Raw genomic sequence first — 41,871 nt, forward strand, 5'->3', positions numbered from 1 at the left:
AAAGCGGCTCAATGAATTGCTGAATTAACTGCTGCAACTTTCGTTGCTTTGGTCACTTCATCAGACATTGAAAATCAAAAATTGTTTTTGATGCTCGATGCTGTGAGTGCCCACACAGATTGCTTGATTCAAATTGTTAAAGAGCGACGCAGCTTTTGGCTGCTGCGGGAGTGGCATTCTACTCAACCGCCTTCTCGAGTCAAGCCTTATTTTCAAAGGCTTTTCGAGGTCACCGACCGGCTTGTTTACGTTGCCGCTTGCCCTGTCGATGGAGGCGCATTATAGGGAGCTAATTCGTTCTGGCAACCCCTCCCCTGCAATAAAATTGTAAAAATCGGCACTTTTTTAGTTATTCATATCCAAACACAGCTTTTATACAAACTTATCCACAGAAACCGGTGTCGTCTTGCTAGAATGGCCGAAAACAAGGAGGCCAAGATGGACTTGCGACTGAGACCTTACAAGGGAAAACGCCCGCAACTGGGCAAACGGGTATATGTCGATCCCTGCGCCACCCTAGTGGGGGATATCCAGCTGGGTGACGATGCCAGCATCTGGCCCATGGTGGCCGCCAGAGGGGACGTCAACCATATCCGCATCGGTGCCCGCAGCAATATCCAGGACGGCACAGTGCTGCACCTGACCCGCAAGAGTGCCAGCAACCCCGGCGGCTATCCGCTGCTGATAGGTGAGGATGTCACGGTCGGTCATAAAGCCATGCTGCACGGTTGCACCATAGGCGACCGGGTGCTGGTCGGCATGGGTGCCATCCTGCTGGATGGGGTGATCGTTGAAGACGATGTGATGATCGGGGCGGGCAGCCTGGTGCCACCAGGCAAGCGGCTCGAGGCCGGCTTTCTTTATATGGGCAATCCCGTCAAGCAGGCCCGCCCTCTCAAGCCGGCCGAGATCGCCTTCCTGAAGACCTCGGCCGACAACTATGTGCTGCTCAAGGATGAATACCTGCAAGAGGCCTGACCCTGCAGCCACAAACAGGAAGCCCGGCATCATGCCGGGCTTCTCTTCTTATATAGCTATGTGACCATCAGGCAGGATCAGTGGGCCTGATCCCAGTTGTCACCGGTGCCCGCTTCCACCACCAGCGGCACATACAGTTCGGCCGCACCCGACATCTTCTCCTTGATGAGGCCGATGTACTCTTCCAGCTTCTCTTCGCGGATCTCGAACACCAGTTCATCGTGTACCTGCATCAGCATGCGGATCGACTGGTCTTCAATCCCACGGATCCAGTCATCCACGTTGATCATGGCGCGCTTGATGATGTCGGCGGCCGTACCCTGCATAGGTGCGTTGATGGCGGCCCGTTCGGCAGCTTTACGCAGACCGGCGTTACGGGACTTGATGTCCGGCAGATAGAGGCGGCGACCAAACAGGGTTTCGACATAACCCTGGGCCTCCGCCTGCTGGCGAGTGCGCTCCATGTACTCCAGCACCCCCGGGTAGCGCTCGAAGTAGAGATCCATGTACTTCTGCGCTTCGGCGCGACCGATACCCAGCTGCTTGGCCAGACCGAAGGCGCTCATGCCGTAGATGAGACCGAAGTTGATCGCCTTGGCGCTGCGACGCATGTCGCTGGTCACCGCATCGAGCGCGACGCCGAATACCTCGGCGGCGGTCGCCTTGTGGATGTCCTTGCCCTCGGCAAAGGCGGTCAGCAGCCCCTTGTCACCGGAGAGGTGGGCCATGATGCGCAGCTCGATCTGGGAGTAATCCGCCGCCACCAGCTTGTAACCGGCGCACGGAATGAAGGCCTGCCGAATGCGGCGCCCCTGTTCGTTGCGCACCGGAATGTTCTGCAGGTTGGGGTCGGTGGACGACAGTCGACCGGTCGCCGCCACCGCCTGGTGATAGGAGGTGTGCACCCGCCCGGTCTGCGGCTTGATCATCAGCGGCAGCTTGTCGGTGTAGGTGGACTTGAGCTTGGCCAGGCCACGGTGCTCCATCAGCAGACGCGGCAGCTCATAGGTCTCCGCCAGCTCGGCCAGCACCTCTTCCGCAGTGGATGGCGCTCCCTTGGGGGTCTTTTTGATGATCGGCAGCCCCAGCTTGGTGAAGAGGATTTCACCCAGCTGCTTGGGCGAGGAGAGATTGAACTCCTGCCCGGCCAGCTCGTGGGCCTGTTTCTCCAGCTCTGCCAGACGCACTTCGATCTCCTGGCTCTGCTGGTGCAGCAACTTGGGCTCGATGGTGGTACCGAGTCGCTCCATCCGTGCCAGCACCGGCAGCAGCGGCAGTTCGATCTCGCTGAACACCTTGGCAAGGCCCGGCTCGGCAGAGAGCTTGCCCCACAGCGCCTGATGCAGACGCAGGGTGATGTCGGCATCTTCCGCCGCGTAAGGGGCCGCCTGCTCCAGCTCGATCTGATTGAAGGTGAGCTGCTTGACCCCCTTGCCGGCGATCTCTTCGAACGAGATGGTTTCGGCATTCAGATATCTGCGAGCCAGGGAATCCATGTCGTGGCGGCTGGCGGTGGAGTTGAGCACATAGGATTCGAGCATGGTGTCGTAGGCGATGCCCTGCAGCTCGATACCATGATTGAGCAGCACGTTGCGATCGTACTTGAGGTTCTGCCCCACCTTGAGACGGGCCGGATCTTCCAGCAGCGGTTTGAGCTTGCCCAGCACCACGGCCTCGGTCAGCTGTACCGGCGCCCCCAGATAGTCGTGGCCGAAGGGCACGTAGGCCGCCTTGCCCGGCTCGATGGCAAAGGAGACGCCAACGACGCGCGCTTCCATATAGTCGAGACTGGTGGTCTCGGTGTCGAAGGCAAACAGCGGCGCCGCCTGCAACCGTGCCAGCCACTCGTCGAATTCGGCCTCATCCAGGATGCAGCGATAGTCGGTTTCGATGGCGGCTGCCGGGGCGGCGCCTTCCTCATCACTTTCGGCTTCGCTCTCCTCAGCGCCACCGGACTCCAGCTCTTTGATCAGGTTGCGCAGCTCATACTCGCGATAGACCGCCAGCAGAGCCTCTTTGTCGATGGGGCCAAGCTGCAACTCTTCCAGGCTCTGTTCCAGCGCCACGTCGGTCTTGATGGTGGCCAGCACATAGGAAAGGCGCACCTGCTCTTCCTGCTCGCGGAACTTGTCGGCGAACGCCTTGGAGCCACGGAAGCCGAGCGCCGCCACCTTGTCGAGGTTGGCGGCGATCTCGTCGATGCTGCCTATCCCCTGCAACAGAGCCAGTGCGGTCTTCTCGCCGACACCTGTCATGCCGGGAATGTTGTCCACCTTGTCCCCCATCAGCGCCAGGTAATCGATGATGAGCTCGGGCGGTACGCCGAACTTCTCGATCACCCCTTCCCGATCGGTCTTCACATCCTTCATGGTGTCGATCAGGGTGACATGGTCGGAGACCAGCTGCGCCATGTCCTTGTCGCCGGTGCTGATGAGCACAGGCAACTGTTTCTCGGTCGCCTGACGGGCCAGGGTGCCGATCACGTCGTCAGCCTCCACCCCTTCGACCATCAGGAAGGGGAAACCCATTGCCTTGATCATCTGGTGGATAGGGACGACCTGGCTGCGCAGATCGTCCGGCATGCTGGCGCGTGTTGCCTTGTATTCGGGATAGATGTCGTCGCGGAAGGTCTTGCCCTTGGCGTCGAACACCACGGCCACGTGGCAGTCGGGGTACTGCTTGCGAAGGCTGCGCATCATGTTGGCCATGACACGGACGGCGCCGCTCGGCAAGCCGGTCGAGGTGCGCAGATCGGCCTGCTGCGAGGCAAAGAAGGCGCGGTAAAGATATGAAGAGCCGTCGACCAGAATAAGAGGATTGCTAGAGGCCATGAAAATCGTCCTGCCAAGAATAAACAGCCGCTAGGATGCCACAGGGCCCGCACCACACCAAGGGGACTCCCACCATCACCCCGGCGCACCGGTGGGGCATATTGCTGTGGATAACTCTGTGCTCAAAAATGGCACCATTGCATCACTGCCGTGACAAAGCTGTGGATTAAAACAAAAAATATCTTTTAAAACATTGTGTTGAGAACATGAAAACTCAACATGACACACTCATCATGATCTCGATCAATGTGGAAAAAAATTCAAGGGGGGTACTGAGGCAGGATCCAAAACGAAACAATCCTAGCACAGGGAGATGACTTGACCAGCGGAGGTCGAACGATAACCATACAAAAGTACAACAATCTACCCTGGCTCACATTTTCAACAACGAGGAGTCTGTCATGAAAAAAGTGGCCGTGATCTTGAGTGGTTGTGGCGTGTTTGACGGCGCCGAAATCCACGAGGCCGTCATCAGCCTGCTGGCGCTGGCCCGTCAGGGAGCATCCGTTCAATGCTTCGCCCCCAATGTCCCTCAGCTTCATGTCATCAATCACCTGACCGGCGAGGTCAACGAGGGAGAGAGCCGCAACGTGCTGGTCGAGGCGGCCCGCATCTGCCGCGGCCAGATCAGGGATGTGGCTGAACTGGATGCAGCTGACTTCGACGCCCTGCTGGTGCCGGGCGGCTTCGGCGCCGCCAAGAACCTGTGTGACTTCGCCATCAAGGGCGCAGAATGCCGCATCCAGCCGGATGTGCTGAAGGCCTGCCAGAGCTTTGCCAGAGCAGGCAAACCGGCCGCCTACATCTGTATCGCACCGGCCATGATCCCGCTCATCTATGGGGCAGGCACCCTGGCCACCATTGGCAACGACGAGGGCGCCGCCAACGCCATCGAAGCCATGGGTGGCAGTCATCTCGACTGCCCGGTGAGCGAGTTCGTGGTGGATCAGGAGCGCAAGGTCATCTCCACTCCTGCCTACATGCTGGCCAACAATATTGTGGAGGCGGCGGACGGCATCGAGAAGACCGTCAAACAGCTGCTGGCACTCTGATTGTCCGGCAGACCAAAACAAGCGGGCCGCTCAAAGAGCGGCCCGCTTTCATTCCGGTCAATCTAGACGGGATCAGATGGCATCGCCCATCTGGTCCATCTTGCCCAGCAGGGCACGCAGACGCTCTTGCCAGGCAACGTGCTCATTGCGCAGTTGGTGGTTTTCGTCTTGCAGCTTGCTGTTCTGCTCTTTCAGCTCGTCCAGCTCCATCTTCAGCAAGGAGATGTTGTCGACGGCGGATTGTACTTTGGATTCGAGTTGCTCAAGGACTTCTAGTGACATATGCATACCTGTATGTTCAATTGCGATGCCCCACAGAGGGCGATTCAAGCGCGTGGAGCCAGCATACCCTGATGCGCTCGGCACAAACAAGCCAGCACGTTGCAAAATGCGCCCTGCGGCCCGGTATTGCTTAAATATGCGTCGGTTTTTCTCGCAGGCAGCAGGAACCTCGATCCCGGGCGTCCGCCGTGGCACAACCCGCCCTCCTGCCGATGCCGCCATCAGCCATGCAAGGCGATGAAGCCCCCCATCATCAGACAGGCCACGGCGTACATCAGCAGGCCGTAGAGCAGGTTCCAGCGCAGCAGCAGCCCGGCGCTCAGGTTGTAGCGGGACGCCAGCGCCAGATTGGAGCCGGAGAGCGGGCTCGTCCCGGTCGCCAGCCCCCACCCCATGAGGAAGCACATGCCAAGCAGGCTGGGATCCGGTGCCAGCGGCCAGAGCAGCGGCGCCACCCCCGAGATGCTGATGAGAGGATGCACACCCACTATGGCCACCAGGAAGATCAGCAGCAGGGTCAGGCAGGCTTCCAGCCAGCCGAAGTGGTTGAACAGCGGCAGGCCGTGGCCACTGCCAAAGTCCAGTACTGACAGCGCGCTGTTGATGCCAGCCGCCAGCAGGCCGGCCCCCAGAAACAGCACAAGCTGGCCACCGATGGCCGGGAAGCGCTCCACCACCTGGCGCTTGAGAGCAGCCCCTCGCCCCACTTGCGGCATGAACAGCAAGGCCAGCAAGGGCGCCACCAGGGCGATCACCGCCAGAATGCTGAGTCCGGGCCAGAAACGGTGGATCACCAGCACCAGCAGTGCAAGGGTCACCGGTAGCCCCAGGGTCTGGAGCCGCAGCGGATAGCCTTCAAAGGTCTCCACACCGAGTCGCTCTACCTGCCAGGCCGTCAGCCCCATGGCCAGCAAGGCCGCCAGTATGCCAAAAGGCAGTATGCTGCCCAATTGCAGACCCGGTGCATAGGTGAGGGCCACCGCCATGGCGACGAAGAAGGGGGACCAAAATGCAGCCGCACAGAAGATCCGGCTCAGCACCATGACCTGACGCCGCTCCAGCGTCCCGTTGCGCTCCAGCCGATCGCCGATGATGAAGAGCACCGAAAGATTGATGACGGCCCCCAGCAGATTGAGGCTGGCCATGGTGCTCCACAGCCCCTTGCGACCGGACCAGGAGGCGGTGCCGGTCAAGAGGCCGGAAGTAGCCAGATTGAGGGTGCTCACTGCGGCAAACATGGTCAGCATGTTGATGTTCGGCAAGAGCCAGTCACCTGGGCTGAGGCTGGCACCTCGCCACCAGGAAAAGAGCAGCAGCAGGAGCGCCGCGCCGTAGAGGGCCAGCGCCTGGCGCCGTGCGGCCCCCACCAGCCAGGGCCAGGTGAGCAGGGAGGCGGCCCAGGCCGCGATGGCGGCGGGCCAGGGGGAGAAGTCCAGATAAAGGTGCAGCAGGTTGAGCAGCCACATCCCCAAGATCAGAAAGCCTGACCAGCGCTTGACCATACAACGGCCTCGGTCAGGGGATCAGAGGCACTGATCCATGTCCAGGGAAGGTTTGTCGCACTCGGGGCGGCCCACAATCCTGGCGGGCACGCCAGCGACCGTGGTGTGAGGCGGCACCGGGTTGATCACCACGCTGCCGGCACCGATCTTGGCGCCGACGCCCACCTCGATGTTGCCGAGCACCTTGGCCCCCGCCCCTATCATCACCCCTTCCCGGATTTTGGGGTGACGATCGCCACTCTCCTTGCCGGTCCCCCCCAGAGTCACACTCTGAAGGATAGAGACGTCGTTCTCGATGACGGCGGTTTCGCCGACCACGATACCGGTGGCATGGTCAAACATGATGCCCTTGCCGATACGGGCGGCCGGGTGTACATCCACGCCGAACACCACGGAGATCTGGTTTTGCAGATAGAGCGCCAGGGCACGGCGTCCCTGACGCCACAGCCAGTTGGCCACCCGATACCCCTGAAGAGCATGGAATCCCTTGAGGTAGAGCAGCGGGGTGGAGAAGAGATCGACCGCCGGGTCGCGATCCTGCACCGCGCAGATGTCGGCGGCCACTGCGGCCAGCAGCTCGGGCTCGCTGCGCAGGGCCAGCTCGATCACTTCCCGCAAGGCGATGGCAGGCATGGTGGTGCTGTCGAGCTTGTTGGCGAGCTGGAAGCTCAGCGCCGAGCGCAAATCCCGGTGATTGAGAATGGTGGAATGAAAGAAGCTGGCCAGCATGGGCTCCTGGGCCGCCATGCTCTGCGCTTCCTGCTGAATTTTTTGCCAGGTTCTGGCAACCAGATCATCCATGTTGCAGCCTACTGTTGTTCAGGGTGAGTGCTTTGTCGTTCTTTTGTCAGCACCGAGATGGGGTCCATGTGAATGATCACATCCATCCGCTCGAAGGCCTGGCGGACGGCCAGTTCAGCCTCGTCGGCTATCTGATGGGCCCTGACCAGAGGCAGTTGATCATCGAGTTCCAGATGCAACTGTACGAAACGGGTCGGCCCGGATTGGCGGGTACGCAGGTCATGTACGCCATGCACCCCCTCTACGGCACAGCAGAGGGCCATTATTCTCGCTTGTTCCTCCTCTGGCAACTGACGATCGAGCAGGGCCTGCACAGATTCGTAGCCGATATGGACAGCCCCCCACACCAGGAACAGACCGATCAGAATGGCAAACAGGCCGTCGGCCCAGTACCACCCCTGCCCCGCCAGCACCAGTGCCACCAGCACGCCGCCATTGAGCAGCAGGTCGGAACGGTAGTGCAGCATGTCGGCCTTGATGGCCACACTGTTGGTCTTGCGGATGACAAAGCCCTGGAAGCTCACCAGCAACAGGGTCAGCACGATGGAGCCGACGCTGACCCAGATCCCCGCCTCCAGGCGCACCACGGGCACCTGATTCAGCATCGACGAGATGCCGTGCATCACCAGCAGCAGGGCGGACCCCGAGATGAAGGCCGACTGCACCAGACCCGCCAGGGACTCCGCCTTGCCGTGGCCGAAGCGATGCTCTTCGTCGGCAGGGGCCAGCGCATAACGGATGGCCAGCAGATTGATGAGAGAGGCGCTGATGTCCATGAAGGAATCGGTCAGGGATGCCAGCAGGCTGGATGAATCCGTCATCAGCCAGGCGATCAGTTTGCCCAGGATGAGCAGGGTGGCGGTGGTCACAGCGGCCATGCTGGCCAGGGTGACCCAGCGGGAATAGTGTTGGTGGCTCAAAACCGGCTTTCCTCCGACGCGTAAAAACTTATTATACCCTGACCCGGACGTCAGTTTGGCGTGCAAAATCAACAGAGTGACTCCCAGATGAACAAAATACTCCTGGTCGACGACGATCTCGAACTGACCCAGCTGCTCACCGAAATCCTGACCCTGGAGGGGTTTGAGGTCACCGTCGCCGAGGATGGGGAAGAGGGATTGCAGCGACTGGCAGAACAGGCATTCGACCTGGTGCTGCTGGACGTCATGATGCCCAGACTCAACGGTTTCGCGATGCTGACCCGGCTGCGCAAGACCCACGACACCCCGGTGTTGATGCTGACCGCCCGTGGCGACAGCCAGGATCGGGTCAACGGGCTGGAGGCCGGTGCCGACGACTATCTCGCCAAGCCGTTCGACGACAGGGAGCTGCTGGCCCGGGTGCGCGCCATCCTGCGTCGAACCCAGAGCCAGGCTCCCCAGCGCGGCGGCAGCTCGGAAGAGGTGCGCTTCATGGATCTGGTGCTGCAGCCCGGCCTGCAACAGGCTCGCTGCGACGATCAGTTGCTGGAACTCACCGCCACCGAGTTCGGCCTGCTGGAGTGCCTGCTGCGCAATCCGGGCCAGATCGTCAGCAAGGGCCTGCTCTCCGAGCAGGTGCTGGGCAAGAAGCTCGAACCCTTCGATCGGGCCATCGACATGCACCTGAGCAACCTGCGCAAGAAGCTGCCGGAGCGGGCTGACGGCCAGCCCCGCTTCAAGACAGTGCGGGGACGAGGCTACCTGTGGCTGGAGCAGGCATGAAATCGGCCCGCACCTTCAACGGCCTTTCCACCCAGATCTTCCTCTGGTTCTGGTTCATCCTGCTGCTGGTCGTGGCCGCGGTGGTAATCCTCCCCACCCTGGACCCCCGCAACATCATCCCGCTGCCGGCCCACGAGATTACCCGTCTCAACAACAACCTGGCGGCGCTGCAACGGGGCGCGGATCCCGAGCAGGATTTCGATCTGGCCAAGGCCATCGATGCCGCGGGCCTCTTGCCGGTGGACAACATCTATCTACGCGATGCCAAGGGGCAGATGCAGTCCAGCACCCGGCTGAGCAAGTTCGTGATCCGTTTCATGCTCGACTCGGACAACCCGGCCAAGCCCATGCTGGGCAGCGAACACCAGCGCGCCATCGCCGGCCCCTTCCAGATGGTCCATCACGGCCAGACCTATCACGTCTATTTCGGTCTGAATGTCGAAAACTCCTACCTGTTCCTCTTCATCCAGATCCTGGATCACCCCATCCAGATCCTGGGCATCGCCATGCTGGTCAGCACCCCGCTCTGTCTGTTGCTCGCCTGGCGCCTGACCCGCCCCATACTGCAGTTGCAGCAGTCGGTCTCCCAACTCGCCCAGGGCAACCTGGAAATACAGATCCCCAACCTGGGGCGGCGCGACGAGATAGGCCAGCTGGCCGAACATGTCAGTCGCATGGTCGATACCCTCAAGGACATGATCCAGAAGCAGAAGCAGCTGCTCTCCGACATCTCCCACGAGCTGCGCAGCCCCCTGACCCGCATCCAGCTCGCACAGGCGCTGATCCGCCGCAAGCAGGGGGACAGCGCCGAGCTGGCGCGCATCGAAGGGGAGATAGCCCGGCTCGACAAGCTGATAGGGGATCTGCTGGATCTGTCGCGGGTGCAGCAACATGTGGAGGCGCCAGTGACGCTGCCCCTGGCGGAGCTGCTGGAGCCCATCCTGGACGATGCCATGTTCGAGGCAAACCAGAACGGCAAACAGCTCAGGCTCCCTTCCCTGCCCGCCGAATCCCTCACCATGTGGCCGGAGCTACTGGCGCGCGCCCTGGAAAATCCCCTGCGCAACGCCCTCAAGTATGCCCGCGAGTTCATCAAGGTGGACTGGTACCGGGAGGGACGGGAGTGGGTGATGACCATACGGGATGACGGCCCGGGCGTGCCGGTGGAGCAGCAGCCCCGGTTGTTCCTGCCCTTCTTTCGGGTGGACGATGCCCGCAACGCCAAGACCGGGGGCACTGGTCTCGGCCTTGCCATCGCCGCCGAGGCGATCCAGCGTCATGGGGGGACCATCCGGGCCAGCAGCAATCAGCCGACCGGACTGGTCATCACCATCCGTCTGCCCATGCCCTGACCTCCCCCTTTTCATCGGCACGGGTGCTGGGTATGCTGGCGCCCGTTTCGCACCAGCCCAGGATCCTTCCATGCTCGATATAGTGCTCTACCAACCGGAAATCCCCCCCAACACAGGCAACATCATTCGCCTCTGCGCCAATACCGGCTACCGGTTGCACCTGATAGAGCCCCTGGGGTTCGAGTGGGATGACAAACGGGTCAAGCGGGCCGGGCTCGACTATCATGAGTTTGCCGACGTCAAGCGCTGGCCTGACTATGAGGCGTTTCTGGCGGCCGTCGCCCCCCAACGGGTCTTTGCCTGCACCACCAAGGGACGCACCGCCCACTCGGCGGCCCGGTTTGCCCCCGGTGACGCCCTGCTGTTCGGGCCCGAGAGCCGAGGCCTGCCCATGGAGATCATCGAGAGCCTGCCATTCGAGCAGCGGCTGCGCATTCCCATGCTGCCCCAGAGCCGCAGCATGAATCTGGCCAACGCCGTCGCGGTGTTCGTCTACGAGAGCTGGCGACAGTTCGACTATTCAGGCTCGCTCTGACCGCTGACGATATTGGCAAGGCGGCCAGAATTCAGACTGACTGCGCCGTCCCCTGCCCCGCCAGCAGCCGTCCATCACGCTCCAGTCGCCAGCAGAGCCAGCCCAGCGTCAGGCCACGACCGGCCATCAGGACACTCATGGCGGCCCACAGGGCCGCCACACCCCATCCCTGGCAGAGCCACCAGATGGGAAAGAAGCCGGCAAACACCGCCACCAGCATGCTGTTGCGCATTTCCCGGGCCCGGGTAGCGCCGATAAAGACCCCGTCCAGCAGGAAGCACCAGACCGCCAGCAGCGGCATGGCCACCAGCCAGGGGAGCTGACGTTGCGCCTCGGCGATCACCGCCGGTATGTCGGTAATGTGGCGGATGAGCCAGTGGCCCCCCAGGGCAAACGAGAGGGTGAATGCCAGGGAGATCAGCAGCGCCCAGCCCAGATTGAGGACGATGGCCTCCCGCAGCAGCGGCCGATCGCGCCGCCCGATGGCGCGCCCTACCATGGCTTCCACCGCATAGGCAAATCCATCCAGCCCGTAGGAAATCAGCATCAGGAAATTGAGCAGCACCGCATTGGCGGCCACCGCCACATCCCCCAGCCTGGCCCCCTGCAGAGTCATGAACACGAAGCAGAGTTGCAGGCAGAGGGAGCGGATGAAAATATCCCGGTTCAGGGCGAGCAGCCGCAGCAGGGCCGGCCACTGGCGCCAGCGCTGCCAGGCGTTGTGCCACACCCCGGGATCAAGTCGGCGCAGATGCCGGCTCACCAGCCAGACCCCCACCCCGAGCGTGCTGTAATCCGCCAGCAGGGAAGCTGCGGCCACCCCTTTCACCTGCCAGCCCAATCCCAGCACGAACCAGGCATCCAGCACCATGTTGACGAGATTGCCCAGGATCAGCAGCAGCATGGGGCTGCGTGCATCCTGCATGCCCAGCAACCACCCCATGATGACCAGATTGCACAAGGCCGCCGGGGCGCTCCAGACCCGCACCGACACATATTGACCGGCATAGGTCTGTACCTCGGAAGAGCCGCCGCCGAGGGCGATGATGGCAGGCAGGAACGGCAGCAACAGGAGCAACAGCGCCATGCCCAGTCCGATCGCCAAGCCCAGGGCCCGCGCCAGGGTGTCGAGCTGCCCTTCGGCATGGGCTGCACCCTGAGCCTGGGCAGTCAGCCCTGTGGTGGACATGCGCAGGAAGCCAAGCAGCCAGAACAGCAGATTGATGAAGGTCGCACCGACCGACACGCCGCCGAGAAACCAGGCCTGGCCAAGATGACCGATCACCCAGGTGTCCACCAACCCCAGCAAGGGCGTGGTGACGTTGGAGAACACCATGGGCAGGGCCAGGGCGAAGACGGCTCTGTGGCGGCGAGGATCCTTCAGCCAGGCGGGAATCAGCATGGTGCGCGCCGGGATCACTCGCCAGCCAGCCGCACGATGCGCGCGAAGTCGGCCACCATGGCCTGCATGTCCACGTGGGGCACCTCATCCGGTGCCACTTTGGGTCGGAAGGTGGCCACCAGCTTCCCCTCGGGGTTGATCAGCACGATGGAGGCGGAGTGGTCGATCAGGTAGTCCTTGCGATCCCCTTCCACGATGGAATAGACCAGCCCCAGATTGCGGACCAGAGGAAAGAGGGCACTGTGAGGTGCTGTCGCCGCCTTGAACTCGGGCTCGAAGAAGGCGGTATAGCTTTTCAGGCGGGCGCTGTCATCCCGCTGGGGATCCGCCGAGATGAATACCACCTGGCTAGTGGGGGCTATCTTCTTCAACGCCGGATAGACGCTGCGCAGATCCGCCAGCGTGGTCGGACAGACATCCGGGCAGTAGGTGTAGCCGATGAACAGAAAGCTCCAGTGTCCCGTCAGGTTGGCAGGGGTAAAGGGCTGTGCATCCGCATCCGTGAGGGTAAACGGGTTGATGTCTCGCCCCGCCGGGTAGTAATCGGCCTGTTCCGGCACCGCGGGCTGACTCCAGTAATAAGCCGCCGCAATGGCGCCGATGAACAGCAACAGCAGCAGGTAAAAGCGTGGTTTAACCATATAAAACAAAGCCTTGATTATGTTAGAAGCCCTAGGGGCAAAACCGGTAGGGGTCATTGTAACCCGCACGCCCCCGCCGCTGGCTAGTCTTGCATCCCGGCGGGAAAGCGTCTGTGCCATGGATCAGCCGCATCGGCGCCAAAACAAGAGCCCCGCTCTGGCGGGGCTCTTGTCTGTACAGGAAGAGGGATCAGGGCCGCAGCCTGTGCTGCGGCTGGGCGCGTCTCAGGGGGACGCGCAGCGGGATGACGGGGGCAGTCCAGGGCTCATCCGGCAATCCGATGTCGTGATGACGGCGAAACAGACGAACCAGGCGGACAATCTTGTCTTTGGGGCACCCAAGCCAGATGGTCCAACCATCTCCCTTGTGATAGACCCAGAGCGCATAGAACCATGTCATCCGACTACCCTTGATGAATCGGGTGATGGAAGATGCGGGCGCTGCGGCCGGCACCGGATCCCACGGCGAGCTTGAAGCCATACCTGTCCTCCTTGCTCAACAGGTCACGCTGACGGGTCTCTTTGTCCCCAACGACGAACCAACCACGGCAGCGTACTGACTGTACGAGTCCCCAGTCTGAGGCGACTCTCCCTTCTGCGCACCGACTCGGCGATCATGCATCCCTGCCATGGCGTACTGCCCGGTGCGACTCCCCCTTCCCTGATCACCGACCATGACAGGGGCCTTATCAAAGGATATATCCGAAATGCATGTCGTGCGGCGAGACTGTGCGCACAGGAAGGAGAAGCGAAAAGGTGGGGAGGGAGATGCCATCGGCAGATGAAAATGAAGAGGCCTCCCGCAGGAGGCCTCTTCATCGCATCGGATGTTTACATCCAGTCGGCGTTGCGGATCACGCCGACCGCCAGGCCCTCTATGGTAAGGTGCTGACTGGCGAGATCCACCTCGATGGGGGAGAGCTCTTCGTTTTCCGGCAGCAGCCACACCTGGCTGCCCTTGCGCTGGAAGCGCTTGACGGTGACGTCTTCGTCCAGACGTGCCACCACGACCTGGCCGTTGCGTACCTCCTGGGTCTTGTGTACCGCCAGCAGGTCCCCGTCCATGATGCCGATGTTCTTCATGCTCATGCCCTGCACCCGCAGCAGGAAGTCTGCCCGCGGGTGGAACAGGGCGGGATCCACCTGGTAGTGGCTCTCGATGTGTTCCTGGGCCAGGATGGGTTCCCCGGCCGCCACCTTGCCAATCAGTGGCAGGCCGTTTTCTTCAGGCTGCACGTCCTCTTCTTCGAGCAGCAGACGAATGCCGCGGGACGTACCCGGCATGATCTCGATGACCCCTTTTTTGGCCAGGGCCTTCAGATGTTCTTCGGCCGCGTTGGCCGACTTGAAGCCAAGCTTCTGGGCAATCTCGGCGCGAGTCGGCGGCATGCCGGTCTCGTTCATGTTCGCCTTGATGAGCTCGAGTACTTCAGCCTGGCGAGGGGTAAGGGGTTTCATAGCATGGGCACCTGTCTTTTTATACAGCACACTGGCAGTATATACAGTGCTGGGGCCAAGGCAAGGCGCAACTGGCATTTGTCGCGACCCGACGCACATTTGTCCCTCCCCCTGCTCTGAAGTGCCGACTCATCGTACCTCTCGGCGACAAGCAGCCGGTGATTTGCTATGCTCACGCCGCATTTTTTTGGAGAGCAGACGCACATGTCCCTTGGACAGAAGATATCCAGAGCCATCCTGCAATGGCCGGTCAGCGGCTTGGTCAATCACAAGAGCCTGCCGGAAAACCCCATCACCGAGCTCAAGCTGGATCCGGCCAGACCCATCGTCTATGCCCTGAAGACCAGCTCGATCACCGACCTGATGACCCTGCAACAGTGCTGCGAGGATCTCGGCCTGCCCGGCCCCTTCACGCCGCTGGAGCTGAACGGTCAGCTGCTGCCACGCTACGTCTGTCTGGACCGTCCGCCTCCCCTGTTCGGCACGCGCAACAAGCCGCTCCCCTTCCTGCAGGAGTTCCACCAGCTGCTGGACCTGCACAAGCAGGATCCGGCGCTGGACATCCAGGTAGTACCCGTCACCCTGTTCTGGGGCCGCGCCCCGGGCCGGGAAGGCGAGGAGGCCTCCGGCTGGAACATCATCAGCAGCCTGGCGCCAAACCGCCTGAAGAAGGCGCTGATCGTGATCCTGAAAGGGCGCGAGAACCTGGTGCGCTTCTCCCCGCCCCTCTCCCTGCGCTACATGGCGGACAAGCACGGCACCGACGAGGCCATCGCCCACAAGCTGGCGCGGGTGGCCCGCACCCACTTCAGCCGCCAACAGCTGGCCGCCACCGGACCCAAGTTGCCGAACCGCAACCTGCTGTTCAAGCAACTGCTGGATTCGAGCGTGATCCAGCAGGCCATCGAGGAGGAGGCCAGACGGGAAGGGATCAGCCTGGAGAAGGCGCAAAAGCGTGCCCACGGCTACATGGACGAGATCGCCTCCAATTTTTCCTATCGGTTGATCCGCCTCGGCGAAAGCTTCCTCGGCTGGCTGTGGAACAAGCTCTATCGCGGCCTCTCGGTCAACGGAGCAGAGCAGGTGCGTCAGCTGGCCCAGGAAGGGCATGAGATCGTCTACGTCCCCTGCCATCGCAGCCACATGGATTACCTGCTGCTCTCCTACGTCATCTACCACCAGGGCATGGTGCCACCCCACATCGCGGCGGGCATCAACCTCAACTTCTGGCCGGCGGGCCCCATCTTCCGCCACGGCGGCGCCTTCTTCATCCGCCGCACCTTCAAGGGCAATCCGCTCTACAGCACGGTATTCCGGGAGTACCTCAACCTGCTGTTTGCCAAGGGCTACTCGGTGGAGTTCTTCACCGAGGGCGGGCGTTCGCGTACCGGTCGCCTGCTGCCCCCCAAGACCGGCATGCTGGCCATGACCCTGCAGGCCATGATGCGCGGGCTGGACAGGCCGGTGACCCTGGTCCCCGTCTACCTCGGCTACGAGCACGTGATGGAGGTGAATACCTACCACAACGAACTCAAGGGGAGCCGCAAGGAGAAGGAGAGCTTCCTGCAGGTGCTCGGCATCCTGCGCAAGCTGCGCAACTATGGCCGTGGCTTCGTCAATTTCGGCGAACCGCTGACCCTCAACAGCTACCTCGGCGAACATGTACCCACCTGGAAGGAGAGCATCGGCCGGGAGGAACGTCCCGAGTGGATGGCCTCCACCGTCAATCAGCTGGCCGAGCTGCTGATGACCCGCATCAACGATGCCGCCGCCGTCAACGGCTTGACCCTGAGTGCCCTGGCCCTGCTGGCCGCCGAGCGCCACGCCCTGACCCGGGACGAACTCCAGGCCCAGCTCAACACCTATCTGGACCTGCTCAAGCAGGTGCCCTACAGCCCGCACAGCACCATGCCGGACGAGGACGCCAGGACCCTGCTGGAGCAGGCGATGGAGCTCAACAAGTTCGAGGTGAGCGAGGACAAGCTGGGCCAGATCATCAGCCTGGACCGCTATCAGGCGATCCTGCTCACCTACTACCGCAACAACATACTGCACCTGTTCGCCATGCCCTCCCTGGTGGCGGCCCTGATCGAGCGGTGCGAGGGGCTCTCCCGCAGCGAGATCGTCGCCCGCTGTGTCGACATCTACCCCCTGCTCAAGACCGAACTCTTCCTGCGCTATGAAGAGGACGAGCTGCCTGAACTGATCGATGCCCTGCTGGCCGAGCTGTTACGCCAGCAACTGGTCGAGGCACGCGACGGCGGCTACTGGGTCAACCCCGGCAACCAGATGCGCCTGCTGCTCTTGGCCGAAAGCATCCAGGAGACCCTACAGCGCTACGCCATCGTGCTGACCCGCATGCTGGCCCAGCCCCACATCGAGGCGGAGCAGCTGGAAGCGGACGGCCTGATGATGGCGGAACGCCTCGGCACCCTGCACGGCATCAACGCCCCCGAGTTCTTCGACCAGAAGCTGTTCAGCACCCTGATCCACACCCTGCGCAGCGAAGGTTATCTGGATCCGGGCTGCAAACCGGATCTCGGCCGCTTCCAGGCATTGGCCGACAACATAGTGCCGCTACTCAGCAACAAGATCCGCCGCACCATCCAGGCGGGCAACCGGCTCTGAGGCGTAGACACCCAACAAAAAGGCCGCATCATGCGGCCTTTTTTCATCAAGGAAGGGGGCGGGTTAGAGGTAGTGAACCATCACCCCGAGCAGCACCAGCGCCCCCACGTAGTTGTTGTTGAGGAAGGCCTGGAAACAGGCCTCACGCTGCCGCTCCCGGATCAGTCGCTGCTGGTAGACGAACAGCGCCGCCGCCCCCAGCAGTCCCCAGTAATAACCGGATCCCAACCCCATCAGCTGCCCGACCCCCAGCAGGATCAGCAGGGTCGCCAGTTGCAGCGCGCCGATGATCCGCTTGTCGTGACGGCCGAACAGGATGGCGCTCGATTTCAGGCCAAGCTTGAGGTCGTCATCCCTGTCCACCATGGCGTACTCGGTGTCATAGGCGATGGTCCACAGCAGGTTCGCAAGAAACAACAGCCAGGCTTCCGGCGGCAGGGCATTGGCCTGAGCCGCGTAGGCCATGGGAATGGACCAGGAGAAGGCCATGCCGAGCACCAGCTGGGGGATGGGGATGAAGCGCTTCATGAAGGGGTAGCAGACCGCCAACAGCAGACCGGCAAAGGACAGGCTGATGGTGAGCGGGTTCAACGTCAGCACCAGGGCGAACGAGAGAAGCGCCAGCACGGCGAACAGCACCAGCACTTCCCGCTCGGCGACCCGCCCCATGGGCAGCGGTCGCCCGGCGGTGCGTTTCACATGACCGTCGAAGTTGCGATCCGCATAGTCATTGATGACACAGCCGGCGGAGCGCATCAGAAAAACGCCCACCACGAACACGGTCAGGATCCAGGGGTCAGGCAGGCCACCAGCCGCCAGACAGAGCGCCCACAGGGTCGGCCACAGCAGCAGCAGGGTACCGATGGGCTTGTCGATGCGGGCCAACTGCGCATAGGCCAGTCCCCGCTCCTTGGTTAACAGCTTCACTCCAGCTCCTTATCCGATGGCAACGAATGAGACGATAGCGAGGGCAGGAAAAGTTCATGGACCAGCAGTGGCCATTGCCCCAGAAACAGGCGGGAACGACGCCCCCAGACGGTGGCGGCCGGACACCAGGGATTGCTCGCTATCTCGAAACAGGCCAGTTGCAGGTGATCCCGCCGCGCCGGTGCCTCACCGAAAATGCGCTCTCCCAGCGGCTGCTCTCCCAGATCCTGCAAACCGCCCCCCTGCAAGGCCGCTTCGGCAAACAGGGTCCAACCCAGGATGGCAGGCCCGCCATCACCGTGCAGGATCACCTCGCGGCACATGCCCACTGGGGCCGACACCGCCACCAGCGCCTGCTCGTCCACCGTCAGCGACACGGCGCGATTGCCGAGCAGCTGCACCGAGAGGTGATGATTGTAACGACGCAGGCGCCGGGTCATGGAATCGGCCTCCAGCAACCAGGGACGCAGCGCCTCGGGCGGTTCGCACTCTGCAGGCGCCCGCCACGGGACGATCTGGACGAGGGGAACAGTCAACTCGGACTTCACAGCTTCACCATCCGGAGATTTCCGTTGTCAGGTTAAAAACCGGTTTATTATCCGTAAATCAATGGCGAATTGTAAGAACATCCGTGCTTGACGGCCCCGATGGCAGCATCAAAAATGGGGCATCCGTCGCTGCCGAGCCATCCAGATGAAGATCTTCAGAATTCTGCTGCTGTCCCTGGGGTGTACCCTCTTGAATACACAGGCCTTCGCCAATGAGGAAGAGGCCACCGATCCCGCCTCCTCCGCCGTCCAGCCGGGATTCGCCTATCACGCTCTGGATCCGGACATCATCACCAACTACCTTGGCGACGGCAAAACCCTCGGCTATGTACGGGTGACGGTAGAGCTGATGGCCACGGACGCTGCCGACCTCAAGTTGCTGGAGCAGCACGACCCCCTGATCCGCGACGCCATCATCCGGCTGATTGGCAGCAAGACGGGCGCACAGATCAAGTCCCTGGTGAACCGGGAAGAGCTGCGCAAGGAGTGTGAGGCCAAGGTCAACGAACTGCTGGTCAAGGAGACGGGCAAGAAGGCGGTCCGCGAGCTCATCTTCACCAAATACCTGTACCAGTAACCACACCGGGAGGGGTCCTGCCCCTCTCACCCGTTGCATTCACTGTCGAGGACGTCATGGGTCACAAGACGCTGTGTGAGTGGCGCCGTCACGAGATCCCCGCCGATCTCAAGACGCTGCGCAAGATTGTGCGCAAACCCAAATTCGTGTGTGGCAAGTGTGCCCGCAGCGCCAATGACAAGGATTACCTGTGCCAGCCGCTGCGGCTGAAACATAAGGAAGGGTAGGTCCCTCTTCTCACGAAGAGGTTCACGCAAGATTTCAGAAGAGAGAGGAAGGCTGATTTATTGATCAGTCCAGCCATGGCGACCCTGTTCAAACAGGCGACGGGCCTGCACGTCGTTGGGACAGACGCCGCGATACTCCTCTCCCGACCGTCCTGCCAGATAGAGATGCTCGGGTCGGCAATACCAGGCCAGCCCCTTCTGGCGACCCAGCTCCCAAAGGGCAACGTCCACTTTTTCCCCGCACTGGGTCTGGTGAAAAGCCACCCTATCGCCAGCAAAACCGAGCTTGCCGTCCGCCTCTCCCACGTCGCTCCACACCTTCTCGCAAGGGTCGTCGGAGTTGGAAACACAGCCCCCGAGCAGGGCGGCACAAAACATGATGACGAGTGAGCGCATATTCATCCTTGGCGTCGTTGGAATCGTTGTTGAGCCGCTGCCTGCCTCGTACAGCGTAATTTGAGCAGTTCATTCTAACCAGCCCGCCCCGTTCTCACCAAGGGCTGCCCCCCTCGCCACACAAAAAATCGGGCGGGCACCAGGCCCGCCCTCAGGCGTTACAGGGAGTCACTGATCGTCGAGAGGGTCATAGTCCTGCCAGCTCTCGTCATCCAGCTCCTCCAGATCGTCTTCCCAGGATTCCGGCTCCCAGTCATCATCGAGATCGAAATCAGGCGTCTGCGTACCCATGCTCATTCTCCTTGGATAGTGCACCGGCCTACAAAGTCTATCCAGAATAATGGGGCTCGCCAGTGGTTCCGATCAGAGCTTGACCTGGGTGCAGCCACCTGGAGTCATGGCTCCGGTGGCATCCACGCTCTGCTCCAACCCGGTGACAGACCGGGCGAACACGTCGGCTGGCAGTTTCCGCGCAGGACGACGACGCACCAACCGGGTCTTCGGTCACAACGCCTTGAACATGCTTGCCTCGCCCTGTCGTGGCATCGCTCCTCAGGTGCTCTGGCGCTTTTGCAATTGAAAATCCAGGGCGAGGCTCATGCCGGCCACCTCCTCGCCCGCCAGCTGGCGCAGGATCAGCTCCGCCGCCTCCCTGCCCATCTGGTGATAGGGGATCCTGACCGAAGTCAGCGCAGGATGACAGGCGCGCGCCACATCCAGATCGTCGAAACCGGCGATGGCGAGCTTGCCCGGCACGCTCAGATGGCGGCGCTGGCATTCGAACAGCACCCCGGCCGCCAGCTCGTCGTTGACGCAGATCAGCGCATCCAGTTCGGGCCAGCGCAACAGAAACTCCCCCAGCATGGCCGCCCCCGTGCTAAAACTCGGCAGCTCAGAGGTATTGATGATGGCGTCCGGGGAGAGGTAGTTGTCCAGCAGCGCCTTCTGCCAGCCCTGCATGCGCTGCTGCAGCATCCACTGCTCCTGGCGGGCACAGAGAAAGCCGATGTTGCGATGACCGCGCTCGATGAGGTGGCGGGTCAGCTGATAACCGGCATCGAAGTTGGAGACCCCGACGTTCATGTCGATGGGATGGCGCGCCATAGCTCCCACCTCCACCACCGGCAAGCGGGCCGCCTGCAGGCGCTGCCGGATGACCTCCCCGGGATCCCCCCCAAACAACACCACAGCGGCCGGATTGTGCTGCAGGAAATTGCTGAGCAGGCTGGCCTCCTGCTGCTTCAGGTGCTGGGCATCCCCCAGCATGATCTGGTAGCCCTCGGCGAGCAGGGTCTGCTGCAGCCCGGCAATCATGTCACCGCAGGCGCGCTCCGCCAGGCTGGGGACGATGACCACTATGGTCTGGGAAGTGGCGGAAGCCAGCGCCCCCGCCGCCCGATTGGGGATATAGCCGAGTTCATCCACCGCCGCCTCGATGCGCTCTCGCATCTTGTCTGACACCAGCTCGGGGGTGCGCAGGGCGCGCGACACCGTCATGGCTCCCACGCCAGCCAACTGAGCCACGTCGTTGAGGGTCACCCGACCCGTGCTGCGGCGTTTTTTCGCTTCTGACATCCTTTCCCTTCCTCGGCATACGGGCATTCACTTTAAGGCAAAAGCAGGGCATTGACTATTTGCTCAAACCGGATTTTACCTTCTTTGAGGCCGATAAGGGGCAGGATGAATCCCTTCTGTGAGAGAAATGATAGCGCTATCACAGATCAATGTTAGCGCTATCTGGTAGCGCTAACTTTCGCGATCAAGCTCACAGTTATCAAAGGGCAAGATCGCTAGATTGGCGCCATCCTATCCAGCCCGGACACTGCCATGCTGACCCAATTGCTGACCGAGGAGGTCATTTCCATCGAAGCGGGCGCCCGCGACTGGCGCCACGCCATCGAGCTGGCCACCGCCCCCCTGCTGGCCAACGGCACCATAGAGCCCTCCTATGTGGCGGCGCTCTATCGCTCCCACGAGGAGCTCGGCCCCTACTACGTGCTGGGACCGGGCCTGGCCATGCCCCACGCCCGCCCGGAAGACGGCGTAAACCGGTTGGGACTGGCGCTGACCGTGCTGAAGGAGGGGGTCAACTTCGGCTCCGAGGGCAACGACCCGGTCCGGCTGCTGGTCACCTTGGCCGCCAGCGACAGCAACTCCCACGTGGAGACCATCGCCCAGCTGGCCGAACTGTTCATGAATGAAGAAGACGTGGCGGCCATCATGACGGCCACCAGCAAAGACGACATCTTGCGCATCCTGGCGCGTTATTGAGTGGCGCCCTGCGCCCCACAGAGGAAGAGAACATGAAAATTCTGGTTGTATGCGGACACGGCCTGGGCACCAGCCTGATGATGGAGATGAGCATCAAGAGCATTCTCAAGGAGCTGGCCGTGACGGCCGAGGTGGATCACCGGGATCTCGCCTCCGCCGGCAGCGAGCGCGCCGAGATCTTTGTCGCCACCCGCGACATCGCCGAACAGCTGGTCAGCATGGGCGTCGACGGCCGGCTGGTATCGCTGGACAACATGGTCGACAAGGCCGCCATGAAAGAAAAACTCGCCATCGCCCTGCGCGAGCTGGGCGCACTCTAACCCCTTTGCGACTGTCTGGGCGGCCGGTGAGCCGCCGCTTCCATCTGCTTGGAGCTGACCATGGAATTTTTCAATTTTCTGATGTTTGACGTGCTGTCGGAGCCGGCCGTGCTGGTTGGCCTGATCGCCCTCATCGGCCTGATCGCCCAGAAGAAACCGGTGACCGAGTGCATCAAGGGCACGGTCAAGACCATCATGGGCTTCGTCATCCTGGGAGCCGGCGCCACCCTGGTGGTGAACTCGCTGGGCGACTTCGCCACCATCTTCCAGCACGCCTTCGGCATCAAGGGGGTGGTGCCCAACAACGAGGCTATCGTCTCCATCGCCCAGCAGTCGTTCGGCAAGGAGATGGCGATGATCATGTTCTTCGCCATGCTGGTGAACATCCTGATCGCCCGGCTCACCCCGTGGAAGTTCATCTTCCTGACCGGTCACCACACTCTCTTCATGTCGATGATGGTGGCGGCCATCCTCTCCGCCGGCGGCATGAGCGGCATCCCGCTCATCGCGGTAGGCAGCCTGGTGGTCGGCGTGACCATGGTGCTGTTCCCGGCCCTCGCCCACCCCTACATGAAGCAGATCACCGGCTCCGATGACGTGGCACTCGGCCACTTCTCCACCTGCTCCTACGTGCTGGCCGGCTGGATCGGCGCCAAGTTCGGCAACAAGGCCCACAGCAGCGAAGAGGTGCAGGTGCCCAAGAGCCTGCTGTTCCTGCGCGATACCCCGGTGGCCATATCCTTCACCATGGGCATCATCTTCCTCATCACCTCCGCCTTCGCCGGCCCCGAGTTCGTCGCCAGCGTCGCCAAGGGCAAACACTGGTTCATGTTCTCCCTGATGCAGTCCATCACCTTCGCTGCCGGGGTCTACGTGATCCTGCAGGGGGTGCGGATGGTCATCGCCGAAATCGTGCCGGCCTTCAAGGGGATCTCCGACAAGCTGGTGCCCAACGCCAAACCGGCGCTGGACTGCCCCATCGTCTTCCCCTATGCCCCCAATGCGGTGCTGATCGGCTTCCTGTCGAGCTTCGCCGCCGGTCTGGTGGGCATGGTGCTGCTCTACCTGCTGGGGCTCACCGTCATCATTCCAGGCGTCGTGCCACACTTCTTCGTCGGCGCGGCGGCCGGGGTGTTCGGCAATGCCACCGGCGGTCGTCGCGGCGCCCTGCTGGGGGCCTTCGCCAACGGCTTGCTGATCACCTTCCTGCCGGTGTTCCTGCTGCCGGTACTGGGAGATCTCGGCTTTGCCAACACCACCTTCAGCGATGCCGACTTCGGCGTGGTGGGGATTCTGCTCGGCCTCATCGTACGCTGATCACTCTTGCCCATCGGGGGCATGGCCGACGGTGCCATGCCCCCGCTCATCTTCCCGCACTGCCAGCCGGGCCCCACCAGCCCGAACAACGTCGAAAATATGTGCAAACACAGTGCGTTGGATCGGATTTTCACCCCATAGCGGCAGCATCTGACAGGGGAGTGCGATATGCTGATGCGCTGACGTTCAACCCGACCTCGCTCGAGGCCCTTTCCATGAAATACCTGGTAGTACAAACCAAACAGATAGGAGATGTGCTGATCTCCACCGCACTGTGCAACAACCTCAAGCAGCACGACCCTGCCGGGAAAGTTCACTATCTGGTCATGGATTACTGCGCGGGCATGGCAGAGGGAAACCCCAACATCGATCGGTTGATCATCATCGAGAAGGCGCGCCGCAACGAGTGGCGCTACATGAAGGATTTGCTGCTGGGCATTCGCCGCGAACGCTACGATGTGGTGATCAACAGCCAGGGCCAGATGATAGGCCTGCTCACCTGCCTCTTCTCCGGCGCCCGCCTGCGGATCGGCTTCGACTCCTTCCCATGGCGCCTGGGCCACAACCGCATCGTGCGCTTTCGCCATGACACCGAGCATCAGGGTAACAGCACTCTGGTGGACGACCGATTTTCACTGCTCAAGCCCCTGGGTCTCGCCAGGGAGGATCGCAACTACTATCTCTGGCTCAGCGACGGGGAGAGACAACGGGGGCGCGAGACCCTGCTGGCCGCTGGCGTCGACCCGACCCGGCCACTCATCGCCATGGGAGTGAACTCCCTCGGTCACTACAAGCGCTGGCCCATCGACTGTTTCGCCGAGGTGGCGCGCTGGCTGATCGAGCAGCACGACGCCCAGATCCTGATCTACTGCGGGCCGGGGGAAGAGGAGTACAACCGCAGCCTGAAGCCGTTACTGCCAGCAGCGCTGCAGGCCAGCGTGTTTGACCATGTTCAGACCCGCTCGGTACGGGAGCTGGTGGGGCTCTTCGCCCATTGCCAGCTTTTCGTCGGCAACGACACAGGCCCACGGCACATGGCGCAGGCGCTGGATATCCCCCTGCTCACCATCGTCTCTCCCCTCGGACACTCCGCCATTGCCAATCCCGTCTCTCATCCCCGTTATCGCTTCGTCGACACGGGTCGCCAGGATCCGCAGCAGGAAGTGCGCGAGGTACAAATGCAGCTGGATCAGCTCTGGAGTCAAGTCACTCCTGTCACCGGCAAGCAGGCAGATGGAGACACGGCTCCCCTGCCCACTGTCTAGCACGGTGATGCCATATCACCATCATTTGCGCAGGCGGAAGAACTCCTTCTGCCATTCATAGAGATACCCTGACCAGCCTTTGGCCTTGGCACGCAGGAACACAAGACCGGATGAGCGTTTCCAGCTGTGCTGGAACCAGTGAGTCATGTAGCGCTCTGCCGCCGGCTCGAAATGAATCGCCTCCCCCTGGTAGTTGTAGAAATAGTGCACGGGGGCGATCAGGGCGGTATCCCCTGATGATGCCAGCTTCTCCGAGACCAGGTGTGTCATGATCTCCGGCCCCATGTACATGGGAGAGGACATGATCTCCTGTTCATAGAAGCGCACCAGTTCGGACAGCATGGCCGAATCCTGTCTGGCGTAGATGACCGCGGTGCCGATCAGCCGATCGGATTCGTAGCCAACGCTAAAGGCCACGGACTCGAAGAGCGGGAAGGGATCCTGGTTGATGGTGACATCGGTATCCAGATACAGACCCCCTTCCTGAGCGAGGATCTTGAGCCTCAGGTAATCGGTCACGAAGGCCAACAGGCCTCGTCGGTAGCACTCCCGGGCAAAGGTGCACTCCTGTATCCAGCGTTTGACCTGCGGATCCGTGTCCAGCCAGAGCTTGTAGTCGTAACCCTGCTTGCGCCAGTCATCGATGCACACGTGCGCCAGAGGAGGCAAGCGGCTGCCGAGCCAGATGGCGTGAATGGTTCTGTTGGTCGCACTCATGCCTTGCCCCCCGCCTGTTTCATGTTCCACAGGGCCATCCTGACGAAGCGGTAGAAGCGATAGAGTTCACGAGTCAACTTGAATCCCAGCGGAACTTTCTTCAGCACGACCTGATTCTGGATGTCGCTGCCCATGTCCCGCGGACTGTAGATGGCATAGGGAATCAGGCCGGTACAGATGAGCCCGGTGCGATAGGACTCACCGATGAAGTTGTCGACCGAACAGAGCCACCGCTGGCTGTGGGCCAGCAACCGGCGGGCCCCTTGGGGAGAGATGCTGTATCCCGTGGTCCAGCACGAGTTGTTGTGCCAGAACATGAGCTGCATGTTGTCCACTGTAGTCAGGGCCGTGGCGGTACCGATCTGGGGTTCCACCTTCACGTACTCGTACTGTTCGTGGATCTTCGGCAGGGTACCCACCACCTCTTCAAAATACTGGGTGGGCAGGAAATCGTCTTCCAGGATGAGGATGGGCTCGTCGAGCTCGACACACTTCTCCCACAGCAGATAGTGGCTGGCATAGCACCCCTTTTCCCCGGGCGTCAGCGGTCTGCTGCGAAACCGGATCCTGTGCTGATCATCCGGCAGGGCTTGCAGCCGCTCGGGCAGCCCCTCAAAACCGTTCACTGCGCTGAAAAATTCGAAGGGGATGCCTCTGGCAGAGAGCACAGACTCGACACGACTGCGCCGCTCGACGGCCCTGTCCAGACTAATGACGTAAATTTTCATGACCTTCCTTTCCAAACCTGTTCAGTTCCCAATGCAATGCGGCCGAGTAGATGGCGCCCATGAAGACGCTGAATACCCACTGCCCGGAGCGCATGTAGAAGAATGATTCGAAGTTGTTGATGATGAGCCAATAGAGGATGAAGGAGATGGCCAGCATCTTGATGAAACGGGACGAAACCGGACAGCACAGCACCTGGCGGAGCACCGAGAAGAGCGTGCCATACAACACCAGGAAACCGGCTACCCCCCAGCACACCAGTGTTTCCATGTTGGAGTTGTGCAGGTGACGAAACTCCCGGGTAATGTAGTCAGGCAGCGTCTTGGAGAGGGTGATCACCAACGACTGGCTGCCATAGCCTGTCCCGAAGAAGGGGTGAGCCAGGAACCACTGGATGGCCTCCAGCCAGGTCTTCAATCTCACCCCGATGCTGAAGTCCCGTACCTCGTTCCAGTTACCCGTCAGGATGGCATGCACATCCCCCTGATGCACGAAGCCGGCCAGCAACCGCTCCCGGATGAACGAAACCTGATAAAGCGCCAGCATGGTCATCAGCAAGATGGCGTAGGTCAACACCACCTTGCGCCTTGGCCAGTGCTCTCCTCCCCCCAGCAAGGGGAGGATGGCCAGCGAAGCCGAGATCGCCAGCCAGGACTGACGGGACTGCAGAATGACGGAGAAGACCCCGAACAACAGGATGCCGAGCAGGATCCCGGCATTGCCCAGCGACAGCTTCCTGAATTTCGATGTAAGCAACAAGAGCACAAAAAACAGGAAGCAGGCCCCCGCGATCAGGGAGCCGTGCTGGGCATTGCGGTAATTGAAATCTACCCTGGCCCCATCAAGACCTGTCTCGACGATGGAGAAGAAGGATGAGTGATAGGCAAAGGTGAAAATGACACCGAGGCAGAAGGTCAGCAGGGTGATGACGATGCGGCGAGGGTCCCCCTTCAGCCAGTAGGCGAGACCAAGGAAAAAGAAGAGGTATGCCATCGACTTCACAGAAGGGTACTTGAGGGCATACTCGGGCACGAACTGTCTGGATGCGACCCAGCTCAGGCACTGTACCACCACGGCCAGACAGAGCAGTTGAAAGATCCTGTTCCTTGCAAAGGAGGTCCTCTCCACATAGAAGGCCATCAGGGTGGCCAACACTATGATGGTCTGGCAGACGTCGGCGATCAGCTGAATCGAATCCTTGAACAGGGTGTAACCCAGAATATTCAGGAAGATGAAGTTGCCGAACGCCTGGCCGTGAAAGATGCGGAGAAAATCGTCACTCGTCGATGAGTCATGATCTGTCATACGGATCAAGGTGTATCCCTGTCAGGTTTTTCGGAAGACATAGTTGCCACGGATCTTGCGCCACAGACCAAACATGTCGGTGCGGGGGAAGATGGCGATCCGGCGGATCTGGAACGGATCCCGGTGCATGGCTCTGGGGCCGCTGTTGGTGGCCACAGCATAGCGATAACCGGCGGCAACGGCCTGGGCTTTTGCACTGTCGTTCAGATCCCCGTAAGGATAGGCAAACGAGATCAGGGGATGGCCGAGCAACTGCTCCAGCCAGGCCTTGTTGGCCTGGATCTGGTGGGCCTGCTCCTCTGGGGGGAGCGTGCTCAGGCGGGGGTGAGTCAGGGTATGGCCCCCGATCTCCACATGACCGGAGGCCACCAGCGCCTTGATTTCGTCCGGGGTCATCAGGGTCACCGGGGTATCGGGGTGAGTCGGGTGCTCCACATCCCAACGATTGTGATCCTCACCGGTCACCACATAGACCACCGCCTTGTAGCCATACTTTTCCAGTAGCGGCAGCATGCGGGTGAGGTTGTCCCGATAGCCGTCGTCCACGGTGATCATCAGGTACTTCTTGCCGTATTGCAGCCGGTGGATGAACCCGTTCTCCGCCAGGTCGGCAAATGTCAGCGTCTCGTAGCCCAGCCACTTCATCAGCTTGAGGTGCTTCTCGAACATGGCGACCGGGAGCCAGGTGCCATGCACTCCCTTTTCGCTCTCGTGCTCGATGAAGCGGTGATACATGATGACCGGCATCTCCCGGCGCAGGGTCTCGACCACGGCGTCCTGATAGACGGATTCCAGCCCGGTCACGACGCCTTGCAAATCATACTCTTGCAGGATCCGTTGGCGCACTGGGTCTGGCACCACCTTGGAGGCCAGCGCCGAAGGGATCTGCGCCTTCAGCCCGGCAAAGTCGATGGCCAGATCCCTGGGGCCGATGTCGCCGAAGTTGCTGGCGAGGGCCTCGTCCAGATTCTGCTCCGTCACCAGACCGATGGCCCTGGCTTCGCCGATGGCAAACGCCGGACGACCGCACAGCAGCGCCTCCATCGCCACCCGACCGGCACCGATCACCAGATCGCAGCCCGCCATCAGGGCGGGCACATCGTCCACATAGCCGACGAAGTCGACCTTGTCCTGAAAACGGGCAAAACGCGCCGGCACCTGGGTGCCGCTGACGACGCGCACCCGGCAGGCTTCCAGATCCAGCACCTCGTCCAGCAACCGGTAGCAGAGCTCCCCCTTGGGACCGCTCAGCCGACCAATGATGGCGATCACCGGTTTGTCGTTGTCCGGTATCGGCACGGGCTGGAACTTGTCGGTCTCGATGCCGTTGCGCAGCACCTGCACCATGGCCGGGTCCACCCCCAGGTTGTCGATGATCTGGCTGGCGATATCCTCGCACACCGCCACCGCCCGGTAGCCCAGCGCATGGAATGCCTTGCGGGAGGCGTGTACCGGCTGGCGCCCGTGCACCGTGGTGATCATGGGGGTGCCGGTCAGCTTGCAGGCGACGTAGCTGCTCCAGCCCGAGGCGCGCGAATGGGCGTGCACAAGCTGGATCCTGTGCTTGCGGATCAGATAGATGAGATAGAAGACGTGCCAGAAGCGGCGCAGGATGCTGCGCTTGTTGAAGCGCAACCGAAAGACCGGCCCCAGAGTCGGTTTGGTCAGGGTGTCAGAGACGTAGAAAACCTGGTGGCCACGGCGGGTCAGCTCGTTGCCGACCGTGGTGGCATAGACCTCCGCGCCCGTCACTTCGAGCTGGGAGAGAGCCATCAATATGTTCATGCAAGCGCATCCGATCGACGGGTGGCCAGAGCCACCCGCCAGAGGGGGATCAAGCCCGGTTCAACCAGGCCATGTAATCGGCCACGCCTTCGGCCACAGTCTTGAACTCGCCGTCATAGCCGACGCCGCGCAACTTGGTGAGATCCGCCTGGGTGAAGCTCTGGTAGCGACCCTTGAGGTGATCCGGGAAGGGAATGTATTCGATGGCGCCTTTCTGGTGATGCCTGATCACGGCTTCCGCCACGTTCTGGAACGGCTCGGCACGGCCGGTGCCGCAGTTGAAGATGCCGGAGTGCTGCGGATTCTGCCAGAACCAGAGGTTCACCTTGCAGACGTCGTCCACGTAGATGAAGTCGCGCATCTGGCCGCCATCCGGAAAGCCGTCACAGCCCTCGAACAGCTTGGGATTGTCACCCTGCTTCACCTGGGTATTGAGGTGGAAGGCCACGGACGCCATGGATCCCTTGTGCTGCTCGCGGGGACCATAGACGTTGAAGTACTTGAGACCCACCACCTGGGAGTTGATCTCCGGCATCCAGCGACGCACGTACTGATCGAACAGCTGCTTGGAGTAGCCGTAGACGTTGAGGGGCTGTTCGAACCTCGGGTCTTCGATGAAGTTGTCGTTGCGCCCGCCATAGGTCGCGGCGGAAGAGGCGTAGATGAAGGGGATTTCCCGCTCGATGCAGTAGTGGAACAGATCCTTGGAGTACTCGTAGTTGACCTCCATGATGAACTTGCCGTTCCACTCGGTGGTCGCGGAGCAGGCGCCTTCGTGGAAGATCACCTCGATGCCGTCATCCCACTCCTCGAATTCGTCACCGGAGACGATCCGCGCCTGGAACTCGTCCTTGTCCATGTAGTCGGCGATGGTGAGGTCGACCAGGTTGACGAACTTGGTGCCGTCGGTCAGGTCATCGATGACCACGATATCGGTCCGTCCTTGAGCGTTCAGCTGCTTGACCAGATTGCTGCCGATAAAGCCAGCACCGCCAGTTACTACGATCATGGAGTTTGCCTCGCGTACGTTGTGGCCCCGTGTGACTGCCTGTTAAAGCTGTGTATAGTGGGCCAATTTGAAATTGCCGAAAAGTTTATCACGGGCCGCAAGGGGATTCGACCTCGATGACTTTTCCCCTTAGGGCCCGGCAGAGGGACCAGCGATGAAGACCAGAGACAGGATCATCCACAGCGCCACCGAGCTGTTCAACGATCAGGGCGAGCGCAACATCACCACCAACCACATTGCCGCACACCTTGGCATCAGCCCGGGCAACCTTTACTACCACTTCAGAAACAAAGAAGACATCATCCACTCCATCTTCGATCAGTACGCCCGCCACCTGAGCGACAGCTTCACTCCGATCCGCAGCAGCGAGATCCGGCTGGAGGATCTGATGGGCTACCTGGATGCCATCTTTTATTTGATGTGGCAGTTCCGCTTCTTCTACGCGAACCTGCCGGACATCCTGAGTCGCGACGAGCTTCTGCAGCAGAAATACCTCAAGGCACAGGAGCAGCTCCGTGCCACCGTGGAGACGCTGCTCAGAAGCCTGCGCGAAGGCGGTATCATCGCCGTCAGCGATGAAGACCTGCCGGATCTCGGTCAGACCATCAAGATGGTCGTCACCTGCTGGATCCCGTTCCAGATCGCCCAGGCCCCGGCCACCCGCATCACCAAGCCCCTGCTCTACCAGGGGGTCTTGCGGGTGCTGTTTTTGCTGCGCCCCTACGTGCAGCCACAAGTGGCCCCCCAGATACATCAACTGGAGCAACATTATCTCCAACTGGCCCAACCAGCCGGGTGAGATCTGTTTCACAATTGTTGATTATCAGCATAAAAATTTGAATTTATACGCAGGGATTACAGTAAAATGTTGCCCATTCTAGGGTCTGTCGGCGTTTCGTCGCGACCGTGACAACGCCGAACCATGCGGGTTGCACGGCCCGGGATCCTGATAACACAGTCGATACAGCAATGAGGACCGAGGATGTCTAACGGATTCTATCGTCACCTGACCGAACAGCTCGAACAAGTCAAGGCGGAAGGGCTATACAAGCAGGAGCGCATCATCACCTCGGCCCAGCAGGCCCAGATTGCGGTGGGCGGCGAGCAGGTACTGAACTTCTGTGCCAACAACTACCTGGGGCTGGCCAACCACCCCGACCTGATTGCCGCCGCCCATCAGGGGCTCGAGAGCCACGGCTTCGGCATGGCCTCCGTGCGCTTCATCTGCGGTACCCAGGACCAGCACAAGGAGCTGGAGCAGAAGCTGTCCGCCTTCCTCGGCACCGAAGACAGCATCCTCTACTCCTCCTGCTTCGACGCCAACGGCGGTCTGTTCGAGACCCTATTCGGTGCCGAAGACGCCATCATCTCCGACGCCCTCAACCATGCCTCCATCATCGATGGGGTGCGGTTGTGCAAGGCCAGGCGCTATCGCTACGCCAACAACGACATGGCCGAACTGGAAGCCCAGCTCAAGCAGGCCGATGCCGACGGCGCCCGCTTCAAACTGATCGCCACCGACGGTGTCTTCTCCATGGATGGCGTCATCGCCGACCTCAAATCCATCTGCGATCTGGCCGACAAGTACGATGCGCTGGTGATGGTGGATGACTCCCACGCCGTCGGCTTCATCGGTGAGAACGGCCGCGGCACCCACGAATACTGCGAGGTGATGGAACGGGTCGACATCATCACCGGTACCCTGGGCAAGGCGCTGGGTGGCGCGTCCGGTGGCTACACCTCCGGCAAGAAAGAGGTGATCGACTGGTTGCGTCAGCGCTCCCGTCCCTACCTCTTCTCCAACTCCCTGGCACCCTCCATCGTCTCGGCCACCATCAAGGTGATCGACATGCTGGCCGAGGGTCACGACCTGCGTGCCCGCCTCAAGGAGAACAGTGCCTACTTCCGCGAGCGCATGAGCGCCGCCGGCTTTACCCTGGCCGGTGCCGATCACGCCATCATTCCGGTCATGCTGGGGGATGCCAAACTGGCCGCCGAGATGGCGAGCCGCATGCTGGACGCCGGTATCTATGTGGTGGGCTTCTCCTTCCCCGTGGTACCCAAGGGTCAGGCGCGCATCCGGACCCAGATGTCCGCCGCCCATACCCGGGAGCAACTGGACAAGGCGATCGATGCCTTCATTCGCATCGGTCGCGAGCTCGGTGTGATTTGATCACATGGCTGGCTGATTAAAACGGGGGCCAAGGTTGGGCCCCATTTTATTACCCTCTGTACCCGGCATGGCGCCGTGAGGAATCTGTCATGAAAGCACTCTCCAAACTCAAATCCGAAGTCGGCATCTGGATGACTGATGTCCCGGCTCCCGAGCTCGGCCACAACGATCTGCTCATCAAGATCCGCAAGACCGCCATCTGCGGCACCGACATGCACATCTACAACTGGGACGAGTGGGCCCAGAAGACCATTCCCGTCCCCATGGTGGTGGGGCACGAGTATGTGGGAGAGGTGGTCGCCGTCGGCCAGGAAGTGCGCGGCTTCGCCATCGGCGATCGCGTCTCCGGCGAAGGCCACATCACCTGCGGCCACTGCCGCAACTGCCGTGCCGGTCGCACCCACCTGTGCCGCAACACCATTGGTGTGGGTGTGAACCGCCCGGGTTCCTTCGCCGAATACCTGGTGATCCCGGCCTTCAACGCCTTCAAGCTGCCGGACAACATCCCCGATGAGCTGGCCGCCATCTTCGATCCGTTCGGCAACGCCGTGCACACCGCCCTCTCCTTCGATCTGGTGGGTGAAGACGTGCTCATCACCGGCGCAGGCCCCATCGGCATCATGGCCGCTGCCGTCTGCCGTCACGTTGGCGCCCGTCACGTGGTGATCACCGACGTCAACGAATACCGGCTGGAACTGGCCCGCAAGATGGGCGCCACCCGTGCCGTCAACGTAGCCAAGGAGAAGCTCTCCGATGTCATGGAAGATCTCGGCATGACCGAAGGGTTCGATGTGGGGCTGGAGATGTCCGGGGTGCCCAGCGCCTTCCAGGACATGATCGACAAGATGAACCACGGCGGCAAAATCGCCATGCTCGGCATTCCTCCCTCCACCATGGCCATCGACTGGGGCAAGGTGATCTTCAAGGGACTCTTCATCAAGGGGATCTACGGCCGCGAAATGTTCGAAACCTGGTACAAGATGGCAAGCCTCATCCAGTCTGGCCTGGATCTCAGCCCCATCATCACCCACCATTTCCATATCGATGACTTCCAGCAGGGCTTCGAAGCCATGGGCTCCGGCAAGTCCGGCAAGGTGATCCTGAACTGGGATTGAGGACACGCGAGGGGCGCCTGGGCAATCAGCGCGCCCTATTTTGTTCAGCCTCACGAAACCCGGCGCATGCCGGTTTTTTTTATGTGGGATCACCCCTTCCCGCTCTACCACTTTGTTTGCAGATTGCTTAACACTTCACACACAAGCGTTTAAATGGCTGTAACTATTCGGTTATAATCCCGTCGTTTTCTGGGGATAATAAGAGCCTGCTGGGAGTACATGAGCGTGTTGAAAAAACTGAGCTATTTGCTGGCTGCCGGGATGGCGGCCGCCACTCTGTCCGGCGCAGTCCTTGCCGCCGATGACATGTCGACAGAGGCCATCGCCGAGCGTATTGCCCCGGTTGGCCAGGTTTATACCGCCAAGGATCTGGAAGGCATTGCGACCGCCGCGGCCGCGCCTGCGGCAGCCTCCTCCGGCCCCCGTGACGGCGAAACCGTGTTCAAGGGTGCCTGCTTCGCCTGCCACGATACCGGTGCCGCCGGCGCCCCCAAGCGAGGTGACAAGGCCGCCTGGGAGCCACGCATCGCCCAGGGCTTCGACACCTTGCGCAAACACGCCATCGAAGGCTTCACCGGCAAGGCTGGCATGATGCCACCGCGGGGGACCTGCGCCACCTGCAGTGACGAAGAGATCGAGAACGCCATTCACTACATGATCGACAAGCTCTAAGTAATTGAAAGGGCTCCTCTTGCAGCCCTTTCAATCCCATCACTTCCGACTACGCTTGAAGGTAAGTTTTTTCGGGAGTGTTGCATGTCAGTTCAGCCCACCACACCGCCAGACTCGCACTCCTTGCTGGCGGTCGTCTCCTCCATCATGGATTTCCCCGCCCCCGGCATTGCCTCCCCCGAGGATTACGCCCGACTGGTCGGTCTGCTGGACACACTCTGCCCTCTGCAACATTTCGCCATGCTGGGGCTGGCCGACGGGGGGCTGAACTGGCGCTACACCTATCAGCTTCCCGACGTGTTCAAGCAACAATTGGGACGGGAAGAACCTCGCCTCACCGAACAGCTCACCCGGCTCGATGAAGGTCAGGGCTGGTGCGTGCAGCCTGTGGAGCATATCGACGTGCAGTGGTTGCTGGCACGCAGCACCCCGGATCAGGCACCCACCCTGAGGCTGCTGTTGGAGTGCCTGGCCAAACGACTGCACGAAACCCAGACCGGTACTCAGCTGGCGGGGCAGGCCTCCCCTCTCATGCAGCGGGATCCCCAGTGGCAGGAGAAAATCGAGAAGATCGGCCGAGTGATGCGCCTGGCTCACAACCTGCCTCAGCATGCCCTGTTTGCCCAGTTGGAAGCTGTGTTGCGCCAGATGCTCTCGGTCAGCGACATGTTGCTGATCCGGCTGGAAAACCAGCGACTGGAGCGACTCTATCCACCACACCTGACATACGACGATGACATCATTCGGGCCATGTGCCACAGCACCAACAGCGTAGAGCGCCATGAAGAGGGGCTTTACTGGTACAGCCTGCCCCTGCGCCAGCAGCAGCAATACTTTGCCCACCTCATCCTCAACATGACCCGGCCTCTGGAAACCGATGACAGGCTGTTCCTCGATTTCCTGCGCCATCAGCTGACCCTGTTGCTGGAGCTCAAAAGGGTGCGACAGCAACTCGATGAGCTCAACTCGGAGGAGTCCATCAACCAGCGCCTCCAACAGCTGCGCCAAACCAACCTGAGGTTGCAGAAACGGCTCAAGCATCATCAGGAGCTGGAGCGGCGGCTCCAGTTCAATGCCCTGCACGACCCGCTGACCCAGTTGCCAAACCGGGCGCTGCTGATGAATCACCTGCATCATGCCATGACCCGCTACCGCCGCTACCAGACAGCCGGCTTCACCCTGATCTTCGTCGATGTGGATCACTTCAAGCAGGTCAATGACGCCTTGGGCCACAGTGCTGGCGATCAGTTGCTGCAGGAGCTGGGCAGCAGGCTGCAAGGCTGCATCCGGCAAAATGACATGGTGGCGAGGCTCGGAGGGGACGAATTCGTCATCTATCTGGACAACAGCCAGCGGGAAGAGGACATCAGCCCCGTGCTCAATCGCCTGATTGGCCGTATCGGCCATCCGTTCCGGATCCAGGGCAACGAACTGACCATCACCGTCAGTCTGGGGGTCGCCAGCGTGACGGAGCAAACGGCCGATGTCAGTGAACTGCTGCACCAGGCAGACCTCGCCATGTACCAGGCCAAGCGCAACGGTCGCAGCCGCATCGTCATGTATTCGGAGGCCTGTACCGAACAGGCGGGGTCACCGGAAGAGCGGCTCTTCAGAGCCTTGCGGGAAGGGCGGATTGTGCCCTACTTCCAGCCGGTGATCAGGCTGTGTGACAGCCGCCTGGTCGGACTGGAGGTGATGGCGCGCTGGATAACGGAGGAAGGGGAGCTCAAGGATGCATTCGACTTCATTCCTCTGGCGGAACAGTGCGGCCTCATTCAGGATCTGGACCGCCAGATCCTCAAGCGCACCTGCCAGCAACTGAAGCTTTGGCAGCCCGCCTCCGGGGTCGGTCGTTTCAGGATAGCCATCAACCTCTCCGGCAAGCACCTGGCCAGCCACGAGCAGATCATGCAACTGCTCACCATCATGGAGGAGGAGGGTGTCATCCCCGCATGTTTCATCTTTGAGTTCAACGAACGCGAGCTCTCCCGGCAGAGTGCCGACTCCCTCACTGCCCTGCATGAACTGAGGGCGAAAGGGATCCAGGTCAGCCTGGATGACTTCGGCACCGGCTTCTCTTCCCTCAACGCCCTGTTTCACTTCCCGGTGGATTACATCAAGGTGGACGATAGCTTCACCCATCGCATGTTGAACTCACCCAAGGATCTGGCGCTTATCCGCGCCATGCGGGACATCTGCCAGGACCTCGACTTCACCCTGGTGGTCGAGGGGATCGAAAATCAGCAGCAGTTGCAAAAGCTCATCGAGCTTGGCTGCGCCCTCGGGCAGGGTCGCCACATCTCCCCCCCGCTGCCGGGAGCCGATATTCCCCCTCTGCTGGGTCAGGCTTCTCGAGAGACCAAGCCTTCCGACCTCAATCCTTCTTGAACAGGGCCCGCAGGTTGGCGACACCAACCTGCCCCTTCTGCTGGCGCTCCTCGGCCGTCACCTTCTTCTGGTTTTCCCACTCCAGGTCATCCTGGGGCAGCTCCAGCAGGAAGCGGCTCGGCTCCGGCCGCACCGACTCGCCAAACTGGCGGCGCTCCTTGCAGAGAGTAAAGGTCAGTTCGGTTTGGGCCCGGGTGATCCCCACGTAGGCGAGGCGTCGCTCCTCCTCCACGTTGTCCTCGTCGATGCTGGTCTGGTGGGGCAGCAGCCCCTCCTCCATACCCACCATGTAGACATAGGGAAACTCCAGTCCCTTGGAGGCGTGCAATGTCATCAGCTGCACCTGATCCGCCTCATCCTCCCCTTCGTTACGCTCCATCATGTCCCGCAGGGTGAGCCGGGTAACCACCTGAGCCAGCGTCATCGACTCCTCCAGCTCATCCCCTTCCAGCATCTCGCTGATCCAGCGATAAAGGGTGGAGACGTTTTGCATCCGCATCTCCGCCGCCTTCGGACTGGGGGAGGTCTCATAGAGCCACTCCTCGTAATGGATCTCCTTGATCATGTCCCGTACCGCCTCCACCGGATTGCCGCGCAGCGCCTGATCGCCAAGCCTCACCAGCCAGTTGGTGAAGGCCTGCAGGGCGGATAGACCGCGTCCGGAGAGGTGTTGCTCCAGCCCCAGCTCGAAACTGGCGGCAAACAGGCTCTTGCCACGCTGGTTGGCGTACTGGCCCAGTTTTTCGAGGGTAGTGGGGCCTATCTCGCGGCGCGGCAGGTTGACCACCCGCAGGAAGGCGGTGTCCTCGTCCGGGTTCACCAGCAGCTTGAGGTAGGCCATGATGTCCTTGATCTCGGTGCGGGAGAAAAATGAGGTACCGCCCGAGATACGGTAGGGAATGCGGTTGGTCATCAGCGCCTTCTCGAAGATGCGCGACTGATGGTTGCCCCGATAGAGGATCGCGTAATCCTTGAACCGGGTGCGGTTCATGAACTTGTGGCCCATCAGCTCGGCGGCGATACGCTCCGCCTCGTGCTCCTCATTCTTGGCAAACAGCACCTTGAGCTTCACCCCCTCGTCCAGCTCGGAGAAGAGCGCCTTGTCGTAGACATGGGGATTATTGGCGATCAGGATGTTGGCGCACTTGAGAATACGCCGCTTGGAGCGGTAGTTCTGCTCCAGCTTGATGAGCCGCAGATTGGGGAAATCTTCGTTCAGCAGCACCAGGTTCTGCGGCTTGGCACCGCGCCAGGAGTAGATGGACTGGTCGTCGTCCCCCACCACGGTGAAGCGGGCCCGCTCGCCGACGATCTGCTTCACCAGCTCGTACTGGCTGGTGTTGGTGTCCTGGTATTCGTCGACCAGCAGATAGCGGATCTTGTTCTGCCAGCGCTCGCGCACCTCCTGATTGCTCTTGAGCAGCAGGGTCGGCATCACGATGAGGTCGTCAAAATCCAGCGCGTTGTAGGCCACCATCTGGCGGTGGTAACGCTCGTAGAGCTGGGCCATCAGCACCTCTTCCGGGCCGCGGGCGATGCGCATGGCGCGAGCCGGCAGGATAAGGTCGTTCTTCCAGTTGGAGATCTGGCTGATGAGGGCCGAGAGCTTGTCCTTGTCGTTATCGAGCTCCGCCTCGGTCAGCTCTTTCAGCAGCGCCAGCTGGTCGGTATCGTCGAACAGGGAAAAATTGGCCTTGAGATTCAGGCTCTTGTGCTCGCGGCGGATGATCTCAAGCCCCAGAGTGTGGAAGGTGGAGACCATCAGCCCCCGCGCCTCCTTGCGACCGAGGGTCTGGCCGACCCGTTCTTTCATCTCCCGCGCCGCCTTGTTGGTGAAGGTGACGGCGGCGATGTTGCGCGCGTTGTAGCCGCACTGCTGTACCAGATAGGCAATCTTGTTGGTGATGACGCGGGTCTTGCCCGATCCGGCACCCGCCAGCACCAGGCAAGGGCCGGAGACAAACTTGACCGCTTCGTTCTGATTGGGGTTGAGCTTCATGGGCCGGATCTCTTGGCTTATGATGAGGGGCGGCATTGTAACAGAGATCCCGCAGGCAGCCGAAACCGCAGGCAATATCCCGCCACTGCGCCTTGTGTTTGACCGCTATTTTCCGGATCATGGCCGACTTTTCCAGATGATATGAGGGGAGCATGAACCAGCAACAGCACGCCCGACTGCGCGGCCAGTTTCCGGCCTTGGCACAAGAGGTCAACGGCCACCCTCTGGTCTATCTGGACAATGCCGCCACCACCCAGAAACCCCAGGTGGTGCTGGATGCCATCGCGCACTATTATCGGGCCGAAAATGCCAACGTGCACCGCGCCGCCCATGCCCTGAGCGGCCGGGCCACCCGTGCCTTCGAGGCCGCCCGCGAGACGGTTGCCCGCTTTATCAATGCACCCCGCAGCCACGAGGTGATCTGGACCCGCGGCACCACGGAGGCTATCAATCTGGTGGCCCAGAGCTGGGGAATGAGCGAGCTGAGGGCGGGGGATGAAGTCGTGCTCAGCACCCTGGAGCACCACGCCAACATCGTCCCCTGGCAGCTGGTCGCCCAACGCACCGGTGCGGTGATCCGGGTCATCCCCCTCGATGAGCGGGGCGATCTCGATCTGGCCGCCTATCACGCCCTGCTGGGACCACGTACCCGACTGGTGAGTGTGGCCCACGTCTCCAATGCCCTTGGCACCGTCAACCCAGTCGAGCAGATAGTGGCGGCGGCCAAGGCGGTCGGCGCCCTGACCCTGATCGACGGCGCCCAGGCAGTGGCCCACTTCGAGGTGGATGTGCAGGCCATCGGCTGCGACTTCTACGCCTTCTCCGGTCACAAGCTCTATGGCCCGACCGGCATCGGCGTATTGTGGGGCCGCACCGAGCTATTGGAACGGATGCCGCCCTGGCAAGCGGGAGGCGAGATGATCGACAGGGTCAGCTTTGCCGGTACCACCTTCAACACCCTGCCCTTCAAATTCGAGGCAGGCACCCCCCATATTGCCGGCGCCATCGGCCTGGCTGCAGCCATCGGCTTTGTGATGGAGCAGGACAAGGATTCATTGGCCAGCCATGACGCGGCGCTGACCGACTATCTGGTTGCCGGACTGCAACAGGTGCCAGGGCTGCGTCTGGTCGGCGAACCCGGTCAGCGCGCCGGCGCCATCTCCTTCCTGCTGGAGGATATCCACCCACAGGACGCCGCCACCCTGCTCGACATGCAGGGCATAGCCCTGCGGGTCGGCCATCACTGCGCCATGCCGCTGATGGAATCGCTCGGTATCGGCGGCACGATGCGTGCCTCCCTGGCCTGCTACAACAATCGGGACGATGTCGACGCCCTGCTGGCCGCCCTGCACAAACTCCGTGACTTCTTCTAAGGCAGACAATCCAATGAACAGCCTCGCAACCTACACCCGGATAGGCGTTGAGCCCGACGCAAATAGCATCCGTCAGCAGTTTGCGGCAGCAAACGGCTGGGAGAACCAGTACCGACTCATCATCCAGCTCAGCAAACTGCTGCCTGCACTGCCCGGCGAATGGCAGCAGGAGGCATTTCGCCTCAAGGGGTGTGAGAGCCAGGCTTGGTTGAAAGGGGAGAAAGGTGAGGATGGCAACTGGCACTTTGCTTGCGATTCCGATGCCCGCATCGTGCGCGGTCTGATTGTCATCGTACTGGCGGCGCTCAACCACCAATCTGCAGCGACGATCCACTCCTTCGACATGAAGGACTATTTCACCGAACTGGGGCTGGAGAAACACTTGAGCCCGTCGCGGGGCAACGGGCTCAGAGCTATCGTGTTGGCAATCCGGGGGCTGGCCGTATAATCCGCCTTGTCCAGTGGTCGATCAGGCTTCGCCAATCGACCCTGCGCCTTCATTTCCGGCCTCTTTCTCGGCGCGGGCTCCCCGCTCGGCAATCTTCTTCAATACACGGGACGCGGCAACCAAGCCAAAGGTGGCCGTCACCGGCGTCACGGCACCAAAGCCGGAGGCGCAATCCATCTTCATATTGCCGTCGCTGGCCCCCTTGGCCTGGCAGGTGCCGCCATTACCATCTGGATAACTCAGTTGCTCGGTTGAGAAGACACACTCCACCCCGAATTTGCGCGCCGGATTCTTGCTGAAGTTGTGCAGTCGGCGCAGGTCGGAGCGCACCTTGGCGGCCAGCGGATCCTGAATGGTCTTGGCCAGGTCGGCCACGGTGATCTGGATCGGGTCCATCTGCCCGCCGGCACCGCCCGCCACAATCACCGGGATCTTGTTGCGCTTGCAGAAGGCAATCAGCGCCACCTTGGCCTTGACCGAGTCGATGGCATCCACCACATAGTCAAACTCCCGCTTGATATGCTCGCCCAGGTTGTCGGCGGTGACGAAGTCATCCACCTCGATCACCTCGCAATCCGGGTTGATGGCACGGATGCGCTCGGCCATCACCTCCGTCTTGAGACGGCCGACCGTGCCCTGCATGGCGTGGATCTGGCGATTGGTGTTGGTGATACAGATGTCGTCCATGTCGATCAGGGTGATCTGGTTGATGCCGGCCCGAGCCAACGCCTCGGCCGCCCAGGAGCCGACGCCACCGATCCCGACCACGCAGACTTTCGCCTGGCTGAAGGAGCCAAGGGCACGCTGGCCATAAAGACGGGCTATGCCCCCGAATCGCTGTAGATACTCTGCTTTCATACCACCACCTTGCTTGAGGGCGGCCATTATAGCGGCAACCTCTCTCAGGGGCGATGCTCGGATGATGGTGGTGTTGATGTGAGAGAAAAGGAGTACGGTATCGAAAACGAAAAAAAACCCAGTCGTTAGACTGGGCTTCTTGAGTAGTGGCGGAGCGGACGGGACTCGAACCCGCGACCCCCGGCGTGACAGGCCGGTATTCTAACCGACTGAACTACCGCTCCGCATTCGGTTAGCTTTCGCTAAATCTTTTGCTGCTTGTTTGTGAGGTGTCATCCTCGCAGCCAGCC

Annotated in this window: 40 protein-coding genes and 1 tRNA gene; 19 read left to right on the top strand and 22 right to left on the bottom strand. The window is 61.2% G+C overall.

What is annotated here, in order from left to right; genetic code table 11:
* The first annotated feature begins 438 nt into the window (after window positions 1-438).
* Complete coding sequence (locus J9893_RS11915) at window positions 439-978, top strand: gamma carbonic anhydrase family protein (protein WP_053288965.1); 540 nt, start codon at window positions 439-441, stop codon at window positions 976-978.
* A gap of 77 nt (window positions 979-1,055) precedes the next feature.
* Here the strand turns inward: J9893_RS11915 and polA are convergent, their stop codons facing one another.
* Window positions 1,056-3,809 (bottom strand): DNA polymerase I, encoded by a 2,754-nt coding sequence (gene polA / locus J9893_RS11920; RefSeq protein ID WP_143238251.1) that lies wholly within the window; start codon window positions 3,807-3,809, stop codon window positions 1,056-1,058.
* A 401-nt stretch (window positions 3,810-4,210) separates the two neighbouring features.
* On the opposite strand from polA, the gene elbB reads away from it, so the two are divergent.
* Window positions 4,211-4,861, top strand: coding sequence for an isoprenoid biosynthesis glyoxalase ElbB (gene elbB, locus J9893_RS11925; protein ID WP_048209468.1), 651 nt, complete (start codon window positions 4,211-4,213; stop codon window positions 4,859-4,861).
* Between the two features lie 72 nt (window positions 4,862-4,933).
* Here the strand turns inward: elbB and J9893_RS11930 are convergent, their stop codons facing one another.
* The 4 genes from J9893_RS11930 to J9893_RS11945 all read right to left on the bottom strand — a co-directional run bounded on the left by J9893_RS11930 (window position 4,934) and on the right by J9893_RS11945 (window position 8,366).
* Entirely contained in the window at window positions 4,934-5,143 is a 210-nt protein-coding gene (locus J9893_RS11930) for a cell division protein ZapB (protein WP_010672454.1), read from the bottom strand.
* 221 nt (window positions 5,144-5,364) lie between these two features.
* Window positions 5,365-6,645, bottom strand: coding sequence for a hypothetical protein (locus tag J9893_RS11935; RefSeq protein ID WP_143238252.1), 1,281 nt, complete (start codon window positions 6,643-6,645; stop codon window positions 5,365-5,367).
* 21 nt (window positions 6,646-6,666) lie between these two features.
* A complete protein-coding gene (cysE, locus tag J9893_RS11940; RefSeq protein ID WP_010672452.1) occupies window positions 6,667-7,446 on the bottom strand; it encodes a serine O-acetyltransferase in 780 nt (259 codons plus the stop codon).
* An 8-nt stretch (window positions 7,447-7,454) separates the two neighbouring features.
* The gene (locus J9893_RS11945; RefSeq protein ID WP_043155671.1) at window positions 7,455-8,366 is read right to left on the bottom strand and encodes a cation diffusion facilitator family transporter; all 912 of its coding nucleotides are present in this window, start codon (window positions 8,364-8,366) and stop codon (window positions 7,455-7,457) included.
* Window positions 8,367-8,453: 87 nt separating this feature from the next.
* Between J9893_RS11945 and J9893_RS11950 the strand changes: the two genes are divergently transcribed.
* The 3 genes from J9893_RS11950 (at window position 8,454) to trmL (ending at window position 11,036) form a co-directional block, all read left to right on the top strand.
* The gene (locus tag J9893_RS11950) at window positions 8,454-9,149 is read left to right on the top strand and encodes a response regulator (protein WP_010672450.1); all 696 of its coding nucleotides are present in this window, start codon (window positions 8,454-8,456) and stop codon (window positions 9,147-9,149) included.
* On the top strand, window positions 9,146-10,501 hold the full coding sequence (locus J9893_RS11955) for an ATP-binding protein (RefSeq protein WP_039041147.1): 1,356 nt from the start codon (window positions 9,146-9,148) through the stop codon (window positions 10,499-10,501). The genes J9893_RS11950 and J9893_RS11955 overlap by 4 nt, the downstream gene beginning before the upstream one ends.
* Window positions 10,502-10,571: 70 nt before the next feature.
* On the top strand, window positions 10,572-11,036 hold the full coding sequence (gene trmL, locus J9893_RS11960) for a tRNA (uridine(34)/cytosine(34)/5-carboxymethylaminomethyluridine(34)-2'-O)-methyltransferase TrmL (RefSeq protein ID WP_039041146.1): 465 nt from the start codon (window positions 10,572-10,574) through the stop codon (window positions 11,034-11,036).
* 31 nt (window positions 11,037-11,067) lie between these two features.
* On the opposite strand, the gene dinF is transcribed toward trmL, so the two are convergent.
* The 4 genes from dinF to lexA form a co-directional block, all read right to left on the bottom strand.
* Window positions 11,068-12,438 (bottom strand): MATE family efflux transporter DinF, encoded by a 1,371-nt coding sequence (gene dinF / locus J9893_RS11965; protein WP_143238254.1) that lies wholly within the window; start codon window positions 12,436-12,438, stop codon window positions 11,068-11,070.
* Between the two features lie 14 nt (window positions 12,439-12,452).
* Window positions 12,453-13,079 carry an SCO family protein gene (locus J9893_RS11970; protein WP_143238255.1) on the bottom strand — a complete coding sequence of 209 codons (627 nt, stop codon included), beginning with the start codon at window positions 13,077-13,079 and terminating at the stop codon, window positions 12,453-12,455.
* Between the two features lie 190 nt (window positions 13,080-13,269).
* Window positions 13,270-13,479 (bottom strand): hypothetical protein, encoded by a 210-nt coding sequence (locus J9893_RS11975; protein WP_080560358.1) that lies wholly within the window; start codon window positions 13,477-13,479, stop codon window positions 13,270-13,272.
* A 431-nt stretch (window positions 13,480-13,910) separates the two neighbouring features.
* Window positions 13,911-14,537, bottom strand: a complete 627-nt coding sequence (lexA, locus tag J9893_RS11980; RefSeq protein WP_010672444.1) for a transcriptional repressor LexA — start codon at window positions 14,535-14,537, stop codon at window positions 13,911-13,913.
* A 204-nt stretch (window positions 14,538-14,741) separates the two neighbouring features.
* On the opposite strand from lexA, the gene plsB reads away from it, so the two are divergent.
* Entirely contained in the window at window positions 14,742-17,165 is a 2,424-nt protein-coding gene (plsB, locus tag J9893_RS11985) for a glycerol-3-phosphate 1-O-acyltransferase PlsB (RefSeq protein WP_143238256.1), read from the top strand.
* A 63-nt stretch (window positions 17,166-17,228) separates the two neighbouring features.
* Here the strand turns inward: plsB and ubiA are convergent, their stop codons facing one another.
* Both ubiA and J9893_RS11995 read right to left on the bottom strand, forming a co-directional pair.
* Window positions 17,229-18,092, bottom strand: coding sequence for a 4-hydroxybenzoate octaprenyltransferase (gene ubiA / locus J9893_RS11990; RefSeq protein WP_010672442.1), 864 nt, complete (start codon window positions 18,090-18,092; stop codon window positions 17,229-17,231).
* Window positions 18,089-18,640, bottom strand: a complete 552-nt coding sequence (locus J9893_RS11995; protein WP_042014712.1) for a chorismate lyase — start codon at window positions 18,638-18,640, stop codon at window positions 18,089-18,091. The genes ubiA and J9893_RS11995 overlap by 4 nt, the downstream gene beginning before the upstream one ends.
* 145 nt (window positions 18,641-18,785) lie before the next feature.
* On the opposite strand from J9893_RS11995, the gene J9893_RS12000 reads away from it, so the two are divergent.
* Window positions 18,786-19,217, top strand: a complete 432-nt coding sequence (locus J9893_RS12000) for a flagellar basal body-associated FliL family protein (protein ID WP_010672440.1) — start codon at window positions 18,786-18,788, stop codon at window positions 19,215-19,217.
* A gap of 56 nt (window positions 19,218-19,273) precedes the next feature.
* Window positions 19,274-19,444, top strand: coding sequence for a hypothetical protein (locus J9893_RS12005; RefSeq protein ID WP_010672439.1), 171 nt, complete (start codon window positions 19,274-19,276; stop codon window positions 19,442-19,444).
* 57 nt (window positions 19,445-19,501) lie between these two features.
* Here the strand turns inward: J9893_RS12005 and J9893_RS12010 are convergent, their stop codons facing one another.
* The 3 genes from J9893_RS12010 to J9893_RS12015 all read right to left on the bottom strand — a co-directional run bounded on the left by J9893_RS12010 (window position 19,502) and on the right by J9893_RS12015 (window position 21,415).
* Window positions 19,502-19,840: a DUF2799 domain-containing protein gene (locus J9893_RS12010; RefSeq protein ID WP_010672438.1), complete on the bottom strand. Its 339-nt coding sequence runs from the start codon at window positions 19,838-19,840 to the stop codon at window positions 19,502-19,504.
* 168 nt (window positions 19,841-20,008) lie between these two features.
* Window positions 20,009-20,131 carry a hypothetical protein gene (locus tag J9893_RS21960; protein WP_104455057.1) on the bottom strand — a complete coding sequence of 41 codons (123 nt, stop codon included), beginning with the start codon at window positions 20,129-20,131 and terminating at the stop codon, window positions 20,009-20,011.
* Window positions 20,132-20,392: 261 nt separating this feature from the next.
* The gene (locus tag J9893_RS12015; protein ID WP_041212112.1) at window positions 20,393-21,415 is read right to left on the bottom strand and encodes a LacI family DNA-binding transcriptional regulator; all 1,023 of its coding nucleotides are present in this window, start codon (window positions 21,413-21,415) and stop codon (window positions 20,393-20,395) included.
* Between the two features lie 252 nt (window positions 21,416-21,667).
* On the opposite strand from J9893_RS12015, the gene J9893_RS12020 reads away from it, so the two are divergent.
* The 4 genes from J9893_RS12020 to J9893_RS12035 all read left to right on the top strand — a co-directional run bounded on the left by J9893_RS12020 (window position 21,668) and on the right by J9893_RS12035 (window position 25,013).
* Window positions 21,668-22,111: a PTS sugar transporter subunit IIA gene (locus tag J9893_RS12020; protein ID WP_104455056.1), complete on the top strand. Its 444-nt coding sequence runs from the start codon at window positions 21,668-21,670 to the stop codon at window positions 22,109-22,111.
* Between the two features lie 32 nt (window positions 22,112-22,143).
* A complete protein-coding gene (locus J9893_RS12025; protein ID WP_026142047.1) occupies window positions 22,144-22,431 on the top strand; it encodes a PTS sugar transporter subunit IIB in 288 nt (95 codons plus the stop codon).
* A 60-nt stretch (window positions 22,432-22,491) separates the two neighbouring features.
* Entirely contained in the window at window positions 22,492-23,748 is a 1,257-nt protein-coding gene (locus J9893_RS12030; protein ID WP_011704190.1) for a PTS ascorbate transporter subunit IIC, read from the top strand.
* A gap of 215 nt (window positions 23,749-23,963) precedes the next feature.
* Window positions 23,964-25,013 (top strand): glycosyltransferase family 9 protein, encoded by a 1,050-nt coding sequence (locus J9893_RS12035; protein ID WP_210600797.1) that lies wholly within the window; start codon window positions 23,964-23,966, stop codon window positions 25,011-25,013.
* Between the two features lie 21 nt (window positions 25,014-25,034).
* Here the strand turns inward: J9893_RS12035 and J9893_RS12040 are convergent, their stop codons facing one another.
* The 5 genes from J9893_RS12040 to rfaD are packed head-to-tail and all read right to left on the bottom strand — an operon-like array spanning window position 25,035 to window position 30,555.
* Entirely contained in the window at window positions 25,035-25,730 is a 696-nt protein-coding gene (locus tag J9893_RS12040) for a TcdA/TcdB catalytic glycosyltransferase domain-containing protein (RefSeq protein ID WP_143238260.1), read from the bottom strand.
* Window positions 25,727-26,458 (bottom strand): glycosyltransferase family 25 protein, encoded by a 732-nt coding sequence (locus tag J9893_RS12045; protein WP_042864640.1) that lies wholly within the window; start codon window positions 26,456-26,458, stop codon window positions 25,727-25,729. The genes J9893_RS12040 and J9893_RS12045 overlap by 4 nt, the downstream gene beginning before the upstream one ends.
* Entirely contained in the window at window positions 26,439-27,761 is a 1,323-nt protein-coding gene (locus J9893_RS12050; protein WP_235690616.1) for an O-antigen ligase family protein, read from the bottom strand. The genes J9893_RS12045 and J9893_RS12050 overlap by 20 nt, the downstream gene beginning before the upstream one ends.
* A gap of 21 nt (window positions 27,762-27,782) precedes the next feature.
* A complete protein-coding gene (locus J9893_RS12055; protein WP_143238262.1) occupies window positions 27,783-29,546 on the bottom strand; it encodes a polysaccharide deacetylase family protein in 1,764 nt (587 codons plus the stop codon).
* 49 nt (window positions 29,547-29,595) lie between these two features.
* Window positions 29,596-30,555: an ADP-glyceromanno-heptose 6-epimerase gene (rfaD, locus tag J9893_RS12060; protein WP_039041134.1), complete on the bottom strand. Its 960-nt coding sequence runs from the start codon at window positions 30,553-30,555 to the stop codon at window positions 29,596-29,598.
* Between the two features lie 154 nt (window positions 30,556-30,709).
* On the opposite strand from rfaD, the gene J9893_RS12065 reads away from it, so the two are divergent.
* The 5 genes from J9893_RS12065 to J9893_RS12085 all read left to right on the top strand — a co-directional run bounded on the left by J9893_RS12065 (window position 30,710) and on the right by J9893_RS12085 (window position 36,903).
* Complete coding sequence (locus J9893_RS12065) at window positions 30,710-31,354, top strand: TetR/AcrR family transcriptional regulator (protein ID WP_052815559.1); 645 nt, start codon at window positions 30,710-30,712, stop codon at window positions 31,352-31,354.
* A 183-nt stretch (window positions 31,355-31,537) separates the two neighbouring features.
* Complete coding sequence (locus J9893_RS12070; RefSeq protein WP_052815560.1) at window positions 31,538-32,728, top strand: glycine C-acetyltransferase; 1,191 nt, start codon at window positions 31,538-31,540, stop codon at window positions 32,726-32,728.
* Window positions 32,729-32,817: 89 nt separating this feature from the next.
* Complete coding sequence (tdh, locus tag J9893_RS12075) at window positions 32,818-33,843, top strand: L-threonine 3-dehydrogenase (protein ID WP_010672427.1); 1,026 nt, start codon at window positions 32,818-32,820, stop codon at window positions 33,841-33,843.
* Between the two features lie 219 nt (window positions 33,844-34,062).
* A complete protein-coding gene (locus J9893_RS12080; protein ID WP_039041132.1) occupies window positions 34,063-34,515 on the top strand; it encodes a c-type cytochrome in 453 nt (150 codons plus the stop codon).
* Window positions 34,516-34,599: 84 nt separating this feature from the next.
* Window positions 34,600-36,903, top strand: coding sequence for a bifunctional diguanylate cyclase/phosphodiesterase (locus J9893_RS12085; protein ID WP_143238263.1), 2,304 nt, complete (start codon window positions 34,600-34,602; stop codon window positions 36,901-36,903).
* On the opposite strand, the gene rep is transcribed toward J9893_RS12085, so the two are convergent.
* Window positions 36,890-38,902 (bottom strand): DNA helicase Rep, encoded by a 2,013-nt coding sequence (gene rep, locus J9893_RS12090; RefSeq protein WP_143238264.1) that lies wholly within the window; start codon window positions 38,900-38,902, stop codon window positions 36,890-36,892. The two genes, J9893_RS12085 and rep, sit on opposite strands and share 14 nt — an antisense overlap.
* A 152-nt stretch (window positions 38,903-39,054) precedes the next feature.
* Here rep and J9893_RS12095 point away from each other — a divergent pair, with 152 nt between their 5' ends.
* Both J9893_RS12095 and J9893_RS12100 read left to right on the top strand, forming a co-directional pair.
* Window positions 39,055-40,275 carry a cysteine desulfurase gene (locus J9893_RS12095; RefSeq protein ID WP_210600796.1) on the top strand — a complete coding sequence of 407 codons (1,221 nt, stop codon included), beginning with the start codon at window positions 39,055-39,057 and terminating at the stop codon, window positions 40,273-40,275.
* Window positions 40,276-40,288: 13 nt separating this feature from the next.
* Window positions 40,289-40,723, top strand: a complete 435-nt coding sequence (locus J9893_RS12100) for a SufE family protein (protein ID WP_185975493.1) — start codon at window positions 40,289-40,291, stop codon at window positions 40,721-40,723.
* Between the two features lie 21 nt (window positions 40,724-40,744).
* On the opposite strand, the gene tcdA is transcribed toward J9893_RS12100, so the two are convergent.
* Together tcdA and J9893_RS12110 are read right to left on the bottom strand one after the other, a co-directional pair.
* Window positions 40,745-41,581: a tRNA cyclic N6-threonylcarbamoyladenosine(37) synthase TcdA gene (tcdA, locus tag J9893_RS12105; protein ID WP_143238267.1), complete on the bottom strand. Its 837-nt coding sequence runs from the start codon at window positions 41,579-41,581 to the stop codon at window positions 40,745-40,747.
* Between the two features lie 147 nt (window positions 41,582-41,728).
* Window positions 41,729-41,805 (bottom strand) — tRNA-Asp (locus tag J9893_RS12110).
* Window positions 41,806-41,871 lie beyond the last annotated feature (66 nt).

Source organism: Aeromonas sp. MaB10011B (assembly GCF_017939325.1).
Lineage (GTDB): Bacteria > Pseudomonadota > Gammaproteobacteria > Enterobacterales > Aeromonadaceae > Aeromonas > Aeromonas caviae.

What these genes read in the sequence shown, in the direction of transcription:
- J9893_RS11915 (WP_053288965.1), top strand. Translation starts at nt 439, where the DNA reads ATGGACTTGCGACTGAGACCTTACAAGGGAAAACGCCCGCAACTGGGC.
- polA (WP_143238251.1), bottom strand. Translation starts at nt 3,809, where the DNA reads ATGGCCTCTAGCAATCCTCTTATTCTGGTCGACGGCTCTTCATATCTT.
- elbB (WP_048209468.1), top strand. Translation starts at nt 4,211, where the DNA reads ATGAAAAAAGTGGCCGTGATCTTGAGTGGTTGTGGCGTGTTTGACGGC.
- J9893_RS11930 (WP_010672454.1), bottom strand. Translation starts at nt 5,143, where the DNA reads ATGTCACTAGAAGTCCTTGAGCAACTCGAATCCAAAGTACAATCCGCC.
- J9893_RS11935 (WP_143238252.1), bottom strand. Translation starts at nt 6,645, where the DNA reads ATGGTCAAGCGCTGGTCAGGCTTTCTGATCTTGGGGATGTGGCTGCTC.
- cysE (WP_010672452.1), bottom strand. Translation starts at nt 7,446, where the DNA reads ATGGATGATCTGGTTGCCAGAACCTGGCAAAAAATTCAGCAGGAAGCG.
- J9893_RS11950 (WP_010672450.1), top strand. Translation starts at nt 8,454, where the DNA reads ATGAACAAAATACTCCTGGTCGACGACGATCTCGAACTGACCCAGCTG.
- J9893_RS11955 (WP_039041147.1), top strand. Translation starts at nt 9,146, where the DNA reads ATGAAATCGGCCCGCACCTTCAACGGCCTTTCCACCCAGATCTTCCTC.
- trmL (WP_039041146.1), top strand. Translation starts at nt 10,572, where the DNA reads ATGCTCGATATAGTGCTCTACCAACCGGAAATCCCCCCCAACACAGGC.
- dinF (WP_143238254.1), bottom strand. Translation starts at nt 12,438, where the DNA reads ATGCTGATTCCCGCCTGGCTGAAGGATCCTCGCCGCCACAGAGCCGTC.
- J9893_RS11970 (WP_143238255.1), bottom strand. Translation starts at nt 13,079, where the DNA reads ATGGTTAAACCACGCTTTTACCTGCTGCTGTTGCTGTTCATCGGCGCC.
- J9893_RS11975 (WP_080560358.1), bottom strand. Translation starts at nt 13,479, where the DNA reads ATGACATGGTTCTATGCGCTCTGGGTCTATCACAAGGGAGATGGTTGG.
- lexA (WP_010672444.1), bottom strand. Translation starts at nt 14,537, where the DNA reads ATGAAACCCCTTACCCCTCGCCAGGCTGAAGTACTCGAGCTCATCAAG.
- plsB (WP_143238256.1), top strand. Translation starts at nt 14,742, where the DNA reads ATGTCCCTTGGACAGAAGATATCCAGAGCCATCCTGCAATGGCCGGTC.
- J9893_RS12000 (WP_010672440.1), top strand. Translation starts at nt 18,786, where the DNA reads ATGAAGATCTTCAGAATTCTGCTGCTGTCCCTGGGGTGTACCCTCTTG.
- J9893_RS12005 (WP_010672439.1), top strand. Translation starts at nt 19,274, where the DNA reads ATGGGTCACAAGACGCTGTGTGAGTGGCGCCGTCACGAGATCCCCGCC.
- J9893_RS12010 (WP_010672438.1), bottom strand. Translation starts at nt 19,840, where the DNA reads ATGCGCTCACTCGTCATCATGTTTTGTGCCGCCCTGCTCGGGGGCTGT.
- J9893_RS21960 (WP_104455057.1), bottom strand. Translation starts at nt 20,131, where the DNA reads ATGGGTACGCAGACGCCTGATTTCGATCTCGATGATGACTGGGAGCCG.
- J9893_RS12015 (WP_041212112.1), bottom strand. Translation starts at nt 21,415, where the DNA reads ATGTCAGAAGCGAAAAAACGCCGCAGCACGGGTCGGGTGACCCTCAAC.
- J9893_RS12020 (WP_104455056.1), top strand. Translation starts at nt 21,668, where the DNA reads ATGCTGACCCAATTGCTGACCGAGGAGGTCATTTCCATCGAAGCGGGC.
- J9893_RS12025 (WP_026142047.1), top strand. Translation starts at nt 22,144, where the DNA reads ATGAAAATTCTGGTTGTATGCGGACACGGCCTGGGCACCAGCCTGATG.
- J9893_RS12030 (WP_011704190.1), top strand. Translation starts at nt 22,492, where the DNA reads ATGGAATTTTTCAATTTTCTGATGTTTGACGTGCTGTCGGAGCCGGCC.
- J9893_RS12035 (WP_210600797.1), top strand. Translation starts at nt 23,964, where the DNA reads ATGAAATACCTGGTAGTACAAACCAAACAGATAGGAGATGTGCTGATC.
- J9893_RS12040 (WP_143238260.1), bottom strand. Translation starts at nt 25,730, where the DNA reads ATGAGTGCGACCAACAGAACCATTCACGCCATCTGGCTCGGCAGCCGC.
- J9893_RS12045 (WP_042864640.1), bottom strand. Translation starts at nt 26,458, where the DNA reads ATGAAAATTTACGTCATTAGTCTGGACAGGGCCGTCGAGCGGCGCAGT.
- J9893_RS12050 (WP_235690616.1), bottom strand. Translation starts at nt 27,761, where the DNA reads ATGACAGATCATGACTCATCGACGAGTGACGATTTTCTCCGCATCTTT.
- J9893_RS12055 (WP_143238262.1), bottom strand. Translation starts at nt 29,546, where the DNA reads ATGAACATATTGATGGCTCTCTCCCAGCTCGAAGTGACGGGCGCGGAG.
- rfaD (WP_039041134.1), bottom strand. Translation starts at nt 30,555, where the DNA reads ATGATCGTAGTAACTGGCGGTGCTGGCTTTATCGGCAGCAATCTGGTC.
- J9893_RS12065 (WP_052815559.1), top strand. Translation starts at nt 30,710, where the DNA reads ATGAAGACCAGAGACAGGATCATCCACAGCGCCACCGAGCTGTTCAAC.
- J9893_RS12070 (WP_052815560.1), top strand. Translation starts at nt 31,538, where the DNA reads ATGTCTAACGGATTCTATCGTCACCTGACCGAACAGCTCGAACAAGTC.
- tdh (WP_010672427.1), top strand. Translation starts at nt 32,818, where the DNA reads ATGAAAGCACTCTCCAAACTCAAATCCGAAGTCGGCATCTGGATGACT.
- J9893_RS12080 (WP_039041132.1), top strand. Translation starts at nt 34,063, where the DNA reads ATGAGCGTGTTGAAAAAACTGAGCTATTTGCTGGCTGCCGGGATGGCG.
- J9893_RS12085 (WP_143238263.1), top strand. Translation starts at nt 34,600, where the DNA reads ATGTCAGTTCAGCCCACCACACCGCCAGACTCGCACTCCTTGCTGGCG.
- rep (WP_143238264.1), bottom strand. Translation starts at nt 38,902, where the DNA reads ATGAAGCTCAACCCCAATCAGAACGAAGCGGTCAAGTTTGTCTCCGGC.
- J9893_RS12095 (WP_210600796.1), top strand. Translation starts at nt 39,055, where the DNA reads ATGAACCAGCAACAGCACGCCCGACTGCGCGGCCAGTTTCCGGCCTTG.
- J9893_RS12100 (WP_185975493.1), top strand. Translation starts at nt 40,289, where the DNA reads ATGAACAGCCTCGCAACCTACACCCGGATAGGCGTTGAGCCCGACGCA.
- tcdA (WP_143238267.1), bottom strand. Translation starts at nt 41,581, where the DNA reads ATGAAAGCAGAGTATCTACAGCGATTCGGGGGCATAGCCCGTCTTTAT.